The 57671-nt window shown below is 74.2% G+C and carries 40 protein-coding genes (1 of these 40 running past the window's edge); 19 read left to right on the forward strand and 21 right to left on the reverse strand.

The features are described from left to right. Positions 1–412: 412 nt before the first annotated feature. The 3 genes from IEZ10_RS25450 to IEZ10_RS25460 all read right to left on the reverse strand — a co-directional run bounded on the left by IEZ10_RS25450 (position 413) and on the right by IEZ10_RS25460 (position 4600). Positions 413–3025, reverse strand: a complete 2613-nt coding sequence (locus IEZ10_RS25450; RefSeq protein WP_189249053.1) for a M48 family metalloprotease — start codon at positions 3023–3025, stop codon at positions 413–415. Then, positions 3022–3498 carry a hypothetical protein gene (locus IEZ10_RS25455; RefSeq protein WP_189249054.1) on the reverse strand — a complete coding sequence of 159 codons (477 nt, stop codon included), beginning with the start codon at positions 3496–3498 and terminating at the stop codon, positions 3022–3024. Before IEZ10_RS25455 ends, IEZ10_RS25450 begins: the two co-directional genes overlap by 4 nt. Before the next feature lie 178 nt (positions 3499–3676). Beyond that, positions 3677–4600, reverse strand: a complete 924-nt coding sequence (locus tag IEZ10_RS25460) for an SDR family oxidoreductase (protein ID WP_189249055.1) — start codon at positions 4598–4600, stop codon at positions 3677–3679. 172 nt (positions 4601–4772) lie between these two features. Here IEZ10_RS25460 and IEZ10_RS25465 point away from each other — a divergent pair, with 172 nt between their 5' ends. Genes IEZ10_RS25465 through IEZ10_RS25480 form a run of 4 tightly spaced genes read left to right on the forward strand, consistent with a single transcriptional unit; the run spans position 4773 to position 12481 of the window. After that, positions 4773–8075, forward strand: a complete 3303-nt coding sequence (locus IEZ10_RS25465; protein WP_189249056.1) for an FtsX-like permease family protein — start codon at positions 4773–4775, stop codon at positions 8073–8075. Beyond that, a complete protein-coding gene (locus tag IEZ10_RS25470) occupies positions 8072–10702 on the forward strand; it encodes an FtsX-like permease family protein (protein WP_189249057.1) in 2631 nt (876 codons plus the stop codon). Before IEZ10_RS25465 ends, IEZ10_RS25470 begins: the two co-directional genes overlap by 4 nt. Further along, positions 10699–11721 (forward strand): ABC transporter ATP-binding protein, encoded by a 1023-nt coding sequence (locus IEZ10_RS25475; protein WP_189249058.1) that lies wholly within the window; start codon positions 10699–10701, stop codon positions 11719–11721. Before IEZ10_RS25470 ends, IEZ10_RS25475 begins: the two co-directional genes overlap by 4 nt. Further along, positions 11714–12481 (forward strand): ABC transporter ATP-binding protein, encoded by a 768-nt coding sequence (locus IEZ10_RS25480; RefSeq protein WP_189249059.1) that lies wholly within the window; start codon positions 11714–11716, stop codon positions 12479–12481. Before IEZ10_RS25475 ends, IEZ10_RS25480 begins: the two co-directional genes overlap by 8 nt. A gap of 71 nt (positions 12482–12552) precedes the next feature. Here IEZ10_RS25480 and IEZ10_RS25485 read toward each other — a convergent pair whose 3' ends face one another. Next, a complete protein-coding gene (locus IEZ10_RS25485) occupies positions 12553–15978 on the reverse strand; it encodes a phosphodiester glycosidase family protein (RefSeq protein WP_268246370.1) in 3426 nt (1141 codons plus the stop codon). Between the two features lie 535 nt (positions 15979–16513). On the opposite strand from IEZ10_RS25485, the gene IEZ10_RS25490 reads away from it, so the two are divergent. Further along, on the forward strand, positions 16514–18958 hold the full coding sequence (locus IEZ10_RS25490; RefSeq protein ID WP_229811637.1) for a M4 family metallopeptidase: 2445 nt from the start codon (positions 16514–16516) through the stop codon (positions 18956–18958). A 188-nt stretch (positions 18959–19146) separates the two neighbouring features. Then, positions 19147–21720, forward strand: coding sequence for a M4 family metallopeptidase (locus IEZ10_RS25495; protein WP_189249062.1), 2574 nt, complete (start codon positions 19147–19149; stop codon positions 21718–21720). A gap of 50 nt (positions 21721–21770) precedes the next feature. Here IEZ10_RS25495 and IEZ10_RS25500 read toward each other — a convergent pair whose 3' ends face one another. Next, complete coding sequence (locus tag IEZ10_RS25500) at positions 21771–23657, reverse strand: S8 family serine peptidase (RefSeq protein WP_268246371.1); 1887 nt, start codon at positions 23655–23657, stop codon at positions 21771–21773. Positions 23658–23964: 307 nt separating this feature from the next. Between IEZ10_RS25500 and IEZ10_RS25505 the strand changes: the two genes are divergently transcribed. Then, entirely contained in the window at positions 23965–24978 is a 1014-nt protein-coding gene (locus tag IEZ10_RS25505; protein WP_189249063.1) for a zinc-dependent alcohol dehydrogenase, read from the forward strand. A gap of 76 nt (positions 24979–25054) precedes the next feature. Here the strand turns inward: IEZ10_RS25505 and IEZ10_RS25510 are convergent, their stop codons facing one another. Next, positions 25055–26287 (reverse strand): PP2C family protein-serine/threonine phosphatase, encoded by a 1233-nt coding sequence (locus IEZ10_RS25510; protein ID WP_229811638.1) that lies wholly within the window; start codon positions 26285–26287, stop codon positions 25055–25057. Between the two features lie 480 nt (positions 26288–26767). Between IEZ10_RS25510 and IEZ10_RS25515 the strand changes: the two genes are divergently transcribed. The 7 genes from IEZ10_RS25515 to IEZ10_RS25545 all read left to right on the forward strand — a co-directional run bounded on the left by IEZ10_RS25515 (position 26768) and on the right by IEZ10_RS25545 (position 32267). After that, positions 26768–27337, forward strand: coding sequence for a hemerythrin domain-containing protein (locus IEZ10_RS25515; protein ID WP_189249064.1), 570 nt, complete (start codon positions 26768–26770; stop codon positions 27335–27337). A gap of 119 nt (positions 27338–27456) precedes the next feature. Beyond that, positions 27457–28572 carry a S1 family peptidase gene (locus IEZ10_RS25520; protein ID WP_189249065.1) on the forward strand — a complete coding sequence of 372 codons (1116 nt, stop codon included), beginning with the start codon at positions 27457–27459 and terminating at the stop codon, positions 28570–28572. Between the two features lie 130 nt (positions 28573–28702). After that, the gene (locus IEZ10_RS25525; RefSeq protein WP_189249066.1) at positions 28703–29272 is read left to right on the forward strand and encodes a snapalysin family zinc-dependent metalloprotease; all 570 of its coding nucleotides are present in this window, start codon (positions 28703–28705) and stop codon (positions 29270–29272) included. Positions 29273–29577: 305 nt separating this feature from the next. After that, positions 29578–30246 (forward strand): PadR family transcriptional regulator, encoded by a 669-nt coding sequence (locus IEZ10_RS25530; RefSeq protein ID WP_189249067.1) that lies wholly within the window; start codon positions 29578–29580, stop codon positions 30244–30246. 169 nt (positions 30247–30415) lie between these two features. Continuing rightward, complete coding sequence (locus IEZ10_RS25535) at positions 30416–31096, forward strand: class I SAM-dependent methyltransferase (RefSeq protein ID WP_189249068.1); 681 nt, start codon at positions 30416–30418, stop codon at positions 31094–31096. Between the two features lie 41 nt (positions 31097–31137). Beyond that, positions 31138–31572 carry a CBS domain-containing protein gene (locus IEZ10_RS25540; RefSeq protein WP_189249069.1) on the forward strand — a complete coding sequence of 145 codons (435 nt, stop codon included), beginning with the start codon at positions 31138–31140 and terminating at the stop codon, positions 31570–31572. A gap of 254 nt (positions 31573–31826) precedes the next feature. Further along, positions 31827–32267 (forward strand): SRPBCC family protein, encoded by a 441-nt coding sequence (locus IEZ10_RS25545; protein WP_189249070.1) that lies wholly within the window; start codon positions 31827–31829, stop codon positions 32265–32267. A 78-nt stretch (positions 32268–32345) separates the two neighbouring features. Here IEZ10_RS25545 and IEZ10_RS25550 read toward each other — a convergent pair whose 3' ends face one another. The 6 genes from IEZ10_RS25550 to IEZ10_RS25575 all read right to left on the reverse strand — a co-directional run bounded on the left by IEZ10_RS25550 (position 32346) and on the right by IEZ10_RS25575 (position 41279). Then, a complete protein-coding gene (locus tag IEZ10_RS25550) occupies positions 32346–32942 on the reverse strand; it encodes an FxsA family protein (RefSeq protein WP_189249071.1) in 597 nt (198 codons plus the stop codon). Between the two features lie 186 nt (positions 32943–33128). Then, entirely contained in the window at positions 33129–33872 is a 744-nt protein-coding gene (locus tag IEZ10_RS25555; RefSeq protein ID WP_189249072.1) for a polyprenol monophosphomannose synthase, read from the reverse strand. Continuing rightward, positions 33872–35548: an apolipoprotein N-acyltransferase gene (gene lnt, locus IEZ10_RS25560; protein WP_189249073.1), complete on the reverse strand. Its 1677-nt coding sequence runs from the start codon at positions 35546–35548 to the stop codon at positions 33872–33874. Before lnt ends, IEZ10_RS25555 begins: the two co-directional genes overlap by 1 nt. A 591-nt stretch (positions 35549–36139) precedes the next feature. Then, positions 36140–38467 carry a HelD family protein gene (locus tag IEZ10_RS25565; protein ID WP_189249074.1) on the reverse strand — a complete coding sequence of 776 codons (2328 nt, stop codon included), beginning with the start codon at positions 38465–38467 and terminating at the stop codon, positions 36140–36142. A gap of 437 nt (positions 38468–38904) precedes the next feature. Continuing rightward, entirely contained in the window at positions 38905–39372 is a 468-nt protein-coding gene (locus tag IEZ10_RS25570; protein ID WP_189249075.1) for an Lrp/AsnC family transcriptional regulator, read from the reverse strand. 77 nt (positions 39373–39449) lie between these two features. Next, positions 39450–41279, reverse strand: a complete 1830-nt coding sequence (locus tag IEZ10_RS25575) for a sensor histidine kinase (RefSeq protein ID WP_189249076.1) — start codon at positions 41277–41279, stop codon at positions 39450–39452. A 192-nt stretch (positions 41280–41471) separates the two neighbouring features. On the opposite strand from IEZ10_RS25575, the gene IEZ10_RS25580 reads away from it, so the two are divergent. After that, a complete protein-coding gene (locus IEZ10_RS25580) occupies positions 41472–42887 on the forward strand; it encodes a dihydrolipoyl dehydrogenase family protein (RefSeq protein ID WP_189249077.1) in 1416 nt (471 codons plus the stop codon). A gap of 483 nt (positions 42888–43370) precedes the next feature. Then, positions 43371–44192, forward strand: a complete 822-nt coding sequence (locus IEZ10_RS25585; protein WP_189249078.1) for a hypothetical protein — start codon at positions 43371–43373, stop codon at positions 44190–44192. Between the two features lie 54 nt (positions 44193–44246). On the opposite strand, the gene IEZ10_RS25590 is transcribed toward IEZ10_RS25585, so the two are convergent. Together IEZ10_RS25590 and IEZ10_RS25595 are read right to left on the reverse strand one after the other, a co-directional pair. Next, positions 44247–45392 carry an acyl-CoA dehydrogenase family protein gene (locus tag IEZ10_RS25590; RefSeq protein WP_189249079.1) on the reverse strand — a complete coding sequence of 382 codons (1146 nt, stop codon included), beginning with the start codon at positions 45390–45392 and terminating at the stop codon, positions 44247–44249. Between the two features lie 74 nt (positions 45393–45466). Then, positions 45467–46582, reverse strand: coding sequence for a M24 family metallopeptidase (locus IEZ10_RS25595; RefSeq protein ID WP_189249080.1), 1116 nt, complete (start codon positions 46580–46582; stop codon positions 45467–45469). 234 nt (positions 46583–46816) lie between these two features. Between IEZ10_RS25595 and IEZ10_RS25600 the strand changes: the two genes are divergently transcribed. From IEZ10_RS25600 to IEZ10_RS25610, 3 genes are all read left to right on the forward strand, one after another. Beyond that, positions 46817–48046 (forward strand): PP2C family protein-serine/threonine phosphatase, encoded by a 1230-nt coding sequence (locus IEZ10_RS25600; RefSeq protein WP_229811639.1) that lies wholly within the window; start codon positions 46817–46819, stop codon positions 48044–48046. Positions 48047–48134: 88 nt separating this feature from the next. After that, the gene (locus IEZ10_RS25605) at positions 48135–49043 is read left to right on the forward strand and encodes a 5'-3' exonuclease (RefSeq protein WP_189249082.1); all 909 of its coding nucleotides are present in this window, start codon (positions 48135–48137) and stop codon (positions 49041–49043) included. 357 nt (positions 49044–49400) lie between these two features. Then, positions 49401–50807 carry an RNB domain-containing ribonuclease gene (locus tag IEZ10_RS25610; RefSeq protein ID WP_189249083.1) on the forward strand — a complete coding sequence of 469 codons (1407 nt, stop codon included), beginning with the start codon at positions 49401–49403 and terminating at the stop codon, positions 50805–50807. Positions 50808–50921: 114 nt separating this feature from the next. On the opposite strand, the gene IEZ10_RS25615 is transcribed toward IEZ10_RS25610, so the two are convergent. The 7 genes from IEZ10_RS25615 to IEZ10_RS25645 form a co-directional block, all read right to left on the reverse strand. Beyond that, positions 50922–51089: a hypothetical protein gene (locus IEZ10_RS25615; RefSeq protein WP_179828188.1), complete on the reverse strand. Its 168-nt coding sequence runs from the start codon at positions 51087–51089 to the stop codon at positions 50922–50924. Positions 51090–51354: 265 nt separating this feature from the next. Then, positions 51355–54084 carry a DEAD/DEAH box helicase gene (locus tag IEZ10_RS25620; protein ID WP_189249084.1) on the reverse strand — a complete coding sequence of 910 codons (2730 nt, stop codon included), beginning with the start codon at positions 54082–54084 and terminating at the stop codon, positions 51355–51357. A 60-nt stretch (positions 54085–54144) separates the two neighbouring features. Continuing rightward, entirely contained in the window at positions 54145–55020 is an 876-nt protein-coding gene (locus tag IEZ10_RS25625; RefSeq protein WP_189249085.1) for a diacylglycerol kinase, read from the reverse strand. Positions 55021–55037: 17 nt separating this feature from the next. Next, a complete protein-coding gene (tatC, locus tag IEZ10_RS25630) occupies positions 55038–55940 on the reverse strand; it encodes a twin-arginine translocase subunit TatC (protein ID WP_189249086.1) in 903 nt (300 codons plus the stop codon). Between the two features lie 413 nt (positions 55941–56353). Next, positions 56354–56668: a Sec-independent protein translocase subunit TatA gene (gene tatA, locus IEZ10_RS25635; RefSeq protein ID WP_189249087.1), complete on the reverse strand. Its 315-nt coding sequence runs from the start codon at positions 56666–56668 to the stop codon at positions 56354–56356. A 65-nt stretch (positions 56669–56733) separates the two neighbouring features. Then, a complete protein-coding gene (locus IEZ10_RS25640) occupies positions 56734–56943 on the reverse strand; it encodes a hypothetical protein (protein ID WP_189249088.1) in 210 nt (69 codons plus the stop codon). Between the two features lie 55 nt (positions 56944–56998). After that, positions 56999–57671: the 3' portion of a helix-turn-helix transcriptional regulator gene (locus IEZ10_RS25645; protein WP_189249089.1), read on the reverse strand. The gene runs 281 nt beyond the window's last position; the window shows 673 of its 954 coding nt (coding positions 282–954); its start codon lies beyond the right edge, outside the window — the gene reads right to left on this strand; its stop codon occupies positions 56999–57001.

The raw sequence follows: 57671 nt of genomic DNA on the forward strand, positions 1-57671 counted from the left end.
ACTACGCCGGACCGGTACGGGCCGCCGCCGCCGACAAGTGCGTCAAATGGGGAGGCAAGGCGGGCTCCTCCACCTACGACAGCCCCTTCGAACACTGCGGCTGACGGACCGGCCCGGAGGGCCCGCTCTCCCCTGAGGACCGGCCCTCCCCGAGGGACGGCCCGCCTCTGAGGGCCGGCCCGCCTCTGAGGGCCGGCCCGAGCGGGGAACGGGCCCGGACCGGGAACCGGCGCCATCCCGGAAACGGCGCCATCCGAGCCCCGGCGGGCCCCCGCCCGGAACACCACCGGGACGCCGCGGGGGGCCCCGGACGGACCGCCTCCGCCACCCGTGGCCGGAGGCGGTCCTTTCATGTTCCCCGGGCCGGGGACGCGTCCCGGGCCCGGCGCCACGGCCGGGCGGGGGACGCGGCTCAACCCGGCGGGATCCGCAGGCAGTACTCGCGGACCGGCCGTTGCAGCCGGTACGCGCGGGGCAGGGCGTCACGGGCCATCGGGTAACCGGCGGCCCCCAGCTTCGCGAGGAAGGGATCGTCCGTCTCGGCGAGGCGGGCGAACGCCTCGGCCATGGCCACGTAGGTGTTGTCGCCTAGGACCGGGACCGCGGCGGCTGCCGCCGCCCGCGCGCACGCCGGGCCGGCCGCCCCCGTCCCCGGCGGGCCGGGAGGCGGCACGGCCGAGGCCGAGCTCGGGTAGGACGTCTCCGGTACGGAGGCATGACCGGTCTCGACCAGCCATACCGGAACCATCACCGCCGTCCAGGCCACGGCGCACGCGGCGGCGAGCAGCGCGGCGGACCGCCGGATCCAGGGGGCCGCCGGACGGCCGGGCCGCACCGCGCGCCGCCGGGCCAGGGCCCGTACCCCGCCGACCATCAGGGACGCGACGGCACCGACGACCGTGCCGCCCGCGGTCGCCGCCAGCAGCAGCGTGCCGGCGCCGCGGAGCATGGCGAGCGGGTCGCAGCTCAACGACCCCGGCACGCACGGCGAGGCCGGCCGCCCGACGGCGCCGAAGGCCAGGACGGCGGCGAGGACCGTGCCGGCGGCCCCCGTCGCCAGCGCGGCGAGCATGCCGTGGGCGGGGCCGATGCCCGTTCCACCGCCGCCGGTCAGGGCCGCCGCCATGAGCGCCGCCAGGAACTGCACGGCCCAGAAGAGGACCAGCAGCGCCGCGGCCTGCGCCAGGACGACGTCGAAGACGTCTCCGCGGACGCTCCCTCCCACCCCGAGGAGGCCGTCGAAGAGACGCTGGTCGAGATGGAGGAGACCGTTCGCCGCGCCGAGGGCGAGCACCGCCGCGGCGGGCGCCAGGGCGAGCAGCGGCCGGATCCGTACGGGCGGCAGCGCCATCGCCTCACCGGCTCCCGGGCGCGTGTCCCGTCCCGGCCTCCTGTGCCGCAGCCACGCCCCCAGCGGGTGGAGCAGCGCCACCCAGAGGACGGTGAGCAGCGCCGCGTCGAAGAGGTGGGCACCCAGCATGTAAAGCCCCATGGGAAGGTCGCCGGCGTCCACGGCGACGAGCGACGCCATGCCCCAGGCGCCGAGCCAGGGGCCGAAGGCCAGTGCGGCCGGAACGAGACCTCCCGCGAGAACGGGCAGCAGCGTTCGTCCGCGGGCGACGGGCAGCCACGCCGCGGCGGCCGCCGGGAGCCAGCGGGTGAACGCCACGCACATCAGCAGCAGGACGACGCCCATCCCCGCGGCGGCGAGCGGTTCCCGCGCCGCGGCCGCGGCCCAGGACACGCGCATGGGGGACGGGGAGATCAGCAGGCCGAGGAGGATTCCCGCGGCCAGCGCCGCCCCCTGGATCGTTCCACGGGGACCGCGACCTCCGGTGACGAGGGCGAGGAGCGTCGCCCGGTAGGCGCCGGCCCCGACGACGGCCGCGGTCAGCAGCCCGTAGAGCAGCGCGGCGATGGGCAGGGCGTATCGCGAGTCGTCGCCCAGCCCCAGGCTGATGATCATCTGAAGGTGGAAGAGCCCGAGGCCGGTCACGATCCCCGCGCCCAGCGTCTCCCCCGCCGCCCACCGCAGCAGGACGCCGGGGGTCCGGACGACCTCCGCCCGCCGGGAGTCGTCCGGGTGCATCGGCAGCAGTCTCTGGCGCAGCCCGGTACGGCCCCGGTCCCGGGTGACGGGTCCCCCGCCCGCGGCCGCGGCCCGCACGTCGGCGTAGTGCTCACGCGATCTGAGCACGGCGGCCGCCAGCGCCGCGATCAGCGCCGTGGCGGCGAGCACCCGGACGCCGGTGTCGAGGAGCCGTCCCGGGGCGTACACGAGGGTGAACAGCAGCGAGGGCGCGGCCACCGCGGCGGGGAAGACCCATGCGGCGGCCAGGGTGAGGCCGGTCAGGTCGACGTCGCGGTTCCTCAGGTGGGCCAGCTCGTGCAGGACGACCGACTCGACCGCGCCCCTCCCCCCGTCCCCGGGCTCCTCCCCCGGGGCCGCGGCTTCGCGCGCCCGCGCGGCGGCCTCCCGCGAGCGGGCCTCCGCGCGGTCCGCCTGCAGGACCCCGATGTTGAGCCGCAGGTTGTAGCGGGGGTAGCAGCCGAAGGCCCGTCCGTCGGGCAGCTTGCGGTTGGCGTCGATCAGGATCCGCGGGACGCGCCGCAGTCCCTCGGCCCCGGCGAGCCGCCGGACGGTCTCGTGGAGTCCGGCGTGGCGGACGGGGTCGGCCGGGACCAGCCCCTGGCGCCTGATGGCCAGCCGGGGCCGTACGGCGTGCAGCGCGGCGATCAGGCAGCCCACGGTGATCATGGCCACGATGCCGCCGAGCATCCGGTCCCCGCCGACGCCGTCCACGCAGCGCAGGTACTCCGCGGCCAGGGCGTTGGCGGGCAGCCGCGGGGCGGCCGCGCCGGCGGCCCGGTCGCAGCGCAGGTACGCCCCCTGCCATCCGGAGGGGCCGCCCGCCACCAGATCCCAGGTGAATCCGGTGGCGGAGAAGGTGACGACGATCAGCAGGACGAACCGGGAGGTCGTCGCGGCGGGCAGGAGGAAGGGGCTGACCCGTCCGTCGCTCATCCCGGCGGGGTCCAGTCGCGCCGTCCCCACCTGTCGACGAGCCGTTCCGCGACGGCCTCGGCCGGCGGAGACCCCGCGGGGCCCGGCCCGCGGAGGTCGTGGAGGTCGCGGGCGATCCGTTCCCGGGCGGCCGCCTCGCCGCCGAGTGGGAGCTCCGGCAGGGGATCGCCGGGGCCGGCCACCGGCTTCCGGCGCCGCCGCAGGCGGGCCCACCCCTGGCGGGCCGACAGCACGATCAGCTCGGTGGTGAGCCCGGCGACCACTCCCCACATGAGGTTGGTGAACGTCGGATCACCCGGGTCGGAGAGCGCGCCGCCCGGTTCGTCGCGGGGCCTGCGCGCCCGGCGGGCCGCGCCGGGCGAGGCGAAGTACGCCTCGGTCATGAGGTCGAAGTCGGGCAGTTCTTCGGGGGCGAACTCGGCGACCAGGGCGCGCACCAGCGCGCGCCGATCGCCGTCCGCGGGGAACGTCACCGGCACCTCCGGACAGGAACGGAATCGTCCCCCGAGGCGTCCCGATGATACGCCGTGGAACCCCGTCCACCCAGGGATACGCCGAGATCAGACCCGATATCCGGAATACCCCTGGGTTCTGCGCGCGATCGTCAGACGACATTTCCGATATTTCGGGATATACGGATATTCCGGACTGTCAGGCGTCACGGCCGGGGACGCGGCCGTTCTGCAGGGCGTTGGGCGCAGCCCTGGCCACCAGGTCCGGGATCACCGCGCCCAGCTCGGCCGGCTCCCAGCGCGATCCCTTGTCCACGCCCGGCCCGGCGTGCCAGCCCTCCGCCACGCTGATCGAACCGCCGCGCACGTTGAAGACGCGGCCGGTGACGCCCGCGGCCTCCGCGCTGGCCAGCCACACGGCCAGCGGGGCGATGTCCTCCGGGTCCAGGTCGCCGAAGCTCTGGGTGGCGCCGCCGCCCCTGCCGGGCGCGAGGTTCTCGGTCATCCGGGTCAGCGCGGTGGGGGCGAGGGCGTTGACGGTCACGCCGTACCGGCCCAGCTCCTGGGCGGCGATGACGGTCAGCGCCGCGATGCCCGCCTTGGCGGCGCCGTAGTTGGCCTGCCCGGGGTTGCCGTAGATGCCCGACGAGGACGTGGTGTTGATGACGCGGCCGTGCACGGGCGCGCCCGCCTTGGAGCGCTCGCGCCAGTGGGCGGCGGCGTGCCGCAGCGGGGCGAACGTGCCGCGCAGGTGGACCCGGACCACCGCGTCCCACTCGTCGGCGGTCATGTTGACCAGCATCCGGTCGCGCAGGATGCCCGCGTTGTTGACCAGGACGTTCAGGTCGCCGAAGTGCTCGACGGCGGCCCGGACGAGCCTGCCCGCGCCGTCGAAGTCGGAGACGTCCTCGCCGTTGACGATCGCCTCGCCGCCCAGGGCGCGGATCTCCTCGGCGACCTCGTGGGCCGGTCCGGCCGACGCGCCGGCGCCGTCCACCCCGGCGCCGAGGTCGTTGACGACCACCCTGGCGCCCTGGCGGGCGAACTCCAGCGCGTGCCCGCGTCCGATGCCCCGGGCCGCCCCCGTGACGACGACCACCAGTCCCTCGACGATGCCGCTCATCCGTCCTCCTTCGCGGGGACACGCCCCAACCGAATGTCACGATTTCGATATCACACCGGGGTTGCCCGGCAGTATCGGGTCGATCACCGTATCCGTCCTCATCTTGATCATCCGTCGTCCCGACGGGAGCGTGCGTACATCGGGGTGTGGCGCGCACACGGGAGGCGGTTGCATGCGGGGGCTGACGCCGTTACCGCTCAGACGCGCCCTCGGCGAGCCGCTCCTGCTGCTCGCCGCCCTGGGCGCGGTCCTGCTCGCCACCACGGCTCTCGCCGGGCTGGCCGGGTACGCCGTCTCGGCGACGGACGCCGGCGTGCGCCGGACGCTGGGGACCGTGCCGGCGGGGACCGCCGCGACCGTGGTGACCGCCCCGGTTCGCGGCGGTTCCTTCCCCGCCACCGACCGGGCGGTGCGCGCCCAGGCCGCGGCGACCTACACCGGCCTGCCGGTCGAGGTGACGCTGAGCGCACAGTCCGACTCGTACGCGATGCCGGGCCAGGAGCGCAGGAAGCGGCCGGAGCTGCTGCGCTTCGGCGTCCACCGGGGGCTGCGGGAGCACGCCCGCCTGGTGCGGGGCTCCTGGCCGGCCGCGGGACGCGACGGGACGGCCGCGGGGCGCGGCGGGACGGTGGAGGCCGCGGTGACCGGGGCGGTGGCGAGCGCCACCGGCTTCTCCGCCGGGGACGTGATCACGGTGGAGGGGCGGCTGGACCACCGGAGGGTACGGGTCCGGATCACCGGCGTGTTCGAGCTGAACGACCCGCACTCCGACCGCTGGGACGGCGAGCCGCTGCTCACCCGGGGTTCCGAGGTCGGCGACTACGTCACCCACGGGCCGCTGATGGTGCCCGAGGAGACGTTCGTCGCCCGGTTCGCACCGGGCGTCACCGCGCGCTGGCTCGTCGTGCCGGACCTGCGGCCGGTGCCGCGCGAGCGGCTGCTGCCGCTGGCCGCCGCGGCCGGCCGCTTCCAGGAGGCGCTGCGGGCGCGGCCCGGCTGCGAGGACTGCTCGGCGGCCACCCGCCTGCCGGACCGGCTGACCCGGCTGGCCACCGCCACCCTGGTGGCCCGGTCCACGATGCTGGTGCCGCTGCTGGAGCTGCTGCTGCTCGCCGCCTACGCGCTGGTGCTGACCGCCCGGCTGCTGGCCGACCACCGGCGGATGGAGACGGCGCTGCTGCGCTCCCGCGGCGCGGGCGGCGCGTGGCTGGCGACGGCGGCCGCGGGCGAGGCCCTGCTGGTGACGCTGCCCTGCGCGGTCGCCGCGCCGCTGCTGGCCCCCCGGCTGCTCGGCCTGGTCGGCGCGCTCACCGGCACCGGGGTGCGGCCCGGCCCGGAGGCCGGACCGGTGATCCACGTCGTGTCCGCGGCGGTCGCGCTGGGCTGCGCCGTACTGCTCACGCTTCCGGCGCTGCGCGGCGCCCGCCGTACCTACGTGGCCGACCAGTCGGCGCGCGGGCGCGGCGAGCGGTACGGCGCGGCGCAGCGGGCCGGCGCCGACCTGGCGCTGCTCGGCGTGGCCGCGCTCGCGGTCTGGCAGCTCCGCCGCTACGGCTCGACGGTCACCGCCACCGCCGGGGGCGGCCTCGGCATCGACCCGCTGATCGTGGCCGGTCCCGCGGCGGCCCTGCTGTGCGGCGGGCTGCTGGCGCTGCGGGTGATCCCGCCGTTCTCCCGGGTCGCCGAGCGGATCACGGCGCGCCGCACCGGGCTGGCGCCCGCGCTGGGCACCTGGCAGGTGAGCCGCCGCCCGGCCCGCCGCTCGGGGACCGCGCTGCTGCTGACCATGGCGGTCGCCGTCGGCGTGGTCAGCGTCGCGACCGTCGCCACCTGGCGGGCCTCCCAGCGGGACCAGGCCGGGCACCTGGCCGGGGCCGACCTGCGGGTGGCGTCGCCGCCGAACGGCGTGGCGCTCGGGCCGCTCGGCCGGGCGGCGGCCTACCGGGCGCTGCCCGGCGTGGTGTCGCTCAGCCCGGCCTACCGCGCCGGGAGCGACCTGGCGGGCGAGGAGGTCACGCTGCTGGCGGTGGACGCCTCCGACCTGCCCGGCATGCTCAGGCTGCGCCCCGACCTGTCGGCCGACCCGGTGGCGACGCTCGCCACCCGGCTGGCCGCCGCGCGGCCCGACCTGCCCGGGCTGCCGATCCCGGGCCGGCCGGAGCGGCTGACCCTGCGGACCCGGCTGACCGTGGACGACCCGGCCCTGGCCGACGAGTACGGGGCCGTCCCGCTGACGCTGGTGATCGCCGACGCCGAGGGGGTCCGGCACCCGGTGCGGGTCGCCCTCGGACCGGGCGGGAGCCGGCCGACGGCGGACCTGTCGGCCCTGCGCGGGCGCGACGGCCGGCTGGCCTACCCGCTGACCGTCGCCGCGATCGTCCTGGACCTGCCGCTGCCGACGACGGGCAGCGGCCTGGAGCTGGCCGTGGAGCGGATCGAGACGGACGCGGGCGCGGCGGTGACCCCGCCGCCGGGGACCAGGCTGGCCCACGGCGCCGGGACCGGGTACGCCGCCGAGCGACGCTACGACACCGGCCGGGGGCTGTTCGCGATCGGGTTCGACGCCCCCGCGCCCCGGGACCCGTACGACGCGCTCCCGCCGCAGCGGGTCACGTTCGTCCCGGTCCGCGCGGCCGTCCCGGACGCCGGCCTGTTCACCGCCGAGGGCTCACCGCAGGGCCCGTTCCTCGGCCCGCTGCCGGTGGTGGTCACCTCCGACCTGGCCGCCGGGCGGAACCTCACCACCGGGTCGCGGGCCACGGTGACCCTCGACCGGCGGCCCACCCTGATCACGGTCGCCGGGATCGTGGCGAAGGTGCCCGGCACGCCGCCGGACCGGCCCGCCGTGCTGGTCGACTGGCGGACGATGCAGTCCTGGGACCTGCTGGCGCACCGGGCCCCGCGCCCGCCCGCCGAGTGGTGGCTGGGCACGGGCGGGGCGGACACCTCGGCCGCCGCGGCCGAGCTGGGCCGCCACCGGGAGTGGGACGTGACCGTGGTGGACCTGTCGTCGCTGGCCCGCGGCCTCCGGGACGACCCACTGGCCGCCGGGCTGCAGGGGGCGCTGGTCCTCGGCTTCCTCGCGGCGCTGGTCTTCGCCGCGCTCGGGTTCGCGGTCGACGCCGCGGTGACGCTCAGGGAGCGGGCCGCCGAGTTCGCCGTGCTGCGCGCGCTCGGCACGGGCTTCCGCCAGATGCTCGGGCTGCTGCTGGTGGAGCAGGCGTTCCTGATCGGACTGTCCCTGGCCGCCGGGGCGGCGGTGGCGGTGGCGGTCGCCACCCTGGTGGTGCCGCACCTGGTGCTGACCGGCCAGGCGACGGCCGTCACCCCGGAGGTGACGCTGGAGATCCCGCCTCTGCCGGCGCTGGCCCTCCTCGCCGGGGTGGCCGCGCTGCTGCTGGTGATCGTCGCCGGGCTGGCCGGCGCGCTGCGCCGCGGGGCGGGCCGCGCCCCGCTGATCGGGGAGGACCGGTGAACCCCTGGCCGCTGGTGCGGGCCCATCGGGGCGTCGCCGCCGTGCTGGCGCTGCTGACGCTCAGCGCCTGCCTGCTACTCGCCGCCGTCCCGAAGGCCACCCGGTCCGCCTACGACGGGGCGCTGCGCGACGTCACCGCCACCGCGGCGGCCGGGGTCGGCGACCTGGTGGTGGTCAGCCCCCGCCGGGCCGGCCCGAACGCGCCGGTCACCCGCGAGTCCCTGCTGGCGATGGAGCGGAGCCTGCGGGCCGTCCTGCCCGCCGAGCTGTCCGCCGTGACGGCCCCGCCCGGTTCCGGCTCCGGCCACCATTCCCTGCGTAAGACCCGCGAGCCGATCGCGTCGGTGGACGGGGAGCCCCGCAACTACCAGTACCTCGACCTGGGCTGGCTGTCGGACACCGCCGCGCGGGTCCGCTACGTCGCCGGCCGGCCGCCGGGCCCGCCCGCGCGGCTCGGCGGCGGGCCGCTGCTGGAGGTGGCGCTGGCCCGCGAGCCCGCCGCGGAGATGCGGCTGGGCGTCGGCGCGACCGTGCTGCTCGGCGGGCCGCAGCCGCTGGCGGCCCGGGTCAGCGGCCTGTTCGAGCCGGTGCGGCCGGACGACCGGTACTGGGAGCACAACACCTCCGTACGGCGGGTGGTGAAGATCCGCCCGCCGAGGTCGGAGATCGACGACCGGTACGTCACCGGGCTGGTGTCCGACGCGAGCCTGCCGGTGCTGGGCCGGCTGTACGCGAACACGACCTACCGGTGGGTGTTCGACATCGATCGGCCCGCGTTGCGCGCCGCGCGGATCCCGGAGCTGGCCGAGGCGGTGCGGGCGTTCCGCGGCGCCGTGCCGGTCGCGATCCACGGGTCCTCGCCGGGCGCGCTGGAGACCTCCTTCGACGAGCTGCTGACCGGCTACCTCGGCAGGGTCCGCGCCGCCGACGCCCTGCTGCTCCTCGTCCTCGGCGGGCTGCTGGCCGTGGCGCTGGGGGTGATCGCGCTCGCCGTACGGCTGCTGGGCGACCGGGCGCGGCTGAGTCTGGCGCTGGCCCGCGCCCGGGGCGCCTCCCTGGCCCGGGTCGCCGCGACGGCCACGGCGGTGACCTCGGCGGCCGCCGTGCCGGGCGCCGCGGCGGGATACGCGCTGTCCTACGCGGTGCCGGGCGAGGTCACCGCGGTCACGCACCTCGGGCCGCTGTCCGTGGCGGCGGCCGCGGCCCTGATCGCCGCCGGGCAGGCGGTCGCCGCCCACCGGCTGCCGCTCGGCGAGCGGCGCGCCGACGTCGCGGCCGCGCGGCCCTCGCCCCGGCGGATCGCGGCGGAGGCGGCGGTCGTCGTGGTCGCCCTCATCGGCGCCTACCTGCTGCGCTCGCGCGGGCTCGGCACGGGGACGGGCGGCGCTTCCGGGCCGGGCGGCGGTCCCGCGCCGGGGACGGGCGACGGGACCGATCCGTTCCCGCTGCTGGCGCCGGCCGGGCTGGCCGTGGCCGCGGCGCTGGTCGTGCTGCGCTGCCATTCGCTGCCGCTCCGCCTGGCCGTGCGTCTGGCGGCCCGGGCGCGGTCGGCCGTCCCCTTCCTCGGCCTGGCCCTGGCGGCCCGGTCCAGGCCCGTCTCGGCGCTGCCGGTGCTGGTCCTGCTGCCCGCGCTCGCGGTGTCGGTGTTCGGCGCGACGGTCTCCGGCGAGCTGACCGCCACCCAGGAGGCCGCCGCCTGGCAGCGGGCCGGGGCGCCCGCCCGGCTGGACGCCGACCTGCCCTTCTCCCCGGAGGTGATCGAGCGGGTCCGGCGCGTGCCGGGGGTGCGGCGGGTCCTGCCCGCGACGCGGACCCCCGTACGCCTGGGCGAGGAGTTCCCGACGGCCACGGTGCTGGCGGTGGACGTCCGCGCCTACCGGGCCGTGCTGCGCGACGCGCCGATCGTCCTGCCGGACGCGCCGGTGCTGGTCTCGCCGGAGCTGGCGGGCCGCGGCGCGATCGAGGCGCCCGGCGTCCCGCCGCGCCTGTCCCCCGGCGGGGTCGTCACCGGCCTGGCGGCGGCGTACGGCAGCGGCCCGCTGATCGTGGTCCCGCCGGGCGGCGCCCTGCCCAACACGCTGCTCGTCGAGGGCGACGGGCTGGACGGCGGGCGGCTGCTGGCGGCGGCCGCCCAGCCCGGGGCCCAGGCGCGGACCTTCGAGGGCGCGCTCGCCGAGATCACCCGGGCCCCGCTGACCACGACGCTCCGCCGCGCCCTGGCGGTCGTCACGGCCGCGCTGGCCTGCTACGCGCTGGCCGCCGTGGCCGTCGCCCTGGTGGCCGGCGCGGCCGACCGGACCGGGGCCCTGTCCCACCTGTGCGCCCTGGGCCTGCCCGAGTCCCAGGCCCGCCGCCTGACCGTGCTGGAGGTCTCCCCGATGATCCTGCTGTCCACCGCGGCCGGGCTGCTGCTCGGCCTGGCCCTGCCCGCCGTGCTCGGGCCGGGTCTCGACCTGCGCGTCTTCACCGGCGACCTCGCCGCGGCCGGCCGCCCGCCGGGCCCGGCCGTGCCGGTCCTGCTGGCCTGCGGGGTGGCCGCGGCGACCGTGCTGGGGGCGTTCCTGCACCCGGTCCCCGGCCGCCGGGGCTCCCTGGGCACGGCGCTGCGGGCGGGTGACCTCGGGTGAGCCGGCCGCGGGAGCCCGCGCTGGCCGACCTGGAGGCGGAGGCCGCCCGGCGCCGGCCCGCCTTCGGCCGGGACGCGCACGTGCTGTGCGACAACCTGGTCCGCATCTACAAGACCGAGGGCGTCGAGGTGGTCGCCCTGCAGGGGCTCGACCTGGTGATCGACGCCGGGGAGCTGGTCGCGATCGTCGGGGCCTCCGGCTCGGGCAAGTCGACCCTGCTGAACGTGCTGTCCGGGCTGGACGTGCCGACCGCCGGGGTCGCCCGGGTGGCGGGGGTGGACCTGCTGTCGATGACCGCGCGCGACCGGCTGCGGTACCGGCGCGAGGTGGTCGGCTTCGTCTGGCAGCAGACCACCCGCAACCTGCTGCCGTACCTGACCGCCGCGGAGAACGTCGAGCTGCCGATGCGGCTGGCGGGCGGGCGCCGCCGCCGCGACCGGGCGGCGCGCGCCGGCGAGCTGCTGGAGCTGCTGGGCGTCGCGGACCGGGCGCGGCTGCGGCCCGGGGAGATGTCCGGCGGCGAGCAGCAGCGGACGGCCATCGCCGTCGCCCTGGCCAACGCGCCGAAGGTGATCCTGGCCGACGAGCCGACCGGCGAGCTGGACGGCGAGACGTCCGAGGAGGTGTTCGCCGCGCTGCGCCGGGTCAACCGCGAGCTGGGCGTCACCGCGGTGATCGTCACCCACGACCCGGCGGTCGCCGGGCAGGTGGACCGTACCGTCGGCATCAGGGACGGGCGGACCAGCAGCGAGACGCTCCGGCGGGCCTCCTCCGACGGGCGGATCGTCGCCGAGGAGTACGCGGTGCTCGACCGGGCCGGCCGCCTGCAGCTGCCCCGGGACTTCACGGCCGCGCTGCGCATGGAGCGCCGGGTCCGCCTGGCGCTGGAGCGCGACCACATCGGGGTCTGGCCGCAGGACGCCGAAGGGGAGCCGGGAGGGGCCGCGGACGGGCCGGAGCCGGGTGGAGAAGAGCGAGGGGGCGCGGTGAGCGGGCCGGGGAGGACCGGGGATGGGTGAGCCGCTGGTCGTCGCGGAGGGCCTGCGCAAGGTCTACCGGAGCGGCCCGAAGGAGGTCGTGGCGCTGGACGGGGTGTCCTTCCACGCCGTGCCGGGCGAGCTGGTCGCGATCCGCGGCCGGTCCGGGTCGGGCAAGACCACCCTGCTGAACCTCGTCGGCGGGCTGGACCGGCCGGACGCGGGGCGGGTGACGGTCGCCGGGCACGAGGTCACCGCCCTGCCGGAGGACGGCCTGCGGGTGCTGCGCCGGGACGTGATCGGGCACGTCTTCCAGTCGTTCGGGCTGATCCCGATCCTGTCGGCGGCCGAGAACGTGGGTGTGCCGATGCGGCTGGCCCGGATCCCGGCGGCCGAGCGCGAGGAGCGCGTCCGGGTGCTGCTGTCCCTGGTCGGGCTGGACGGCCACGCGAACCAGCGGCCCCACGAGCTGTCCGGCGGTCAGCGGCAGCGGGTGGCCGTGGCCCGCGCGCTGGCCAACCGGCCCCGCCTGCTGATCGCCGACGAGCCGACCGGCCAGCTCGACTCGCAGACCGGGCGTCAGGTCATGCGGCTGATCCGCGCGCTGGTGGGCAGCGAGGGCGTCACCGCGCTGGTCGCCACGCACGACCCCGGCCTGATCTCACTGGCCGACCGGGTGCTGGAGCTGCGCGACGGCGTCCTGCACGGTGACGCCTCCCAGGGTGACGACCCGCGCGGTGACGGTCCGCACGGTGACGGCTCCCGCGGCGGCGAGGCCGGAGCCTCCTCCGCCGCGCCCTGACCGGCGGCCCCGTACGCGAAGGGGCCGGTCCAGCCCCGTCGTGTACGGGGGGCTGGACCGGCCCCGCGGGGTCAGGCGGCCGAGCGGGCGGCCAGCTCGACCGTCGCCCGGCGGGTGACGCCGTTGACGGTGACCGCGACGACGACCTGCCCGGACCGCAGCGCGGTGAGCGTGCCGGTCTCCGGGTCGAGCACCGCGACGTGCCAGGGCTTGGCACCGGCGCGGGAGCCGACGTGCAGGTTCGGCGAGCCGGACCAGTCGGCCGAGACGGGGTGGGCGACGGGCACCCGGCGCCCGTCCTGCGTCACGGCCGCCGACACCTCGGCGGGCCGGCCGACCTCCACCGAGGCGGGCGCGGTGAGGGTCAGCTCGTCGACGTGCGGGCGGACCTGCGCGCCGATCCACTGCGGCGCGTCGGTGAACCAGTTGCGCCGCACGTGCTCGGCCTCCTTCTCCGTCACCGGGTCGACGCCCCACAGCGACCAGCCGGTGAAGCCGCCGTCCTCGGCGGCGGTGGCCGGGTTCTTGCCGGAGTTGCCGTTGATGAAGTACGGCACGGCGTCGACCCGCGAGGCGTGGAAGGTGCCGACGTGGCCGCCGATGAACGCGGCGCCCTTGCCGGTGACGCGCTGGAAGTCGGCCAGCCAGCCCTCCACCAGCGCGGCCTCCTTGCGGTCGCCGAGCTGGCTGCCCTTGCCGGGCGTCGGGTCGCGCGGCGGCACGTGGAACAGCACGGTCACCGAGCCGATCGAGGGGTCCTTCGCGGCCGCGTCGAGCCGCTCGCGGAACATCGCCATCTGGTCGAACCCGCCGCCGCGCAGGTTCAGGCGCGAGGTGTCGAGGGTGATGAACCGGGTTCCCTTGTGGTCGAAGGAGGCGTGGGTGTCGCCGAAGACGGCTTCGAAGTTGTCGATCTTCCCGCCCATCACCTCGTGGTTGCCGGGCACGTAGCGGTACGGCAGCTCACCGCCGAGCTCCTCGTCCAGGATCCGCTTGGCCAGCGCGAAGTCCTCCGGGGACGCCTCGTCCACGAGGTCGCCGTCGATGACGAGGAAGTCGGGCTTCGCCGCCTTGACCTCACGCAGGGTGCGGCGGACGTTCGCCACGATGTCGCTGTCGGGGGACCGTCCCACGAACTGCCCGTCGGACATGACGGCGAACCGCCACGGCATGGCGGCCACCGCGGCGCCGCTGCGGACGACCGGGTCGGCGACCTTGGGGGCCGCCGGGGCCGTCACCTCCGGCGTCACCTTGGCGACGAGCCCGTCGACGGTGATCTCGCCCTTGTAGCTGTGGTCGGCGGCGGTCTCGGCGACGTAGAAGCGGCGGAGCTTCAGCGGGTGGTTCACGCCCGGGGGGACGGTGAACTCGACGTACTTCCAGCCGGTCCAGGTGAGGTACGGCCCGCGCAGGATCTGCGACTGGCCCTGGGCGTCGTAGAACTCCAGGCTCGGCCACTCCCCGTGCCCGGCCGAGTTGATCCACATGCCGAACGCCTGCGGCTGGCCCGGCACGGTGATCTGCGCCGGAGGGCTGGCGTAGGCGGCGCGCGTCGCGGTGGACTGGGTGAAGTCGTAGCTGAGCTTCAGGCCGCCGCCGTCGTGGCCGGGGGCCGCCGACAGCGACCCGGTGGCCCGGGCGGCGGCGAACGTCCAGGAGGCGGCGTCGTCGAAGGCGGCGACCGGGACGTCCTGGTAGCCGACGGTCACCGGCACCGCCGTGCTGATCTTGCCGACCTGTACGGTGACCAGGCCGGAGCCGGTCCCCTTCCGGGCCTTCACGGTGAACAGGCCGTGCTCGGCGGGGGTGACGTCGAACAGGGCGGCGTCGTAGTCGAGGCGCACGTCGGCGGGCTCGACGGGCGCGGAGTTGCCGTTGCGGTCGTAGCCGACCACGCCGAAGGAGCCCGCGGCGCCCTCGCCGGCGAGGCCGACCCGGTCGGCGGTGGCGCCGAGCCGTGCCAGGGGCTGCAGGACGGTGAGCTCGATCTTCCCGGTGGCGCCGCCGCGCGAGGCGGTGACGGTCGTCTGTCCGGGCACCAGGGCGTGGAAGACGCCGTCGCGGCCGACGAGCCCGTGCACGGCCGGGGTGGCCCGCCAGGCCGGGTCGCCCTTGGCCGGGCCGTACGTCTCGTCGTAGCCGGCGGCGGTGAGCCTGCGGGTGAGGCCGGGGAAGACGCGCTCGGTGCGGCCGCCCGCGACCGGGCCGGTGCCGGGGGCCCTGGCCGGGTCGGCGGCGGTCTCCACCCAGAAGCCCTTGAGCTTCCCGCTGCCCTCGGGGGCGTAGATGGCCAGGCCGTTGGGGACGTGGCGCTCCTCGCCGTCGGAGGGGCTGTTCTCCACCTGGGCGTCGGCGGAGCCGGGCTCGCGGGCGAGCATCGTGGAGGAGCCGCCGCCGTCGAAGTTGATCGCGTCGTGCGCGCCGAGCTCGGTCATCATCCCGGCGAGCTCGTCGAGGGTGACGCCGCGGCTGTCGGCCTGGCGGCCGTCCACGGTGAGCAGGTACATCTTCCGGCCGTCGGCGGAGAACCCGACGGCGGTGCGGGGGTGGGCGGCGTTGTCGGAGGAGTGCTGGACGACGCCGTCCTTGACGAGGATCGTGCTGCCGCCGACGGCGGTCCGCACGGCCCGGCCGTCGGAGGCCTTGGGCTGGTACCTGACGTCGACGCGGTCGCCCGGCTTCAGCGCGGCCAGCGCCGCCGCCCCGGCGTCGCGGCCGAGCAGGATCGAGGTGCCGGCCGGGATCGGGCCGCTCCCGGCGGCGGAGCGGACCTCGGCGACGGCGCCGTCGCGCAGCACGACCTCGGTGACCGAGGCGGCGCCCGCGACCGCGCGGCCGCGGTCGTAGGAGCCCCACAGCGGGGTGAACAGGCCGACGCCGCCGGCCTGGACGAGCTGGTTGAACTGGGTCAGGGTGATCGGGGCGCCGCCGCTCGGGGTCGCGGTGCCGTCGAAGCTCATCTGCAGCACGCGGCCGATGCCGTCGGGGGTGACGGCGACGGCGTTGGGGTGGCCGGCGACCGGTGACTGGACCAGCTCGCCGTCGCGGACGCCGGCGCCCTGGGCCGCGCCGGAGTTGTTGATGTCGAAGAAGTCGCCGTTGACGGCGGCGACGGCGCGGGTGCGCCGTACCGGGCCGGACAGCGGCTCGGTCTTCGAGACCTCCCCGGAGGAGACGTAGCCGACGCGCGCGCCGCCGGTGAGGTCGGCGGTGATCGCGTCGGCGCGCAGCCAGCCGGCGGCGTCGTAGGTGTCGAAGGAGGTCAGCGTGACGCCCGGCGCGACGGGCCTGGTCTTCCTGTCGGTCTCCAGCCGCTGCGCGCCGGGGGCGACGAGCAGGGTGGAGGTCTCCCGGGCGGAGGAGGCGGGGGCCGCGTCCTCGACGAGGGCGGGCTGCGGTGGCCGGGGGTCGGCCTGGGCGGGTCCGGCGGCGCCGAACGCCAGCAGCGGGGCGATGAGGGCCACGGCCGTGAGGCGGGGGTGGTGACGTGAACGCACGATCGAACTCAACCGCGTCATGGTTACAAGTTTCAAGTCTACAAAGTGTCATAAAAGAAAATTTCACGATCTCCGCGGCGGCGCGGCCGTCCCGGTCCGCCTGCGCCGCCCCCTCTCTCCGTCCCGGCCTCCGCGGCTCCCCGGCCCGGCACCGCCTCCGGCCCCACACCCCCGATGTCCGGCACCCGGCATCCAGCGACCGAAGATAACCGCATTTTTCCTACCGGAACCGACCTCACGCGCTTTTCTTCGTGCAACCCACCACGATTCCCACATCCTTTATAGCGCCGATTTCGTCATCCTCCCGAAAATGTCCCGAAGGCGTTGACGAACGCGCCAAAGCCGCCTCATGTCCCGGAAATCCGACTGGACACGGATATCCTCCGGAAGAGCCCGTGATCATCGTCCAGGAGAACCGGGAGGTGATCAACGCAGCAACGTCCAGGAAAAGGAGCAGCGCGTGAAACGCTCCATCAAGTTCACGCTATTTACCGCGATAACCGGCATTTCCCTGATAACGCCCGTCACGCCGGCGGTGGGACACGCCGTCCCCGCCCAGCCGCCCGCCCCCTCCCCCGAGGACCCGCGCACGTCGGCGGACCGCTTCATCCAGTCGCAGCCGCCCCCCCTCTTCACGGCCCCCGCCGACCGGTTCCACCGGCAGGAGGACTTCGTGGGCGCGGGGGGCCTCCACTACATCCCCTACACCCGCACCCATGACGGCCTGCCGGTCTTCGGCGGCGACTTCGTCGTCGTCAGCAACAACAACGGCGGCCTGCTGAGCACCTTCATCGCCCAGCGTCAGCCGCTCACCTTGGACACCACCCCGGAGATCACCCCGGCCCGGGCCGCGGTGATCTCCCGGCGGCAGGTCACCGATCCCCACCGGGTCTCCGCTCCGCGGCTGATGGTGCTCGCCCGGGGCTCCGGACGGCTGGCCTACGAGACCGTCGTGACCGGCCGGAACCGGACCCAGGGCTTCGTCTCCACCCGGAGCAGCAGGATCCCGAGCAAGATGCACGTCTTCGTCGACGCCAAGACCGGCGAGGTCATCTTCAAGGACGACGAGGTCAAGACCGAGGACACCGTACGGCCCTCCTCCGGGACCGCCGGCACCGCCCGGAAGCCGCGCCGGGCCACACCCGGCGACGGGACGGGCTACTACAACGGCCCGGTCGCCATCGGCACCTCCAAGTCGGGCGCGACGTACTCGATGACCGACTCCACCCGCTCGGGCGTCCAGTGCGGCGGCCAGAACGGCTCCGCCTACACCAAGTCCACCGACACCTGGGGCAACGGCTCGGGCACCAGCCTGGAGACCGCCTGCGTGGACGGCCTGTACGCCGTGGGCGCCGAGTGGGACATGCTCAGGTCCTGGCTCGGCCGCAACGGCATCAACGGCACCGGCGGCGGCCACCCGGTCCGGGTCGGCCTGGACGACGTCAACGCCTACTGGACCGGCGAGTACGCCAACTTCGGTCACACGCAGGACGGCCGGCGCCAGGTGACGCCGATCGACGTGGTCGCCCACGAGTTCGGGCACGCGATCTTCCAGAACACGCCCGGCGGCGCGATCGGCGACAACGAGAAGGGCGGGCTCAACGAGTCCACCGGCGACATCTACGGCGCGCTGACGGAGTTCTACGCCAACGAGAAGCCGCCCTACGACACGCCCGACTTCAGCGTCGGCGAGAAGGTCGACCTCGTCGGGGGCGGCCCGATCCGCTACATGTACAAGCCATCGCTGATCTCCGGCAACCCCGACTGCTACTCCTCCTCGGTGCCCGGCCTGGAGGTGCACGCCGGGGCCGGGGTGCAGAACCACTGGTTCTACCTCCTCGCCGAGGGCACCAACCCGACCGACGGCCAGCCGGCCAGCCCGACCTGCAACAACACCACACTGACCGGCATCGGCATCCAGAAGGCCGGCCAGATCTTCATGAGCGCGCTGAACCGCAAGACCGACACCTGGACCCACCAGCTCGTCCGCAAGGCCACCCTGCAGGCCGCGCTGGAACTGTTCCCCGGCTCCTGCGCCGAGTTCAACGCGGTCAGGGCCGCCTGGGACGGCGTCAGCGTCCCGGCCGCCTCCGGCGAGCCCACCACCTGCACGGGCGGCGGGAGCGGTGACAGGGTCAGCGACTTCTCTCTGACGCTCAGCCCGCAGACGGTGAGCGCGCAACCCGGGCAGCGGGCGACGGTCGCGGTGATCACGCAGACGACCTCGGGGAGCGCACAGACCGTGAAGTTCTCGGCCTCCGGCCTGCCGCCGGGAGCGACCGCCTCCTTCGACCCGGCGTCGGTGACCTCCGGCGGCTCGTCCACCATGACGATCACGGTTCCCGCGGGTACCGCCTCCGGCAGCCACAAGGTGATCGTCACCGGTGACGGCGCCGGCCTGGACCGCACGGCCGCACTCGTCCTGACGGTCGGCGCGGCGGGCGGCATCGTCTTCGACGACACCTTCGAGACCAGCCTGGGCTGGACGGTGAACCCGAGCGGCACCGACACCGCCACCGCCGGCCGGTGGGAACGCGGCGTCCCGCAGCCCACCTCCTCCGGCCGGACCCCACTGCAGCTCGCCGCCTTCGCGGGCCAGAACGACCTGGTCACCGGCCGCCTGGCGGGCGCCTCGGCGGGCGACTACGACGTCGACGGCGGGATGACCACCGTCCGCTCGCCGGAGATCACGCTGCCGTCCGGGAAGCTGACGCTGACGTTCTCCTGGTATCTCGCCCACCTGAACAACGCCACCGGCGACGACTTCTTCCAGGTCCGGGTGCAGTCCGGGACGTCCAGCACCCTGGTGTTCCGGCGGCTCGGCTCCCCGGTCGACCGCCCCGGCGCCTGGCAGGCCGCGACGATCGACCTGTCCGGCTACGCCGGCAAGCCCGTCCGGCTGCTGTTCGAGGCCGCCGACAACGCGACGCCGAGCCTCATCGAGGCCGCCGTCGACAACGTGCGGATCACCAGATCCTGAACCGGCTCCGTTCCGGCCCGGTCCTCTCCCGCGGGCGAGGACCGGGCCGGAGCGGGCCGGGTGCGGAAACACCCCGCTCCGCGTCCCACGCGGCGGCGCCTTCCGTGAGCCGGCCGTACGGCGGGCGCGGACGGCCGGTGACCGTGCTCCGACCCTGTCCGGACCGTCACCTGAGAAAAGGAAACGTGATGGGACGTTCTTTCATCCCCGTATTCACCGGCCTTCTGGTCGCCCTGTCCACCGCGCCGGCCGTGCCGCCGGCCCCGGCCCTCGCCGATCCGGCCCCGGCCTTCACCGATCCGGCTCCGGGGTCCTCCTCCATCCGTCCCGCCGACGACCAGCCCCTGGTGGCCGCCGATCGCCTGATCGACGCCCGGCCCGACACCCTGCACGCCTCGGAGAAGGACGACTTCTACCACAAGGAGGTCATCGCCGGCCTGAACAACACCTTCTACGTCCCCTACGAGCGCACCTACGACGGCCTGCCGGTCATCGGCGGCGACTTCGTCGTGGTCACCAACGCCAGCGGCGGGGTGCTGAGCACCTCCGTCTCCCAGACCGAGACGCTGAACGTCTCCACCGTCCCCCGGCTCACCCGCGCCCGGGCCTCCCGGATCGCCCGGGCCCAGCTGCCGCGGGTGACGGCGTCCACCCGCCCGGAGCTGGTGGTGCTGGCCCGCGGCCCCGGGATCCTCGCCTACCGGGTGATCGTCACCGGCCGGAAGGCCAACGTGCCCAGCAGGCTGCGCGTCCTGGTCGACGCCCGCACCGGCGAGGTGCTGGAGAAGTCCGACGAGGTCAGGACCGAGGATCCGGGCGGGCCGGGCCCCCGCTCCGTACCGGCGCCCAAGCCTGTCTCGACGCCCGGCCCCACCCCGGCGCCGACGCCCGTCACGACGCCCGTGCCCATCTCCGGGTTCCCCGCACCCGTCCCGTTCCTCTTCGGGCTGGGGGCGAGCTACTACAACGGCCCGGTCAGCATCAACACCAGGCAGCTCAACACGACGTACTCGATGACCGACGCCGTCCGCTCGGGGGTGAGCTGCGGCGGCCAGAACGGCTCCGTCTTCGTCAGCTCCGACAACAGCTGGGGTGACGGTTCGGGCGCCAACCTGGAGACCGCCTGCGTGGACGCCCTGTACGCCATCGGCAAGGAGTGGGACATGCTGGGCGCCTGGCTGGGCCGCAACGGGCTCAACGGCACCGGCGGCGGGTACCCGGCCCGGGTCGGCCTGAACGAGGTCAACGCCTACTGGGCCGGCAACTACGCCAACTTCGGCCGTTCGGCGGACGGCCGGCGCCAGGCCACGTCGCTGGACATCGTGGCCCACGAGTTCGGCCACTCCGTCTTCCAGACCACCCCGGGCGGCTCGACCGGGAGCAACGAGAAGTCGATGCTCAACGAGTCGACCGGCGACATCCTGGCCACGCTGACGAAGTTCTACGCCAACGAGCAGCCGCCCTACGACGTGCCGGACTACGCCATCGGCGCGAAAGCCGACCTGCTGGGCGGCGGCGCGGTCCGCTACCTGTACAAGCCGTCGCTGATCACCGGCAACCCCGACTGCTACTCCCCCTCGGTCCTCACCCTGGAGCCGCACGCCGGAGCCGGGGTGCAGAACCACTGGTTCTACCTCCTCGCCGAGGGCAGCAACCCGACCGACGGCCAGCCGGTCAGCCCCACCTGCAACGGAAGCCGGGTCACCGGCATCGGCATCCGGAAGGCCGGGCAGATCTTCATGAGCGCGCTGCTGCGCAAGACCGACACCTGGACCCACCAGCTCGTCCGCAGGGCCACCCTGCAGGCCGCGCTGGAACTGTTCCCCGACTCCTGCGTCGAGTTCAACGCGGTCAGGGCCGCCTGGGACGCCGTCGGCGTCCCGGCCGCGCCGGGCGAGCCCTCCGGCTGCGTGTCGGGCAACGACTTCGACCTGTCCATCGACCCGGCGTCGGCCGGCGTGGAGGCGGGACAGGAGGTCACCGCGACGGTCACGACCCGGACCACGGCGGGCAGCCCGCAGACCATGAAGTTCTCGGTCTCCGGGCTGCCGGAGGGGACGGCCGTCTCCTTCAGCCCGGAGTCGGCGTCCTCGGGCGAGTCCGCGAAGCTGGGCATCGTGGTCCCGGCCGGCGCGCCGCACGGCTCCTACAGCGCGCAGATCCTCGCCGACGGGGCCCACCTCGACCGGACGATCACCTTCACGCTCACCGTCGACAGCGGCAGCAACCTCGTCTTCTACGATGACTTCGACACCGACCTGGGCTGGACGGCGAACCCGAGCGGCACCGACACCGCCACCGACGGCCGGTGGGAACGTGACGTCCCGCAACCCACCTTCTACGGCCGGGTCCCGCTGCAGCTCGCCGCCTCCGCGGGCCAGTACGACCTGGTCACCGGCCATCTGGCGGGCAACCGGCCGGGAGCCGGCGACATCGACGGCGGCGTGACCACCATCCGGTCCCGGGAGATCGCCCTGCCGCCCGGCACGCTGACGCTGACGTTCGCGTGGTACTTCGCCCACCTGGCCAACTCCGGCAACAGGGACTACCTGCGGGTCCGGGTGGTCTCCCCGACCCGGGACACCGTGGTGCTCCAGCGGTACGGCGCCGCCACCCTCCGGCCCGGCCGGTGGCAGACCGCGACGGTGAACCTGTCGGACTTCGCCGGGCAGACGGTCCGCATCGTGGTCGAGGCCGCCGACGACACACCCGACAGCCTCGTCGAGGCCGGGATCGACGACGTGCGGATCACCATGTCCTGACCCGGTACGACACGGCCCCGGCCTCCTCGGTGAGGCCGGGGCCGGCCGGATCAGCCGACGGCCCGCAGGGCGTCGACGACGCCGTACCCGAAGAAGCCGTTGCGGATCGACGTGCCCTCGCACACCTGGGTCGTGGTGATCTCCCCGCCGCCGATCAGCCGCCGGACGTAGGTGTAGGCGGGCGGGACGGGGCAGGGCCGCCGGGTGGCGGTCGTCCTGAGCCGCCGCTCCACGACGTCCGGGGCGAGGGTCTTGCCGCCGTGCACCGGGTCGGGCACGCCGTACCGGCTGACGATCAGTGCCGCCACGCCGGCGGCGCGCGGGGAGGCCATGGATGTGCCCTGGAGGTACTCGTAGTAGCCGCAGACGCGGCCCCGGCAGCTGCGCACGACGTCGTCGACGCGGGGCGAGCCGTCGGGGGCCAGCTCGCCCTTCTTCTCGGCCACCGCCCTGGGGTAGGCCGCGAGCGTCGCCCTGGTGATGTTCTGGGTCCGGCCCGGCGTGTCGTAGACGTCGCCGCCGGGGGCGGCGAGGTGGACGTAACCGTCGCCGTAGTCGGAGTAGTACGCCTTGCGCCCGCTGATGCCGGTGGCCGAGATCGCGATCACGTGGTTCCCCTCGCTCGGCATGGAGAGGCAGCCCGGCGGGATGAGCCGGTTGCGGGACCGCTGCCCGGCCACCCGGGCGAAGTCGGGGCTGGCGGTGTCGAGGACCTGCTTGGTGTAGTCGCTGGCGCCGTTGCCCACGGCCGAGACCAGGGTGACGTTCCGGTCGTGGGCGTAGTCGAGGGCACGCTGGACGGCCGTGATGACCGTCCGCTGCTCCTGGCGCTCCTCGGGGGTGTCGGCGGGGTTGTCGGTGCAGTTGAACAGCCAGGGGTCGACGTAGTAGCTCATGTTGACCACGTCGACGCCGTTGTCGGCGGCGTAGGTCAGCGCGTCCACCGTCGGCTGGAGGAAGAAGTAGCCGCTGTCCTGGCCGACCCGCAGGCTGACGATCGATGCGCCGGGCGCCACGCCCGCGATGCCCAGACCGTTGATCGGGGAGGCGATCGAGGACGCCACGTGCGTGCCGTGGCCGTTCTCGTCGACGGTGACCGGGTCGGTGCAGGACTTGTCCGGCTCCTGCTCACACGGGCCGTCGAGCTCCTTGCCGTTGGCGTCGGCCGGCATGTCGACGGTGAAGTTGCGGCTCAGCTCGAAGTTGTAGTTCGCCGCGATGTCGGGGTGGGTGGCGTCCACGCCGGTGTCGAGGACGCCGACCAGCACGTCGTGGGTGCCCCGCGACCGCCGGTAGGAGCCGGTGACGGTCGCGTGGATCTGCCGCATGTCCCACTGCCTGCCGGCCAGCGGCTCGGGCCGGAGGGCGGACGCGCCGGGATCCGCGAGATCGGGCTCGTCCCCCCGGGCCGTGGCACGCCGGGCCTCCCCAGGACCGGCTTCCCAGGGACCGGCTTCTCCGGCACCACGGGCGGACGCGGCACGGGCGGCTCCGGCGTGGACGGCTCCGGCACGGGCGGACGCGGCACGGGGGGCGGCGGAGACGGCGGCGGACAGGAGCCCGCCCGTCCCGCCGGCCCCGACGCGGCCCTCCTGCCCGGCCCGTCCCGGCCCGGTCAGCTGCGGGACCCGGCCGATGACCACGTCGCGGGCGACGCCCTCGATCCGGGGATCGGCCCGGAGCGCCCCGGCGAATCCGGGAGAGGCCGCGGTGACGGTGGCGACGCCGACGGCGGTGTTCTCCCTGACGACGGCGCCGCCCGCCGCCAGGACGGCCCGCCGGGCGTCGGCGGCGCTCACGCCCCATCGGTACAGGACCACGTACTCGTTCCCGTGCCCCTTCCCGGGCGCCGTGTCCGGCCTCCGCGCCTGCGCCTGGGCCGCCAGTGTGGCCGCGGCGAGGGCGGCGGCGGCGGCGATGACGATGACGCGCTTCACGCATACCTCCGTGTCGGGTTCTCCTCCCGCCAATGCGAATTCACCGGCGGGGCGATGCATAGGCCAGGGAATTGCAGCCCGGTACGGCAAGGCAAGGACCGGCGGCTTTTCGCGCCGTGTCCGGACGTTAAGCGTGCCGGAGCGTTAACCGCGCCGCCATGTCACCACCAGCATGTTCCTTTTTCGGAAATGTTCCTCTAACGTATGGAATTCCATTGTCCGCATGGGTTCGGAAGCGCGGCCTCGGGCCGGCACGCCGGCCGTACGGCCTCTTTCCCGGGCCGTCCCCGCATCCGGAAGGTGAGAAGTGAGAGCGTTCGTCATCACCGAACCGCGCCGGTGTTCGGTGCTGGACGTCGAGCCGCCGGTCCCGGCGGCCGGCCAGGTCGTCGTGGACGTGGAGCGGGCCGGGTTGTGCGGTACCGACGTCGAGTTCTTCACCGGCGAGATGGCCTACCTCCACCAGGGCCACGCGCGCTACCCGATGCGCGTCGGGCACGAGTGGTGCGGGACCGTCGCCGCCGTGGGCGAGGGCGTGGACGAGCGCTGGATCGGCAGGCGCGTCACCGGCGACACCATGCTCGGCTGCGGCCGGTGCCGCCGCTGCCGCGCGGGGCGGCGGCACGTGTGCGACGCCCGCCACGAGATCGGCATCCGCGGCGGGTGGCCGGGCGCCCTGGCCGAGCAGGTGGTGGTGCCGGTCACGGCGCTGCACCCGCTGCCGGAGGAGGTCGACGCGGTGGCCGGCGCCATGGTGGAGCCCGGCGGCAACGCGCTGCGGGCCGTACAGGCGGCGGAGGTGGAGCCGGGTGACCGGGTGCTGGTGGCCGGTCCCGGCGCGATCGGGCTGCTGGCGGCCTCGTTCGCGCTGGCCCAGGGGGCGGAGGTGCATGTCCTGGGTGTCTCGGAGCGGTCGCTGGCGTTCGCCCGCACGCTCGGGGCACACGGGGCCTGGACGGCCGAGCGGCTGCCCGCCCTGCCGTTCGACGCGGTGATCGACGCCTCCACCTCCTCCGGCCTGCCGGCGCGGGCCCTGGAACTGGTGGAGCCAGGCGGGCGGGTCGTCTGCATCGGCCTGGCGTCGGACCCCAGCACGATCGACACCCGGGCGATGGTGCTCAAGGACGTCACGATGACGGGGGTGCTGAGCGGCTCCGGCGGGCTCGCCGAGACGATCGAGCACTACGCCTGCGGGGAGGTGGACCCGCGCCCGCTGGTGGCCGCCACGGTCGGCCTGGAGGAGGTGGCCGGCGTGCTGGCGGGCTCGCGCCCGGACGGGGCCGGCCAGGGGCCGAAGATCCACGTCGATCCGCGGCGATGACCGGCGGGGCGCCCGCGGCGGTCACCGGCCTGCCCGCCGGCACCCGCGGCGGTGATCGGAGGAGGGCCGGAGGGCGTCACAGGCGCAGTGCCCGCTGGGCCGAGCCGCGCCACTCCACGAACAGGACGGTGGCGTCGTCCTGCAGTTTGTGCTCGTGGTATTCGAGCAGCTGGTGGATGAGGCGGCGCAGGATCTCGGAGATGGGCAGGCCGGCGGAGTTCTGACGGACGACGAAGTCGACGAAACGCTCCAGCCCGAACTCCCGCCCCTCGTGGTCGCGGGCCTCGATGATGCCGTCGGTGTAGAACAGCAGGCGGTCGCCGGGTTCCAGCTGCTCCTTGCAGAGGGTCACCGGCAGGCCGAGGTCGAGGCCCATGGGGTGCGCGGGACGGCAGTCCAGGGTGCCGACCCAGCGGCCGTCCCTGATCAGCACCGGCGGGTGGTGGCCGCGGTTGACCCAGGTCAGCTCGCCGGTCGCGGTGTCGAGGTGCGCCAGGATCGCGGTGGCGAACCGGTGGGCCCGGCCGAACTGCTCGACCAGGGCCCGCTCGATGTTCTCGCTCGTCCTGATCAGATCGGTCCCCTGGCGGCGGCTGTTGCGGCAGGCGGAGACCGCGAGGCTGGCGGTGATCCCGGCGGCGGTGTCGTGGCCCATGGCGTCGAAGACCGCCAGATGCACGGTGTCGCCGGCGACGGCGTAGTCGAAGGCGTCGCCGCCCACCTCGTAGGCCGGCTCCTGGGCGGCGCTGATCGCGACGTCCTCGTTGGCGAAGGTCTGCAGCGGCATGAGGTTCCACTGCATCTCGGCCGCGACGTTCATCGGGCGGGTGCGCACGAGCCGGGCGTAGGAGTCGCTGTGGCCTCGTTTGCTCTCGACGATCAGCGCGGTCAGCGACGCGAGGGCCTTGATGTCGGAGAGGGCCCGGTCGTCCGGGACCCGGGCGCTGATACGGATGACGCCGAGGCGTTCCGTGCCGTTCAGCAGCGGCACCCACCACCACTCCACGCGGCCGTCGTCACCGGTCTTCGGCAGGACCCGCACCTCCTGGAAGGCCCGGCCGGCGAGGGTGGTGTCGACGCGCAGCTCCTCCGGCTCGGGACCCTCGTTCCCGGCCGCGTCGAGCCCGCGGCCGGTCAGCAGGCGCAGAACGTCCTTCTGCAGGTCGGTGACGTAGATCCGTACGTCGAACAGGCCGGCGTGGGCGGCGTGCTCGTTGACCAGGGAGGGCAGCCTTTCGAGCGCGGTCAGGTGGCTGGCGGCCAGCAGGCCGGTCAGCATCCGGGCGGTGTCCCTGGGAGTGTCGGTCATCTGGCTCCCGTCTCGCATGGGCGGTCCGCGCGTCCGCGGCCCCTTTCCGGGAGGTCGTGGCCCCGCCGGTGGGCGGGTGAACGGAACGCCTGCCGCGAAGCTGCCCCGAAACCGGCGGGCTATGTAAGGTTGCCCTCTACCTGGAAAAATAGCCGAGATCCCGGCCCGTTCCCCCATCGGGGATGCCGTTTCCGGGGCGTACGGGAGAGCCGCCCGCGGACGGGACGGCGGACGCGGTGGAGCGCGCCGCCCCGGGACGCGCGGGAGGGCCCGGACGCCCGGCCGGCGACCGCGCCGCCGCGGAAGCGGTCCCCGGGGCGCGCCCGGTGGCGGCGCGGTCATCGGCCGGGTATCGGGAGGAAAAGATTGCCCTCTCCCGCCGTGCCCGCCACGGCCGTCCCGGCCCCGCCGTGGTCTCGTCGATGACGGGGGGGAAGCCGCCGCGGCGCCATGCCGAGATCGTATGGAGAGGAAGCCCGGATGACCACGGAGCAGGAGACGGACGTCATCAGCGTGCTGACGCACGACCACCGCGAGGTGGAGGAGATGTTCGGCGAGCTGGAGCGGCTGGACGGGGCCGACGCCGAGCGGCGCGGGGAGCTGACCGAGCGGGTCATCACCGAGCTGGTCCGCCACTCGGTCGCCGAGGAGGCCTACCTGTACCCGGCCGCGCGCGAGCTGATCCCGGGCGGGGACGAGCTGGCCGACCGGGAGATCGCCGAGCACGCCGAGGCCGAGCGGACGATGAAGGAGCTGGAGGGGACCGATCCCGCCGACCCCCGGCACGTCGTCCTGATGGCCCGGCTCATGCGGGAGATCCGCGCGCACATCCAGGAGGAGGAGAACGAGCTCTTCCCGCAGTTGCGCGGCAACGCCTCCGCCTCCCGGCTCGCCGAGCTGGGCCACAAGGTCCAGGCGATGAAGAGGATCGCTCCCACCCGGCCGCACCCGGCCGCGCCGGACAGGCCGCCGGCCAACAAGGTCATGAACCCGCTCACCGGCCTGGTCGACCGGATGCGCGACGCCCTCACCGGGCGCGGCGGAAAATGAGGCGGCCGGGCCCGGCGGACCCCGGCCGGGCCCCATAACACGGCGATAGGGGGTTTTTGGCAGATCCCGCCGAGGTGCTCCGGCCAATACTTTGACAGCACCCCTCACAAGGAGTGCTGATGTTCAGTCGACGTACCCTCCTGACCGGAGCCACCGCCGCCCTGGCCCTCGCGGCCGCCCTGTCGCCCACCGCGGCACAGGCCGCCCCCGCACCCCTCCCCCCGGCCGCCATGGACGCCCTCCAGCGCGACCTGGGCATCACCGCCGAGCAGGCCGTGCAGCGGCTGGCCAACGAGTCCCGCGCCATCGGCGTGCAGGCCAACCTGACCAAGACGCTCGGCGCCAAGTACGCGGGGGCGTGGTTCAACGCCGACGCCTCGCAGTTCCTCGTCGCCACCAGCGACGCCGCCCAGGCCCCCACCATCAAGGCGCAGGGCGCCCAGCCCGTCGTCGTCGGCCGCTCGCTGGCCGACCTCGACACGATCAAGACCAGGCTCGACCAGGCCCCCGAGGCCGCCAGGGCCAAGGCGGCCCTGTGGTACGTCGACGTCCCGACCAACAGCGTCGTGGTCCAGGCCGCCGACCAGGCCGCCGGTGAGGCCCTCGTCGCCGCGGCCGGCCTGAGCCGGGACGCGGTCCAGGTCAAGGTCAGCGCCGAGCAGCCCAAGACGTTCATGGACCTCATCGGCGGCAGCGCGTACTACATCAACGGCACCAGCCGCTGCAGCATCGGCTTCTCCGTCACCCGGTCGGGCAGCCCCGGCTTCGTCAGCGCGGGCCACTGCGGCCGGACCGGCGCCACCACCACCAACCCGTCCGGCACCTTCGCAGGCTCGTCGTTCCCCGGCAACGACTACTCCTACGTCTCCACCCCGGGCCACAACCCCACGCCGTACGTGCGCGGCTCCGGCGGCTCCCTGGTCACCGTCCGCGGCTCGTCCGTGGCGGCGATCGGCGCCTCGGTCTGCCGCTCCGGCTCCACCACCGGCTGGCACTGCGGCACGATCCAGCAGTACAACTCGACCGTGAACTACGCCCAGGGCACGGTCACCGGCCTGACCCGCACCAACGTGTGCGCCGAGCCCGGCGACTCCGGCGGTTCGTTCATCTCGGGCAACCAGGCCCAGGGCATGACCTCCGGCGGCTCGGGCAACTGCTCCTCCGGCGGCACGACCTACTTCCAGCCCGTCAACGAGGTCCTCAGCGCCTACGGCCTGACCCTCAAGGTCGGCTGACCGCCCTTCTCGACACTCATGACGACGCTGCGCGTCGCGGCTCGGGGGCTCAAACCCGGTGTCTTCCCTCGTCAGGGCGAGGCTCCCTCGCCCTGACGGGCACCCCCCAACGGCCGAGGAGGCTCCCCAGATGTCCAGGATCATCCGCGCCCTCGCCGCCCTCCTGGTAGGGCTCGCCGCCCTGGTGGCGACCTCGCCCGCCTCGTCCGCGCAGGCGGCCGGGGCGGACGCCGGGCAGGCGGTGGCCGCGCGCGTGCTGCGCTACGACGCCAGCCGGGCCGCCGAGTTCCGCTCGGCGGTCGACCAGGCCGCGCAGATCTGGAACTCCAGCGTTTCCAACGTGCGCCTGGTGGCCGGCACCCCCGCGGACTTCGTCGTCCTGGCCGACTACGGATGGCCCCGCACCCAGCCGGTCAGCCTGGGCCGGGGGACCATCTGGATGGGCAGGCAGGCCACCGCGGAGGGCCACAACCCGCTGCGCATCGCCGCCCACGAGATCGGTCACATCCTGGGCCTGCCGGACCGGCGCACCGGTCTGTGCACGGACCTGATGTCCGGCGCGAGCGCGGGTACCAGCTGCACCAACCCCTACCCGAACGCGACCGAGAAGGCCCAGGTGGACCGGAACTTCGCCGGTTTCGCCCCGGCGATCCGCTTCGGTGAGATCTACGTCGACAGCCCCGAGGCCGCCCTGCGGTGACCCTTCCGGCTGCGACCCGGCATCCCCTCCAAGCGGCGGCCGGCCCGGACGACCCGTTCGTCCGGGCCGGCCGTTCGCGTGCCCGCCCCGGCACCGTTCGCATGCCCGCCCCGGCACCGTTCCCGGAACCGCCGCCGGGTCCGGGAACGGGATCGGGTCCCGAGCCGTGCCGGGGCCGGCGGGCCGGGGAGCGGGGAGCGGGGAGCGGGGAAGACATAGGGAACGCGGGAATCCGGCGGACATCCCTGGCCGTCTTCATACTCGTGTGCGTATACTCGCAGACGAGTATGAAAGCGAGGGCCGGCATGACCAAGCGCCGCAAAGTGAGCAACATGCTCGGCCTGGCCGTGCTCTCGGCGGTCGTCGCCAAGCCGATGCACCCCTACGAGATCGCCTCGGTGCTGCGTGAGCGCGGCAAGGACCGGGACATGAAGATCAAGTGGGGCTCGCTCTACACCGTGGTGCGCAACCTGGAGAAGCACGGCTTCCTCGCCGTGACCGGGACCGTCCGGGACGGCGCGCACCCCGAACGGACGATCTACCGCATCACCGACGCCGGGCGCCGGGAGTACGCCGACTGGACCCGCGAACTGCTCGCCGAGCCGGACCGGGACCCGCCGAGGTTCGAGGCAGGGCTTTCGGTGATGGGAGTGATCCACCCGGACGAGGTGGCCGTCCTGCTGCGGCGGCGGCTCGACGCGCTGGATCGGGAGATCGGCGACCAGCGGGAGGCGCTGGCCGGATGCGCCGGAGTGCCGCGGCTCTTCCTCGTCGAGGCCGAGTTCGACCTGGCCATGCGCGAGGCGGAGGCGGCCTGGACCCGCTCACTGCTGGAGGAGCTCGTCACGGGTTCCTTCCCGGGCCTCCCGGCGTGGCGGGAGTGGCACGAGACGGGCCGGATGCCGGCGGAGATCGCCGCCCTCGCGGAAGGGGCCGGTCGGGCCGGCCGTCCCGGAAAGGAAGACCCGCCCTAGAGGCACCGGAAGAAGAGGCGGCCCGGCGGGGTGGTGCAACACCGCCGCCGGGCCGTCTACCTCGAACCGACGTCCGCGGAACGGAACCCGGCCACGAGGTGGCAACGGCAACGATAGCCGGGTTCTCCGGGGAGCGGTTCGGACACCCCCATCCGAAACCGGAGGAACCATGGAGAAAATCCGTCTCACCCAGACCCAGGCGTGGCAGATGGAGGGCGCGGCGGCGCGGTGGTACGCCCGCCAGCGCGCCTCGGCCCCCCAGCTCGCCGCGGTCCGCCGGTACGCCGCGCGGCTCGCCGAGGACCTGCCCGCCGGGGCGGCCGTGCTGGAGGTGGCCCCCGGCCCGGGATACCTGGCCGTCGAGCTGGCCGGGCTCGGGTTCGCGGTGACCGCGCTGGACCTCAGCCGCACGTTCGTGGAGATCACCGCCGGGAACGCCCGCCGGGCCGGCGTGCGCGTCGCCGTGCACCACGGCGACGCGGCCGACCCGCCCTTCGCCGACGGATCCTTCGACCTCGTCGTCTGCCAGGCCGCCTTCAAGAACTTCGGCCGGCCGGTCCGGGTCCTGGACCAGATGCACCGCGTCCTGCGCGACGGCGGGACGGCGGTGATCCACGACATGAACAGGGACGCCTCCTCCGCCGACATCGACGAGGAGGTCGCCCGGATGGGGCTCAATCCGCTGAACGCCTTCCTGACGAAGGTCCCGCTGAGAGGGCTCCGGAACCGCGCCTACTCCCGGGAGCGTTTCGAGGCCCTCGCGGCCGAGAGCGCCTTCGGGACCTGCGACGTCCGGGCCGAGGGGATCGACCTGGAAGTCCGGCTGACCAGAAGCGACATATGGGTATGAATCCCCCTAGAAGCATCGGCTGATCTCTCGGGGGGGCATCGATGAGCACAGCGGAAACCGGCAAGAAGGCCCGGGATGTGATGCACCAAGGCTGCAAGTGCGTCGGTGAGCACGAGAACCTGCGCACGGCCGCGCGGATGATGCGCGACATGGGCGTCGGCGCGTTGCCGATCTGCGGCGACGACGACCGGCTCAAGGGGATCCTCACCGACCGCGACATCGTGGTGAAGTGCTGCGCCGAGGGCAAGGACCTCGAACGGACCACGGCCGGCGAACTGGCCCACGGCCTGGTGTGGGTGGACGCCGACACCAGCGTCGAGGAGGCACTGAGCAAGATGGAACAGCACCAGATCAAGCGGCTGCCGGTGATCGAGAACCATCGCATCATCGGCATGATCAGCGAGGCTGACCTGGCCAAGGAGCTGCCCGACAGCAAGCTGGCCGAGTTCGTCCACCGCATCTACGCACGTGCCTGACGGAGCCGCCCGGCAGACACAGGAGGGACCCCGGCCGGCCGGGGTCCCTCCTCGCGGGTCCGTCTTCGGGGAGACCGGGCGCGGACCGCGACGCGCGCCCCACACGAACCGGACACCCCGCAGAACCGCACGACCGAAAGCCCCCGGCCGAACGTACGGCGGACCGGGTGGTGCGGGCCCGGCGCCCGCGGGAAGGGACCGCACATGCCTGAGACGAGCCCCGGGGACCTCCACCCCGCCGGAGGCGTCCTCCGATGACCGTCGGTCGCATCGGTGTGTCCGTGGACGCCGACGCCGGTCCCGAGCGGGTGTTCTCCGTACTGACCGACTGGCCGCGCCACCGGGAGTGGATGGTCCTCACCCGGGCCCGGGTGACCGGCGGCGACGGCCGGAGCGCCGGGAGCCGCCTGGCGGCCTTCACCGGCGTCGGCCCCCTCGGCTTCCTCGACACCATGGAGATCACCGGGTGGGACCCGCCGCGGACCGTCGAGGTCCGGCACACCGGCGGGCTGGTGCGCGGCACCGGGGTCTTCCGGGTGCTGCCCCGCGGCGGGGGCAGCACGATCGTCTGGGAGGAGGAGCTGGACCTGCCGCTCGGCGCGGCGGGGCGGCTGGGCTGGGTCCTGCTCAAACCGCTGAACACGGCGCTGTTCCGGTTCTCGCTGCGCCGCCTGGCCAGGCTCAGCCGCCGGTGACCCGGACGGGCCGCGGCCGCGCGCCCGCCGGACCGGACGATCCCGCCGTGGAGCGGGCCCGGCCCGCGTCCGCCGGGATCAGCCGCCGGTGAGGCCGCGGCGTGAGTCGTGGACCGGGCCGGGGCCCGGCTCGTCGCGGATCACCTCTCCGTGGATCACCGGGCCGGAGCCGCCCGGACCACCCTGGCCGCCGGTCCCGCCGAACGGCGAACCCGCGGAGCCCGTACCGAACGGCGAGCCCGCGCCGAACGGAGAACCCGGCCCGAACGGCGAACCGAGGCCCGGCCCGGCGGCCGACCGGGCGAGGGTGCTGCGGACCCGGCGGGCGAAGAACCAGGCTCCCAGGCGGCGGACCAGCGGCCGGGTGAGGGGCAGGAGGAACAGGAGCCCCGCGATGTCGGTGAGGAAGCCCGGGGTGAGCAGCAGCATGCCGCCCGTGACGACCATGGCGCCGTCGGCGAGCTCGCGCTCGGGCATCCGGCCGTCGCGCAGCGCCTCCTGCAGGCCGTGCCACGCCCTGCGACCCTCGCGGCGGACGATCCAGGCGCCGAGAAGGCTGTCCGCCAGCAGGAGGGCCACCGTGGGCCAGCCGCCGATGACCTGCCCCGCCTGGATCAGGACCCAGATCTCCAGGACCGGAACCACCAGGAAAAGCAGGAACAGCACTAAGCGCATCTTTTCCTCAACTCATGTGACAGCCGTACGACTGTGACAACGCGCCGGGGCGTCGCCGCGTTCCGCCGTGTCCCCTGACGTTCCCCTGATGTTCCCGGATGTTCCCTGACGTTCCCCGGAGATCCTCCCGGGGTTCTCACGGAGCCCGCGCGGGGGCGCCCGGCGCCCGGGCGGCCGGCCCGGTGCTCAGCGCGAGCGGCGCAGGCGGCCGGGCAGCCCGGACAGGCCCCACTGCATGATCCGCCAGAACGCCTCGACCATGATGCCCCGGCTCATCTTGCTGACCCCGGCGGTGCGCTCCACGAACACGATGGGCACCTCGGCGACGCGCAGGCCGTGGCGGACCGTGCGCAGCGTCAGGTCCACCTGGAAGCAGTAGCCCTGCGACTCCACGTCGTCCAGGCCGATCTTCTCCAGGGTGGCGGCGCGGTAGGCGCGGAAGCCCGCGGTGGCGTCCCGGACCGGGATGCCGAGCATCATCCGGGCGTAGACGTTGGCGCCGCGCGAGAGGAACTCGCGGGAGGCGGGCCAGTTGACCACCTCGCCGCCGGGCACCCACCGCGAGCCGATCACCAGGTCGGCCCCGCCGGCCAGCCGCTCCAGCAGCTTGGGCAGTTCCTCGGGCTGGTGGGAGCCGTCGGCGTCCATCTCCACCAGGACGTCGAAGCCCTCGGCCATGCCCCAGCGGAACCCGGCGATGTAGGCGGCGCCCAGACCCTGCTTGCCCGGCCGGTGCAGCACGTGGACGTGGTCGTCACCGGCCGCCAGCTCGTCGGCGACCGCTCCGGTGCCGTCGGGGCTGGCGTCGTCGGCCACCAGCACGTGCGCCTCGGGCACCGCGGCGCGCACCCTGCCCACGATCGCCGGCAGGTTCTCCCGCTCGTTGTAGGTCGGCACGACGACGAGCACCCGGCCCGGCATCCGCTCCATCACGCGTCTCCCACCTGCTGCTCGTCCCTCCCGCCCGCGGCGTGGGCAAGGTTGCGGATCCGGCGCGCCGCGACGGCGGCCACCGCGCCCGTACCCACAAGTATTAAGATCCATTCGGGCAACGCGCCAGCCCGGGTTGCGATGGTCTGCCCGGTTCTGACCGGGACGGTCAGCACGTCCATCGCGGGAACCAGCTCGCCGGTGCGCCAGACGACCTCGCCGCCCGGGTTCACCAGGGCGGAGATCCCGGTGATCGCCGAGGTCAGCACCGCCCGGTTGTGCTCGACCGCCCGCAGCTGCGACATGGCGAGCTGCTGGGGCGGCAGGTTCGTCAGCGCGTAGGTCGCGTTGTTGGTCTGCACCACCAGCGGGGTGGCCCCGGTCCTGGCGGTGTCGCCGACGACGCCGTCGTAGGCGACCTCGTAGCAGTTGATCGCCCCGACGGTCACCGGCCCGACCCGGAGGTCGCCGTCGCGGGTGCCGGGCACCGACTGCTTGCCGACCAGGGCGGCCCGCTCGAACAGGGCGAACATGAGGTCCTTGAGCGGGGTGTACTCGCCGAACGGGACCAGCTTCTGCTTGTCGTAGTACGCCCCGGGCCCGGTCACCGGGTCCCACACGATGCTGCGGGTCGCCCGGCCGTCCTCGCCGATCCCGACCACCGCGCCGACCAGCACGGGCACCCCGACGTCCTTGACGGCGTCGTCGATCTGGCGGCGGGCGAACTCGCTGCGGTAGGGGTCGATGTCGGTGGAGTTCTCCGGCAGCACGACCAGGTCGGGCTTCGGCATCCGGCCCTCCCGTACGGCGCGGGCCATCTCGTGGAGCATCCGGGTGTGGTTGCCCAGCACCACCGCGGGCTCGTTCCCGAGGGGGTTCATGCCGCGGCCGGGGACGTTGCCCTGGACGACGCCGATCCGGACCGTCCGGCCCTCGTCGCCGTGGCGGGGCACGGCGAACGCCGCGGCCGGCACGGCCAGCGCCCCGGCGAGCGCCAGCGCCAGCGGCGCCCCGCCCCGGCGCCCGCCCGGCCCCGGGCCCGCCTCCGGGTCACGCCCCGCCCGCGACGCCGGCCGCCGCGCCGCCCGCAGCCGCAGCGCGGCCAGCGCGAGCAGCCCGCCGCACAACGCCACCGCGAAGCCCACCAGCGGGGCCCCTCCGACGGCCGCGTACGGGGTGAAGACCGACTCCCCCTGGCTGAAGGCCAGCCGTACCCAGGGGAAGCCGCCGAACGGGAACGATCCGCGGGCCTTCTCCATCGCCACCCACAGCGCGGCGCTCCACAGGGGCCACAGGGGCAGCCGTGACACCAGGGCCGATCCGGCGGCCCAGGCCGCGTAGAACAGGCTCTCAAGGGCCGTCAGGCCCAGCCAGGCGTCGGTCCCGATCGGGCTCGCCCAGTGCAGCGCGGGCAGCAGGAACACGAGGCCGGTCAGCAGGCCCGGCCACACGGCGCGGCGGGCGCGCAGGCCGTACGACGCCAGCATGGCGAGCGCCACGCCGAAGGGCGCGAGGAACCACAGCCCGAGCGGCGGGAAGGACAGGAACAGCAGCAGGCCGCCCGCGACGGCCGCCGCGGCGCGGCCGGACGCCGGATGCGAGAGGAGCGCGGCCCACCGGCGGGGGGACTCCCCCGGCGCGGCCGCAGGCGGGACGGCCGTCTTCTCCTGCACCACGGGCGTGGCTCTCCTTCGGGGCGTCGTGCGGGCGTTGTGCGGGCAACGGGCGCCCGGCCCCTCCGACCGGCCCGTCCGGCCCTTTTCCTAGCCCGAACGGTACCGTCCCCGGAGCACGGCGAGGAAACCACGGTCCGGGAAACGTCCCGGGACGGACCCCGGGTCTTCGAAAACGGCAACGGGGTGATCCCCGGGCGGACGGAGGCCCGCGGGATCACCCCGGCGCTTGCGGCGCTCGCACGGGAGCGGGAAGAGGGCCCGGGCCGCCCTTCGGACCGGTTCCGTCCCGTCGGCGGCGGGCGCGGATTGCCGTTGTCTACTGGGTGCCCGGGCCCCTCCTGGGTCCAACCCCCCGCCCGGAAGGGGTGCCCCGCCTCGACGGAACACCGATCCTGCGCCTGGCTGTACGGACGGGGTCTCCCCCGTCACGGGCGCAGGAGGCGGCGATGTCGAAAGGCGGCCAACCGGTCAGTCCCGTGCTGGACTGGGCAGCAAACTACCGACCCCAGCGCAGATGTCAACCGTGTCCCTAACAGCGGAAACATCAAGTTTCCGCAGCTGGGACAGGATCGGCGAGAGCCGTCAATGGTCTCATGTGATCCGATGTACCTCAAGTCGAGAGAGCGCCCCGGGCAGCGGGCCGTCGTGGACGACGCCAAGGCGGCGGGTCGCCCTGGTCAGGGCGACGTAAAGATCGCTGGCCCCGCGTGGCGACTCCCCCAGGATCGCCTCCGGATCCACCACGATGACCGTGTCGAACTCCAGGCCCTTGGCCTCGGCGACGGTCAGGACCGCCGCCGGGGCGTCCAGCGCGGCGGCCCCGGGCATGGCGACCGCACCCGGGACCGTCCCGGTGACGAGCTCGCCGTACTTCTCCCGGCCGGTCTCCGGGACGATCACCACCGTGCGGCCCCCCTCGGCGACCTCGGCGGCGACCAGGCCGGGCAGGCGGTCCGCCGGGGAGGCCGCCCAGGGCCGGGCGCCGGTCTCGCGGACCGAGGTGGGCGCGCTCAGGCCGGGGCCGACCAGGGCGAGCACCTCCGCCGCCACGGCCATCAGCTCGGCCGGGGTGCGGTAGTTGACCGTGAGGGTCTCCTGCCGCCAGCGCCCGGCGACGTACGGGTCGAGGACGTCGCCCCAGGAGCGGGCGCCCGCCGAGGAGCCCGTCTGCGCCAGGTCGCCGACGATCGTCATCGACCGGCTGGGGACGCGGCGCATCACCATGCGCCAGTCCATCGCCGACAGCTCCTGGGCCTCGTCCACGATGACGTGGCCGAACGCCCAGGTCCGGTCGGCCGCGGCGCGCTCGGCGGTGGTGAGGTACACCTCGTCGGCGAGGTGGCGGGCGGCGAACTTCTCGGCGTCCATGACCTCCGCCAGGCCGGTCAGCTCCAGCACCTCCCTGGCGTAGGTGAGCTGGTGCTGCCGCTCGTCCTGGGCGGCGGCCCGCGCCAGGGCCTGCTCCTCCTCGGCGAACCACGCCCCGGCCCGCAGCACCGCCGGGTCGATGTCGCCGAGCAGCTCGGCGGCCTCGTCCAGCAGCGGCACGTCGGAAGGGGCCCACCAGTCCTCGCCGCGCCGGGGCGGCTCGCGCAGCAGCAACTCCCGCTCGGCGGCGTCCAGCAGCCCGCCCGCGGCGTACTCCAGCCGCTCGCGCGAGGTGAACAGCCCGACCAGGAGCTGGCGGGGGGTGGTGTAGGGCCACAGCCTGTTCAGCGCGGCCTTGACGGGCCGCTCGGTGCGCAGGTCCTCGCGGATGCCGGCCAGCTCGTCGTCGTCGATCACGCCCTTGCCGAGCTGCTTGGCCATCTGCCGGGCCAGGATGTTGAGCAGGTGGCGGACGAACACCGCGCGGGCCTCGTTGTGCGGCCTGCCCGAGCGGGCCGCCCGGTTGCGGGCCGCCTCCAGGGCCCGGCCGTCGAGCCTGAGGGTGTGGCCGTCGAGGCGGATGTCGACCGGCTTGCGCGGCACCCGCTGCCGCTCCCGTACGGCCCGCGCCACCACCTGGACCATGCGCGCGTCGCCCTTGACCTCGGCGACCTCCGGGCGCTCCCGGACCGTGGGGACGAGCCCGGGGTACAGCTCGGCGACCGTGGACAGCAGCACGTCGGTCTCGCCCAGCGAGGGGAGCACCTGGTCGATGTAGCGCATGAAGGTCGAGTTGGGGCCCAGGATGAGCACGCCCCGGCGGGCGAGCCGTTCCCGGTGGGTGTAGAGGAGGTAGGCCGCCCGGTGCAGGGCGACCACCGTCTTGCCGGTGCCGGGGCCGCCCTGCACGACCAGCACGCCGTCCAGGTCGGAGCGGATGATGCGGTCCTGCTCGGCCTGGATGGTCGCCACGATGTCGCGCATCCGCCCGGTCCGCCGGGCGCCGAGGGAGGCCAGCAGCGCCGCCTCGCCGTTGAGGGTGGCGACGTCCTCGTCGGTGAGGCCGTCGAGGTCGAGCAGGTCGTCGTCCACCCCGACCACCGTGCGCCCCTTGGTCTGCAGGTGGCGGCGGCGGGTGATGCCCATCGGCGCGGCGGGGGTGGCGCCGTAGAACGGCTGGGCCACCGGCGCCCGCCAGTCGATCAGCAGCCGCCGCTGATCGTCGTCGGCCAGGCCGATGCGCCCGATGTAGAGGGCGGTCTGGTCGGTCTTGTCGATCCGCCCGAAGCACAGGCCGTTCTCCACGCCCCACAGGCGGCCCAGGCGCTCGGCGTACATCCCGGCGAAGCTGTCGCGCTCGGAGCGGTTCTGGTGCGTGCCGCCGCTCCCGCCCTGCGCGAGCACCTCGTCCAACTGGCGCTGGGTGCGCTCGCGGAGCACGTCGAGCCGCTCGTAGAGGGCGGAGACGTATTCCTGCTCCCGAGCGACCTCGTGTTGACGGACGGTCGCCGATCCATTATTGTTGATGCTAATGGGATGCTCCGGGCTCATTTGGCTGTTGTGACAGCCAGCCATCTTAGCAGCCTCGTCGAGGAACCCGTCTCCACACCGCGATCACAGCTTGGTCTCGGCGCCTCCGTCCCCGCCGGTTCCAGCGCGCTCCCCCCACTCGCACCTCCCCCGCCCTCCGCCGCGCGCACCGCCGTCCCCGGCCATTGCATGCCCCCGTACGCCGCGCCCGTCATACGGCCCGCTCGCGCCTTCCGCCGCGCGCCCGCGCCCGCCGTACGGTCAGCCGCGCTTCCCCGCCGCGCACCGGCGGGAGGGTGCGACGGGGACCCTGCAAGCCTCCCTGAGGCTCCGCGAGACCCGGCGGACTCCGTGGGGCCTGTGGACTCCCGGTGGGCTTCCGGGAGGCCGGCGGGACTCCGTGGGGCGCTCGGGGGCTCGACGGGGCTCAGCGGCCTCATGAGCCTCGGCGGGCGAGGTCAGGCGTCCCCGCCGGGCCCGCCGCCCGCCGGTTCCGGGGGCCGGTGCTCGTACGGCGTGCTCAGCACGACGGTCGTCCGGGTCGAGACGTTGGCGGCGGTGCGGATCTGGCTGAGCAGCTCCTCCAGCGCGGACGGCGACGCCACCCTGACCTTGAGGATGTAGCTCTCGTCACCGGCGACGCTGTGGCACGCCTCTATCGCGGCCAGGTGTGCCAGCCGGTCGGGGGCGTCGTCGGCAGCGGCCGGGTCGATCGGCTTGATGGACACGAACGCGGTCAGCGGGAGCCCGATCGCCTCGTAGTCGACCAGCGCGGCGTACCCCCGCACCACCCCGCGTTTCTCCAGCCGACGCACCCGCTGGTGCACCGCCGACACCGACAACCCGGTCTCCTTGGCGAGGTCGGTGAAACTCATCCGGCCGTCACTCGCCAGTAATGTCACGATTCGGCGGTCGATCTCCTCCACCCGGTCAACGGTATCGGCACCCGGCGGTCTCCCGCGCCGTCCTCCGGTCACGTCATGGTCCCAACGCCGCCCGCGCCTCAGTCGGTCTCGGCCCGCGCGCCTTCGGCGTCCTCCGAGCCGTGCGGGTCGTGCGAGCCTTCCGAGTCGCGCGAGGGTTCCGGGCCCTCCGGGCCGCCGGCTTCCGCCCGCGCCGCCTTCCCGTCCGCCGGAACCCCGGCGGAGGGTTTCGCGGTCTCCCCGGGGGACGCGTTCGCGGCCTCGCCGGGGGACGCGGGAGTCCTGCCGGGAGACGGTGCCGAGGCGTCCTTCCGCCCGGTTCCGGCCTCTCCGCCGGAGGCGTCCGGGGTTCCCGGCGCGTCCGGGACGTCGGCGACCGGCAGGGTGAGGACGAAACGGGCGCCCTCGGTGTACTCGGTGTCCAGCCAGATCCTGCCCTGGTGCTGCTCGACGATCTTCCGGCAGAGAGCCAGTCCGATCCCGGTGCCCTCGTAGGCGTCCCGGTGGTGCAGCCGCTGGAAGATCACGAAGATCTTGTCGGCGAAGTGGGCCGGGATTCCGATCCCGTTGTCGGTCAGGGAGATCCGCCACTCCCCGTCGCTCCTCTCGGCCTCGATCCGGATGTGCGGCCGTCTGCCGGGGGTGCGGAACTTCAGGGAGTTGCCGATCAGGTTCTGCCAGAGCATCACCAGCTGGGTGCGGTCGCCGACGACCACCGGCAGGTCCCCCACCTCGATCTCGGCGTCCGACTCCTCCACGGCCGCCGCGAGGTTGGCCAGCGCGTGACCGATCATCTCGTTCAGGCCGGCCGGGACCGGCTCCTGGCGGACGCGGCCCACCCGGGAGAAGGTGAGCAGCTCGTTGATGAGCACCTGCATGCGCTTGGCGCCGTCGACGGCGAAGTCGATGTAGGTGTTCGCCCTCTCGTCGAGCTGGTCGGCGTAGCGCTGCTGGAGCATCTGGCAGAAGGAGGCGATCTTGCGCAGCGGCTCCTGCAGGTCGTGGGAGGCGACGTAGGCGAACTGCTCCAGCTCGGCGTTGGATCGTTTCAGCTCCTCGGCCTGGGCTGCGAGTTGCTGCCGGGAGCCGCGGGCCTCCTCCAGCTCGGTGACGATCCGCAGCCGCATCGCCTCCATGTCGCTCGACAGCGCCGCCAGGTCGGCCGGGCCGCCGGTGTCGACGTGATGGGAGAAGTCGCCCCCGGTGACCCGGCGGGACGCCTCGCCCAGGCGCGCCAGGGGGCGGAACACCGCCACCCGCAGCAGCACCGCGACCGTGATGATCGTCAGGAGGAAGGCGGCCAGGATGATGAAGAAGGTGGTGTCGCGGGTCGTGCGAGTCCGCTCCAGCTCGACGCGGGCGCGGTCCCTGACCGCGCTCCAGGCGGCGTTCTGCTCGTTGAGCGCGCGGCGGACCGCGTCGAAGGCGGTCTTGCTCTCCTCGGCCCGCACCTGGGACACGGCCGAGGGGCCGCCGCGCCGTACGGCGGCGATCATCGGCTCGGCGTACTCGGAGCGCCACCGCTCGCTCAGCCGCTCGACCGACTCCAGCCGGTCCAGCACCTTCTCCCCCGACGCCACCATCCGCACCTGCGCCGCGGCGGCCCGCTGGGCGCTCAGGCCGTCCTCGTACGGCTGGAGGAACTCCTCCTTGCCGGAGATGACGAAGCCCCGCAGGCCGGTCTCCTGGTTGACCAGACTCGTCTGCATGCGCTCGGCCTGGAGCCTGCCCACCGTGATCTGGTCGATGAGCCGGTCGGACGCCTGAGCCGCGGTGCGCAGCACGCTCGCGCCGAACACCGCGGACACGGCGAGCAGCACGGCCATGGCGAGCAGCACGACGTTGAACCATGTCTGCGCGTTCCAGCGGCCATGCCGGGAACGGGCGGCGCGCGCCTGGTCGGAGGTCATGACGTCTCATCTCAGGGATCCGGCCCGCCGGGGCCGGGGAACACAACGGCTGACGAAAGATACCGGAACGGGCGGCCTCCGCCGTACCCGATCCGGGCGGGCGAGTCCGGGGGCAGGCAGGACGTACCGGCGGCAGGGTGGGAAGCTGGTGCGATCGCCGCCGTACGACGGCGCACGCGTCCCGTGGAGGTAATGGTGTCCGACGAGTTCGACGTGATCGTGATAGGGGCCGGCCCCGCCGGGGAGAACGTCGCGGCCCGGGCCGTCCGCGGGGGGCTGAGCGCCGCGGTGGTGGAGGAGGACCTCGCCGGCGGTGAGTGCTCCTACTGGGCGTGCGTGCCCAGCAAGGCGCTGCTGCGCCCGGTGGAGCTGGCCGCCGACGTCCGCCGGGTGCCCGGCATGTCCACCGGACCCCTGGACGTCGCCGCGGTGCTCGCCCGGCGCGACGAGGCAGTCTCGCACCTCGACGACGCCGGGCAGGTGAAGTGGATCAAGAGCGTGCCCGCGGAGTTCGTACGGGGCCGGGGGCGGCTGAGCGGGCCGCTGCGGGTCGAGGTGACCGCTCCCGGCGGTGCCGTCCGCCTGCTGACCGCCCGGCACGCGGTCGTGCTGGCCACCGGCAGCCGGGCGGCGCTCCCGCCCATCCCCGGTCTGCGGGAGGCGGCCCCCTGGACGAGCCACGAGGTGACCGTCGCGCAGAAGATCCCGAAGCGGCTCGTCGTGGTGGGCGGCGGCGTGGTGGCCTGCGAGATGACGCAGGCCATGCACGGGCTGGGCGCCGAGGAGACGACGATGCTGGTGCGGGGCCGCTCGCTGCTGGACCGGATGGAGCCGTTCGCCGGGGAGCTGCTGCGCGACTCGCTGGCCGACGGCGGCGTCGACGTCCGCTTCGGCGTCGAGGTGACGAAGGTGGAGCGGTCCGTACCGGGCGGCCCGGTGACCGTCCACCTGAGCGAGGGCCCGCCGATCACGGCCGACGAGCTGCTGATGGCCACCGGTCGCCGGCCCGCGACCGGCGACCTCGGCCTCGGCACCGTGGGCCTGCCCGAGAAGGGCCCGGTGGAGGTCGACGACAGCATGCGCGCCACCGGGGTCCCCGAGGGCTGGCTGTACGCGGTGGGCGACGTCAACGGCCGCAACCTCCTCACCCACATGGGCAAGTACCAGGCGCGGGTGTGCGGCGACGTGATCGCGGCGCGGGTCCGGGGCGACCGCGACGACCTGCCGGGGCTGCGCGCCGTCGCCGACTCCCTCGGCGCGCCCCAGGTGGTCTTCACCGACCCGCAGGTCTGCGCGGTCGGCCGGACCGAGGCCGCCGCCCGCTCCGCGGGGTTCGACGTGCGCGTGGTGGAGTACGACCTGGCCTCGGTGACCGGGGCTTACCTGCTCGGCGAGGACTACCGGGGACGGGCGAAGGCGGTGGTGGACGAGCGGCGCCGCGTCCTGCTCGGGGTGACCTTCGTCGGCGCGGGCGTCGCCGAGCTGCTGCACTCGGCGACGATCGCGGTGACCGGCGAGGTGCCCCTCGACCGGCTGTGGCACGCCGTGCCGTCCTTCCCCACGGTCAGCGAGGTCTGGCTCCGCCTCCTGGAGGAATACGGCCTCTGACCCGCAAGGAGGCGCCGGCGTCCGGACCCGCGAGGGGCGCCGGTGTCTGGACTGAGGAACGCAGGAGCGAAGCGACGCAGTGACGAGGGAAGACACCGGGCTCAAGCCCCCGAGCCGCGACACGAAGCGTCGCCATGAGCCCGCGAGGGGGCGCCGGTGTCTGGACTGAGGAACGCAGGAGCGAAGCGACGCAGTGACGAGGGAAGACACCGGGTCTGAGCCCCCGAGCCGCGACACGAAGCGTCGCCATGAGCCCGCGAGGGGGCGCCGGTGTCTGGACCGAGGAACGCAGGAGCGAAGCGACGCAGTGACGAGGGAAGACACCGGGTCTGAGCCCCCGAGCCGCGACACGAAGTGTCGCCATGAACACAGTCGCATATTTAGATAAGTTTTGCGATTTTTCTGACACCACCCACGAGCAACATGCGGAATTACAACCGTATAGGTGAGGTTCCGTGACGCCCGGGGAGGTGAGGTCGCCGCATGGGGACGAGCGATGACGCGGCGGGGCGGCCCGCGCTCCGGGAGTCGGCTCTCCCGGCGTCGGATCGGCGCTCCTCCCCGGGGTCCGATCTTCCGCCGCCGGACCCGTACTTCTTCGTCCCGGAGGCGGGCCGTCCGGCCCCGGTCCTGCCGCCCGCCTCTCCCGAGCCTGACTTCCGGATGCTGGATCGGCGGGAGCGGGCCGTCATCGGCCGGATGCTGGCGGGCCTGACGCTGGGCATGGCCCTCTCCCTGGCCGGCCGGACGGCCGCCGGTGCGCTGCCCGCGCATGTCGTGGCCTTCTACGACCCCTACCTGTACGGCGTGCTGATCCTGGCCATGACGCGCGGCATCTCCCGGCCCGGCTGGGCCCTGCTGACCGGCTGTCTCACCGGGGCGGGCATCGCGGCCGGTCACATGACGGCTCACGCGCTCGACCACCAGACCCCGCTCGTCCCCGGCGGCACCGGAGACACCGGGGGCATCGGCTGGGAGATGGCGGCGCTGGCCGTCGTGCTGATCGCCTTCGGCCTGACCGGGCATCTCTGCCGCCGTCCCGGCCGGTGCGGCGATCTCGTGGTGGGAGCGCTCAGCGGGGTGCTGCTGGCCCGGTTCGCCCAGGAGCTCCGGTCGGCGGAGCTGCTGGACCGCGTGGGCTCCCTCGCGGTTCCGTGGTCGCTCGCGGCCCTGGCGGTCATGGGCCTGGCGTTGCCGGTCATCCTGCGGCCGACCGCGGCGGCGCGGGTCCGCACCGCCGCCGTCACCTTGATCTGCGCCGCCCTCTGCGTGGTCGTCCTCTCCGTCCTGCCCCTGTTCGGCTGACCGGGAGGGCCGCCGGGGCCGCCGGCGGCCGGGAGGGTCCGGGCCTTCCCCTGATCAGCCCTTGGCGACGGCCCTGCTGATGACCAGGCGCTGGACCTGGTTGGTGCCCTCGACGATCTGCAGCACCTTCGCCTCGCGCATGTACCGCTCGACCGGGAAGTCCTCGACGTAGCCGTAGCCGCCGAGCACCTGCACCGCGTCGGTGGTGACGTTCATGCACATGTCGGTGGCGAACAGCTTGGCCATGGCGGCCTGCGTGCCGTACGGCCGACCGGCGTCGCGCAGCCGGGCGGCGTCCAGGTAGAGGGCCCGCGCGGCGGCGATCCGGGTGGCCATGTCGGCGAGCATGAAGCCGACGCCCTGGAAGTCGGCGATCCGCGAGCCGAACTGCCGCCGCTCCCTGGCGTAGGAGGCGGCGGCGTCGAAGGCGGCCTGGGCCACGCCCACCGCGCAGGCGGCGATGCCGAGCCGCCCGCCGTCCAGGGCGGCCATGGCGATGCGGAAGCCCTCGCCCTCGGAGCCGACCAGGGCGTCGGGGCCGAGCCGCGCCGCGTCGAAGCGGACCTGGGCCGTCGGCGAGGACTTCATGCCCATCTTCCGCTCGGGCTCGCCGAACGACAGGCCCGGCGTGCCGGCCGGGACGTGGAAGCAGGAGATGCCGCGGGCCCCGTCGGGCGAGGTGCGGGCCATGAGCGTGTAGAAGTCGGCGGCGCCGCCGTGGGTGATCCACGCCTTGACCCCGTCCACGGTGTAGCCGTCGGCGTCGCGCGCGGCCCGGGTGGTCAGGGCGGCGGCGTCGGAGCCGGAGTGGGGCTCCGACAGGCAGTAGGCGCCCAGCAGTTCGCCGCCGAGCATCTCCGGCAGCAGCTCCGCGCGCTGGGCGTCGGTGCCGTAGGCGGCGACCGGGAAGCACGACAGGGTGTGCACCGACAGGCCGAGGCCGACCGCCAGCCATCCGGCAGCCAGCTCCTCGATCACCTGGAGGTAGACCTCGTACGGCTGCGCCGCGCCGCCGTGCTCCTCGGGGTAGGGCAGCCCGAGGAGGCCGGAGCGGCCCAGGGTGGTGAAGACCTCCCGGGGGAAGCGCCCGGTGGCCTCGTCGGCCGCGGCCCGGGGCGCGACCTCCTTGCCGGCGAGTTCGCGGACCAGGTCGATCAGGTCGTGGGCCTCGGCGGTCGGCAGAACACGTTCAACGGTCATATCCGCTCCAGGTCATGGGCGAGAGCGACAAAAAGGGTGACCGGGTTCACCGGCCACCCCGATTGTGACACTTGTTACACGATGACGAGTTCACGAGGCCGGTGGTTGACCCGCTCGCCGCCCTCCTCGGTGCAGACGAGGATGTCCTCGATGCGGGCGCCGTGGGCGCCGGGGAGATAGATGCCCGGCTCGACGGAGAAGGCGAAGCCCGGCGCCATCGGCTCGGCGTTGCCCGCGACGATGTAGGGCTCCTCGTGGGTCTCCAGGCCGATGCCGTGGCCGGTGCGGTGGATGAAGTACTCGCCGTAGCCCTCCTCGGCGATCACCTCCCGCGCGGCGGCGTCGATGGCCTCGCACGCGACGCCGGGCCGTACCGCCCGGCAGGCGGCCTCCTGGGCGCGCTGGAGCACGTCGTAGTACTTGACGAAGTCGGCCGGGGGCTCCCCGACGCAGTAGACCCGGGTGGAGTCGGAGCAGTAGCCGCTGGGCATCTGGCCCCCGATGTCCACCACGACCGGCTCCCCGGGCTGGATGACCCGGTCCGACAGCTCGTGGTGCGGGCTGGCGCCGTTGGGGCCGGAGCCGACGATGACGAAGTCGACGGTCGTGTGACCGGCGGCGACGATCGCCTCGGCGATGTCCCGCCCGACCTCCCTCTCGGTACGGCCGGCCCGCAGGAACCCGGGCACCTGGGCGTGGACGGCGTCGATGGCGGCGCCCGCCTCGCGCAGCGCGGCCACCTCGGCCGGGCTCTTGCGCATGCGCAGCCCCCGCAGGACCGTCCCGGCGAGCACCTGCTCGGCACCGGGGAGCGCGTCGCGGAAGCGCAGCGACTGCATCGCCCACATGCGGTCGGCCAGGCCGACCCGGGAGACCCCGCCCAGCCGGGCCCCGATCGCCGCGTACGGGTCGTCGGTCTCGTCCCAGGGCACGAACTCGACGCCCAGCCGGGAGGCCGGGGAGTGCTCGGCGGCGGGCAGCTCCAGACGGGGCACCACGAGGAAGGCGTCACCCTCGGCCGGCAGCACCAGGCAGGTGAGCCGCTCCAGCGGCAGCGCGTCGTAGCCGGTCACGTACCGCAGGTCGGGGCCGGGCGTCAGAAGCAGCGCGCCGAGCCCGGCGGCGGCGGTCGCCCGCTGGGCGTCGGCCAGGCGGGTAACGGGATACAGGTCAGCAGACTCCGTTGTCACACCGCCCAATCTAGTACCGGAAGGACGAACGACGCATCCGGCCCCGGAGCACCAAGGAAAGTGCGGGAAAGCCCGGGAAACCCCACCCGGATCGCGATGACATCACTACACTCCGTTGAAGCACGATCACAATTTGTCAATAGAATGTCCGCAAGACCTCACATCTCGAGAGCGAGCTAAATGGTCGGCGTAGTGGGCGGCCACCAGCCCCCCCTCCACCCACGAAACGACCACGTGACCGGTTCCGCCCCGCTGACCACGACCGACACGACGCGGCGCCCGCGGGAAGAGCCGGACGAGCACCTGGCCGTCGAACATCACCTCCTCAGCGTCCGGCTGGCACAGGCCGAACGGCTGGGCGATCTCGGCTGGGCCGAATGGAATCTCCAGACCGGGGAGACCATCTGGTCCGACCGGGTGTACGCCATCTTCGGCCGCGATCCCGGCGAGGGGCCCATCCGCCTGGCGGACCTGGCCTCCCACGTCGAGACAGGCGACCGGGCCGGCCTGGACCGCCTGCTGCGGTCCGTCGTGCACCGGGCCGAGCCGGGCGAGACCGAGTTCCGCATCCGCCGCCGGGGCGAGATCCGCAACCTGCGGGCGGCCCTGGACCCCGTGGCGGCCGGCGGGCGCACCGCCGTGCACGGCGTGATCCAGGACGTCACCGGCCACCGCCGGGCCGAGCATGGCATCACCGAGGCGCGGCGCCGGCTGGGTGAGCTCCTCGGCCGGGCGACCCGGGAGCGGCGGCAGAGCGAGGCCCTGTGCGAGGCGCTGCTGCCCGGCCCCGCCTCCCCGTCCGGCCTGCCCGGTGCGCGGATCGAGACGCGCTACCACCCGGCCGGCGCCGAGGACGGCCTCGGCGGCGACTGGCACGACGCCGTCCCCCTGCCGGACGGCCGGATCCTGCTGGCCGTCGGCGACGTGTCCGGGCACGGCCTGCCCGCCGCCGCGGAGATGACCGTGCTGCGGCACGCGCTGGCGGCCCTGGCGATGACCGGCGAGCCGGTCGGCCGGCTGCTGTCGTGGCTCAATCACCTGGTGACGCACCGGATGGCCGAGGCCACCGCGACCGCCGTCGCCGGCCACCTCGACCCGGCCACCGGCGTGTTCACCTGGAGCCAGGCCGGGCACCCCGCGCCGGTCCTGGTCCGCGACGGGACGGCCGTCCAGCTCGCCCCGCCCGACGGGGTGCTGCTCGGCGCCACCCTCACCGAGCCGTACGCCTCGGCCGAGATCCGGTTGCGCGAGGACGACCTGCTGCTGCTGTTCACCGACGGCCTCGTGGAGCGGCGCGACCGCGACATCGACGACGGCGTCGCGCTGCTGCTGGAGGTGGCGGCCGGGTTGTCCGGGCTGCGCGGGGCCGGCCTGGCCGCCGGGCTCGACCGGCTGGTCGAGGCGGTCGGCGGCCCCAACCCCGAAGACGACGTCTGCGTGCTGGCGTTCGCCCCGGCCGGTTGAACGGCCGTCATGTCCGAGCCGATGCTTCCAAACGCCCACCGGCAGCGGCGTCTCCCGTTCCCCGGCGACTTACGGGCATGCTGATCTCATGACGACCGATCCCCAGAAGCTTCTTTTGCTGGACACCCCCTCCCTTTACTTCCGTGCCTTCTACGGAGTCCCCGAGTCGGTGACCGCGCCGGACGGCATGCCGGTCAACGCCGTCCGCGGGCTCATCGACATGATCGCCATGCTGGTCCGGGAGCACTCCCCCGGTGAGCTGGTGGCCTGCATGGACGCCGACTGGCGTCCGGCCTTCCGGGTGGCGGCGATCCCCTCCTACAAGGCGCACCGGCTCGCCGCCGACGGCGGCGAGGAGGTCCCCGACACCCTGGCCCCGCAGGTGCCGGTGATCGAGCGGGTGCTCGACGCCGCCGGCATCGCCCGCGTCGGGGTGCCCGGCTACGAGGCCGACGACGTGATGGGCACGTTCACCGCCCGGGCCCGCGGGCCGGTGGACATCGTCACCGGTGACCGCGACATGTTCCAGCTCGTCGACGACGCCCGCCCCGTCCGCGTCCTGTACACCGCGCGGGGCGTCAAGAACCTCCAGATCGTCGACGAGGCCGCGGTGTCCGCCCGGTACGGCGTGCCGGGCCGCTCCTACGCCGACTTCGCCGTGCTCCGCGGCGATCCCAGCGACGGCCTGCCCGGCGTCGCCGGGATCGGAGACAAGACGGCGGCCGCGCTGATCACCCGGTTCGGCTCGCTGGAGGCGCTGGTCACGGCCCTGGACGACGGCGCGGGCGACCTGCCGGCCGGGCAGCGCGCCAAACTCGCCGCGGCCCGCGACTATCTGCGCGCCGCACCCGCGGTGGTCCGGGTGGCGCACGACGCGCCGGTCCCGGAGCTCGACCTGTCCCTGCCCGCCGCGCCGCGCGACCCGGAGGCGCTCGACGCCCTGGCCGAGCGGTACGGCCTGCGCGGCCCGCTCAAGCGCCTGTCCGCCGTGCTCTGAGGGTCCGCGCCCGCCTGCGCTGAGGGTTCGCGCTCGTCCGCGCTGAGGGTTCGCGCCGCCGTACCGTCGTGCTCTGAGGGCCCGCGCCCCCGTCCCACCGCACCCGCCCGCGGCGGGACGGCCGTACGGCGGCCTGGCGGAGACGGGTGCGGTGGGCATCATCGGGGCGCGGCGGGGAAGGCGTGTCCTTCGACCCCGCACCCGAAGGACGTCGAGATGCCAGGATCCACCGCCTCCGGCGCGGCCACCGGCCCCGCCGCCGGCCCGCGTCGGCCCGCCGGTCCCGCGCCGCGCTCCGGTGCGGCCGGCGCGACGGTGAACGATAGGTTGGCCCCCGTGTCCCCCAGAACCATACGGATGCCCGAAGAGCCCCATCCGCGGCTCGACGATGGTTTCGAGCGGATCCGCCGGGAGCTGCGGCTTCCCGAGGAGTTCCCCCGCGCCGTGATCGACGAGGCCGAATGGGTGACCCAGGCGCCCGTCCTGCCGGAGCTGGACCGCACCGACCTGCCGTTCATCACCATCGACCCGTCCGGCTCCATGGACCTGGACCAGGCGATGCACCTGGAGGAGCGGCCCGGCGGTTACCGCGTCTGGTACGCCGTCGCCGACGTCGGGGCGTTCGTGCGGCCCGGCGGCGCGATCGACCTGGAGGCCCGCGAGCGCGGCGAGACCGTCTACCTGCCCGACGGGCGGGTGCCGCTGCACCCGCCCGTGCTGTCGGAGGGCGCGGCCAGCCTGCTGCCCGGGGTGACGCGCTCGGCCGCGCTGTGGTGCGTCGACCTCGACTCCGACGGCCGGATCGTGGGCGCCGACGTGACCCGGGCGCTGGTGCGCAGCCGCGAGCGGCTCGACTACGACTACGTGCAGGCCGCGGTGGACACCGGCACCGCCGACGGCACGCTGCGGCTGCTGGCCGAGATCGGCCGGCTCCGTCTCGCGCTGGAGCGCGACCGCGGCGGGGTCAGCCTGCCCACCCCCGAGCAGGAGGTCGTCCCCGACGGGGACGGCTACCGGGTGGAGCTGCGCGCCTCACTCGACGCCGAGACGTGGAACGCCCAGATCTCGCTGCTGACCGGCATGGCCGCCGCCTCGATGATGCTGGACGCCGAGATCGGCCTGCTGCGGGTGCTGCCGCCCGCGCCGGCCGAGGAGGTCGCCCGGATGCGCCGGGCCGCCGCCGCTCTGGGCGTGTCCTGGCCGGAGGACGCCTCATACGGCGACGTGGTGCACGGCCTGGACCCGAAGGTCCCCGAGCACGCCGCGTTCCTGCGGGAGTCCACGGTGCTGCTGCGTGGCGCCGGGTACGTCGCCTTCAACGGCGAGCCGCCCCGGCAGGCGGAGCACGCCGCGGTGGCGGCGCCGTACGCGCACGTGACCGCGCCGCTGCGGCGGCTCGTCGACCGCTACGCCACCGAGATCTGCCTGGCGGTCGCCGCGGGCGAGCCGGTGCCGGAGGGGATCCAGGCGGTCATGGGCGAGCTGCCGGACATCATGCAGGCCACCGGGCGGCGGGCGGGCGCCGCCGAGCGTGCCTGCGTGGACCTGGTGGAGGCGTTCGTGCTGCGCGACCGGGTGGGGCAGACGTTCGACGCGGTGGTGATCGACGTGGCCGACGACGGGGAGTCCGGCGTGGTCCAGGTCACCGGCCCGGCGGTGGTGGCCCGCTGCGACGGCGAGCGGCTGCCGCTGGGCGAGGCCGTCCGGGTACGACTGACCCGCGCCGACCCGGCGACCCGGGAGGTCCGGTTCAGCGTGGCGTAGTGGCGTAGCCCCGGCGTCACGAAGGCCGCGTCCGGATCACCGGGCGCGGCCTTCAGGTGACGGGTCCTCCCGCGGCGGAGCCCCTGCGGGGTCCGCGCGGGCCGCCCGTCTCGATCAACGCTTGAGGGTCCAGCCGGTGCCGACTCCCATCAGGTGCAGCGCGACGGCGAGCAATCCTGCCAGGGCGAGCGTGGCCGCGGTCACGACGGCGCCGATGGCGACACCGGCGATCTGGAAGATCAGGGCGAGGAGGAACAGGACTGCGGCGATGAGAGCGAACACGGTTACCTCCCTGAGCGGGGGTCCAAAGGGGCCTGATACCGGGATTTCCGTGGCGATCACCCAGGAAACAGACCCCGGGGCTACTTTCCGCGCACCGGCCGTCACGGGGTATTGACCGAGCGGTCAGTCTGCCGGTTCCCGGGGTCCGGTGGCCGCCGGTTCCCGGTCCGGAGCGGCGCCACGCCCGGCCCGCGCGGAACCGGGACGCCCGCGCCCTGCCGCCGCCGGCCCGCGCCGGCCCGCGCCGGCTCTCGGCGGCCCCGCGTCAGCCCACCGAGGAGTAGGCCACCACGCCGCGCCGCAGGGCGTCCATCGCCTTGCCCGCCGTCTGCTTGACCTTGCTGTTTGCCGGGGCCGCCTCGGCGATCTGGCCGAGCAGGTCCAGCAGCTGCTTGGTCCAGCGGACGAAGTCGCCCGCGGCCAGCTCGGAGCCGCCGATGCCGTCGCCCAGCACGGCGTCGAGGTTGTGCCCCCGGGCCCAGCGGAACGCCGCCCAGGCGAATCCGGCGTCGGGCTCCCGGAGGAAGGACAGGCCGTGGTCGCCCTCGATGGCCTCCAGTTCGGCCCACAGGCGGATCATGTCGGCCAGCGCCTTCTGCGCCTCGCCCCCGGGGAGCCTGGGCTGGCGGCCCTCGTCGGCCTGCCGGGACTCGAAGACCAGCGCGGAGACGCAGGCGGCCAGCTCGGCCGGGTCGAGGTTCTCCCAGATGCCCGCGCGCAGCGACTCGGCGGTGAGGAGGTCCAGCTCGGTGTAGAGGCGGCCCAGCCGGCGACCCTCGGCGGTGACGTGCTCGCCTTCGAGGTAGCCGAGCTGGTCGAGCACCCCGCAGACCTTGTCGAAGGTGCGGGCGATGACGTGGGAGCGACCCTCGACGCGGCGGCGCAGACCGTCCGTCTCACGCAGCAGCTTGTAGTAGCGCTCGGCCCAGCGGGCGTGGTCCTCACGCTCGTCGCAGCCGTGGCAGGGGTGCCGGCGGATCTCCTTGCGCAGGCGCGCGACCTCCTCGTCCTCGGCGGCGTGGTCACGCACCCTGGGCGGCTTGCCGAAGTCGCGGTCGCCGAGCTTGGCGTGCATCGAGGAGACGAGGTTGGCGCGGTCCTTGGGCGAGCGGGAGTTGAAGCCCTTGGGGATGCGCAGCCGCTCGACCGGCTCCACCGGCATCGGGAAGTCGGCCGGCGACAGCTTCTTGACCTGCTTGCCGATGGTCAGCACCAGCGGGGAGGGGCCGTCACCGCGGGAGTTGAGGCCCGGGTCGAGGACGATCGCCAGGCCGGCCCGCCGCCCGCCGGGGACGCGGATGATGTCGCCGGGCCGCAGCGCCTCCAGCGAGCGCAGCGCCTGCGCCCGGCGGGCGGCGCCGCGCTGCCGCGACAGCTCGGACTCGCGGTCCGACAGCGCCCTGCGCAGCGCGGCGTACTCCTCGAAGTCGCCGAGGTGGCACGTCATCGCCTTGCGGTAGCCCTCCAGTGCCTCCTCGTGGCGGCGGAGCTGCTTGGCGATGCCGACCACGGCCCGGTCGGCCTGGAACTGCGCGAAGGACGACTCCAGCAGGGACCTGGCGCGTTCCCGGCCGACCTGGCCGACCAGGTTGACCGCCATGTTGTAGGAGGGGCGGAAGCTGGAGCGCAGCGGATAGGTCCGGGTGCTGGCCAGGCCCGCGACCTGCAGCGGGTCGGTGCCCGGCTGCCACTGGACCACCGCGTGGCCCTCGACGTCGATGCCGCGCCGCCCGGCCCGGCCGGTGAGCTGGGTGTACTCGCCGGGCGTCAGGTCGGCGTGGGTCTCGCCGTTCCACTTGTCGAGCTTCTCGATCACCACCGAGCGGGCCGGCATGTTGATGCCCAGCGCGAGGGTCTCGGTGGCGAAGACGGCCTTGACGAGGTTGCGGGTGAACAACTCCTCGACGACCTCCTTGAAGGTCGGGAGCATGCCCGCGTGGTGAGCGGCCAGGCCGCGTTCCAGGGCGTCGCGCCACTCGAGGTAGCCCAGCACCGCGAGGTCCTCGTCCGGCAGGTGCGCGGTGCGCTCGTCGACGATCTGGCGGATCTCGTGGCGCTCGGCGTCGGTGGTGAGCCGGATGCCGGAGAACACGCACTGGGCGACGGCGGCGTCACAGCCGGCCCGGGAGAAGATGAAGGTGATGGCGGGCAGCAGGCCCTCGGCGTCGAGCCGCTCGATGGCCGCGGCCCGATCCGGCGGGCCGGGCCTGCGGGGCCGGGAGTAGCCGCGGCGGCCCCGGCTGAACGCCTGGCGCTCCTCGTCGCGGGCGATGCGCATCAGGGCGGGGTTGACCTGCGGGCGCCGGCCCTCCTCGTCGGCCACGAACAGGTCGTACAGGCGGTGGCCGACGAGCATGTGCTGCCAGAGCGGGACCGGGCGGTGCTCATCGACGATGACACTGGTGTCACCGCGGACCTCGCCCATCCACTCGCCGAACTCCTCGGCGTTGCTGACCGTGGCCGACAGGGCTACCAGCCGCACCGACTCGGGCAGGTGGATGATCACCTCTTCCCAGACCGCGCCGCGGAAGCGGTCGGCGAGGTAGTGCACCTCGTCCATGACGACGAACCCGAGGCCGGTGAGGGTGGAGGACCCGGCGTAGAGCATGTTGCGCAGGACCTCGGTGGTCATCACCACGATGGGGGCGTCGCCGTTGACGCTGTTGTCACCGGTGAGCAGGCCGACGTCGGCGGCGCCGTACCGGCGGACCAGGTCGTTGTACTTCTGGTTGGACAGCGCCTTGATGGGGGTGGTGTAGAAGCACTTGCGGCCCTCGCTCAGGGCCAGGTGGACCGCGAACTCGCCCACGACGGTCTTGCCCGAGCCGGTGGGGGCGGCGACCAGGACTCCGTCACCCGCTTCCAGGGCCCGGCAGGCGTCCAGCTGGAAGTCGTCCAGCTCGAAGTCGTACAGACCGCGGAACGAGGTCAGCGCGGGCCCGCTTTCGGCCTGGCTCTGACGGAAGGCAGCGTAACGTTCCGCTGGGGTCGTCATGTCTCCACCCTACCGACACCGGGTTTCCGGTCGGTCCGCCCGTGCCCCGCGGCAGACGCCCTAAACCAGGACGTTCAGGGCACCGGGGACGATCTCGCAGGTCAGCGGGATGGGGCCGAGGCGCTCGCCGTCGGCGTAGGCGACGACGCCCGGGGCATCCAGCGTCACCCGCCGGGCGCGGTGGACGGTGACCGCGGGATGGGAGACGTGGGTGCCGCGGTACACCCGGGGGAAGGTGCGCAGGAACTCCCCGCGGGGGACGGCGCCGAGGATCGTCACGTCCAGCAGTCCGTCGTCGGGGACGGCGGCCGGGCACACCCGCATGCCGGCGCCGTAGGAGCCGGTGTTGCCGACCGCGACCAGCATCGCCTCGCGCTCGACCACCTCGCCGTCGAGGTCCAGGCGGAACGGGATGGGCCGGAAGGAACGCAGTTCCTGGGCCAGCGCGACGACGTATTTGGCCATGCCGGGCGGCCAGGTGAGGCGGTTGGCCCGCTCGTTGACCCGCGAGTCGAAGCCGCAGGCCACCACCCCGGCGAACCACTCGTCCGCGCCGGCCCGGGCGGCGTCGACCGTCCGGACCCGCCCGCGCAGCACCGTGTCGGCGGCGGCCAGGGGGTCGCGGACCGGCAGGCCGAGCGCGGCGGCGATGTCGTTGCCGGTCCCGGCCGGGATGACGCCCAGCGGGACGTCGGTGCCGGCGACCGCCTGGACGGCCAGGTGGACCAGGCCGTCGCCGCCGAAGGCGACCAGCGCGCCGGGGGCCTCGGCGACCGCGGTGCAGGCGCGCTCCAGGGCATCGTCGGCGGACTCGCCGAGGATCACCGAGACCTCGGCGCCGCCGCTCCGGAGCCGGTCGAGCACCGGGGCGAGCAGGCTGCGGGAACGGCCGCCCCGGGCGGCGGGGTTGACGAGCAGGGCGATCTCTCCGGGCACAGACCGGAACTTATCCCCTACCTCGCCGGATCGGAATCCGTCGTGTCCGAATCGAGAGGGGAGACCTCGTCCGGCAGGGCGGACGCCTCGTCGTCGGACAGGTGGGAGAAGTCATCGCCCTTGGCCGCCGCCCTGCGTTCCCGCAGGTACATGAACCCCTCGGCGAGGGCGAACAGCAGGACCATGGGCAGGGCTAGCGCGATCATGGAGAACGGGTCGGTGCTGGGGGTGGCGACCGCCGCGAAGACGAACATGATGAAGATCACCATGCGGCGGTGGGCGGCCACCGTGGCGTGCGGCAGGACGCCGATCACATTGAGGAACACCATCAGCAGCGGCAACTCGAAGGAGACCCCGAAGATGATGAGCATCACCATCGCGTAGGTGAGGTAGTCGTCCATCTCCAGCAGCGGGATGGCGTTGGCCGGGGCGAACCCCAGCAGGATCGACAGCCCCTTGTCCATGATCACGTAGGCCAGCGCGGCGCCCGCGAGGAACAGCGGGATCGCGATGCCCAGGAACGTCGCCGAGTAGCGCTTCTCGTTGCGGTACAGGCCGGGGGTGACGAACGCCCAGATCTGGTAGAGCCAGACCGGGGAGGAGACGACCACCGCGAAGAGCGCGGCGACCTTCAGGTTGACGAAGAACGCCTCGAACACCCCGCGGATGGCGAACGTGCACTCGCCCTTGCGCAGCACCTGCGAGGCGGGCAGACCGCAGTAGGGCTTCGTGATGAACGCCCAGATCGGGTCGAAGAAGACGAGCCCGATGATGATCCCGGCCACCAGGCCGAGCAACGCGATGATCAGCCGGTTGCGCAGCTCACGGAGGTGATCCATGAGCGGCATGCGCCCCTCGGCCGCGTCCTCGGACGGGGCCGACCGGTTCTGCCCCGGCTTGGGCCATTTCAGCAGCGCCATTGACGAATCCCGGTCCGAGAGGTGTGGTGGGCTGTGTTCATTGCGACGCTGCGCGTCGCGGCTCGGGGGCTCCTGCCCGGCGCCTTCCCTCGTCACTCCGCCGCTGCGCGACTACGCTCCTCGGTCCAGACACCGGCGCCCCCTCGCTGTGTTCACTGCGACGCTGCGCGTCGCGGCTCAGGGGCTCAGACCCGGCGCCTTCCCTCGTCGCTCGCTCGCTACGCTCGCTCACTCCTCGGTCCAGACACCGGCGCCCCCTCACGGGCTCATTGCGACGCTGCGCGTCGCGGCTCGGGGGCTCTTGCCCGGCGTCTTCCCTCGTCGCTCGCTCACTACGCTCGCTCACTCCTCGGTCCAGACACCGGCGCCCCCTCGCGGCTCAAGGGCTTGAGCCGGGGCACCTTCCCTCGCGGCTACTGCGGCTTGGAGGCGGCCTGGGCGCGCAGGCGGGCGGCCTGCTCCTCCAGGGCGCGGGCCTGCTCCTCGACGGACTGCGCGGGCGCCGGGGCGATCTGCTGCGGAGCCGGAGCCGGAGCGGGCTGCTGGGGCTGCGGCTGGACGGTGGCGGCCGGAGCCTCGTCGTCGTCGCGGAGCTTGGAGGTCTCCGCCTTGAAGATGCGCAGCGAACGGCCCACCCCGCGGGCGGCCTCCGGCAGCTTCTTGGCGCCGAACAGCATCACCAGGATCACCGCGATGATGATCAGCTCAGTGGGTCCCAGACTGCCCATGACACATCCTTACGTGAGCGACGTGCGGTCTCTGCCCCCGATCGTACGCTGCCCGGGCGACAGACTCATCCCCTCGGCGGAGTCCGGCCGGCCGCCGACAGCCGCGCCTCGGCGGCCCGCTCGGCGAGCAGCGCCCGGGCCGGCTCGATCCGGCGGTGGGCCCGGTCGACCTCCCGGCCCAGCTCACGGGCCGCGACCAGCACGCGAACACCGAGTACGGCGAGGACCGCCAGCCCGGCGAGGGCCAGGCCCGTCCCCGCGAAGATCCAGTTCATACCGGCTGATCCTACCGCCGACGGTCAAAGGATAGTTTTGGAATGTTCACTAACTTTATACGCTTTCGTACAGTTTGAGGGCCGACGCGGCGGCCTCCCGGACGCTCGCGGCCAGTGACGCGGGCGACAGCACCCGGCCCGTGTCGCCCAGCCGCAGTGCCAGCCGTACCAGCCAGCCCTGGTCGCGCGCGCGCAGCGCCACCCGCAGCCGGCCCTCGCCGAGCTCGGTGACCTCCTCGCACGGGTAGTACTCGGCGACCCAGCGCCCGGCGGGGGTCAGCTCCAGCTCCACCAGCTCGTCGCTGGGGGAGGGCCGGAACACCCCGGGCGTCACCTCGCCGGGCTCGGCCCCGGCCGGCGGGTCGGCGGGCACGTCCAGCACGTCCACGGTGAGCATCCGGTCCAGCCGGAACAGCCGCACCGCCTCGGCGCGGTAACACCAGCCCGACAGGTAGGAGCGGCCGTCCACCATGACCAGCCGCATCGGGTCGACCTCGCGCGGGGTGACCTCGTCGCGGCCCGGCACGTAGTAGCGCAGCGACAGCCGCCGGCGGCGGCGCAGCGCCTCGTTGACCGTGGGCAGCGCGTCCGGGGCGGCGTCCACCTCCACCGCGACCTGGCTGCTGACCACCGCGGCGGCCTCCCCCGCGGCCCGCTCCAGCTTGGCGATGACCCGCGACAGGGCGTCGCGGTCGCCGAACTCCGGCAGCTCGGCGAGCATCCGCAGG

Origin of the sequence: Streptosporangium pseudovulgare (assembly GCF_014648055.1) — a bacterium.
In the GTDB taxonomy this organism is placed as follows: Bacteria; Actinomycetota; Actinomycetes; order Streptosporangiales; family Streptosporangiaceae; genus Streptosporangium; species Streptosporangium pseudovulgare.

What these genes read in the sequence shown, in the direction of transcription:
- IEZ10_RS25450 (WP_189249053.1), bottom strand. Translation starts at nt 3,025, where the DNA reads ATGAGCGACGGACGGGTCAGCCCCTTCCTCCTGCCCGCCGCGACGACC.
- IEZ10_RS25460 (WP_189249055.1), bottom strand. Translation starts at nt 4,600, where the DNA reads ATGAGCGGCATCGTCGAGGGACTGGTGGTCGTCGTCACGGGGGCGGCC.
- IEZ10_RS25465 (WP_189249056.1), top strand. Translation starts at nt 4,773, where the DNA reads ATGCGGGGGCTGACGCCGTTACCGCTCAGACGCGCCCTCGGCGAGCCG.
- IEZ10_RS25480 (WP_189249059.1), top strand. Translation starts at nt 11,714, where the DNA reads ATGGGTGAGCCGCTGGTCGTCGCGGAGGGCCTGCGCAAGGTCTACCGG.
- IEZ10_RS25495 (WP_189249062.1), top strand. Translation starts at nt 19,147, where the DNA reads ATGGGACGTTCTTTCATCCCCGTATTCACCGGCCTTCTGGTCGCCCTG.
- IEZ10_RS25510 (WP_229811638.1), bottom strand. Translation starts at nt 26,287, where the DNA reads ATGACCGACACTCCCAGGGACACCGCCCGGATGCTGACCGGCCTGCTG.
- IEZ10_RS25515 (WP_189249064.1), top strand. Translation starts at nt 26,768, where the DNA reads ATGACCACGGAGCAGGAGACGGACGTCATCAGCGTGCTGACGCACGAC.
- IEZ10_RS25520 (WP_189249065.1), top strand. Translation starts at nt 27,457, where the DNA reads ATGTTCAGTCGACGTACCCTCCTGACCGGAGCCACCGCCGCCCTGGCC.
- IEZ10_RS25525 (WP_189249066.1), top strand. Translation starts at nt 28,703, where the DNA reads ATGTCCAGGATCATCCGCGCCCTCGCCGCCCTCCTGGTAGGGCTCGCC.
- IEZ10_RS25530 (WP_189249067.1), top strand. Translation starts at nt 29,578, where the DNA reads ATGACCAAGCGCCGCAAAGTGAGCAACATGCTCGGCCTGGCCGTGCTC.
- IEZ10_RS25535 (WP_189249068.1), top strand. Translation starts at nt 30,416, where the DNA reads ATGGAGAAAATCCGTCTCACCCAGACCCAGGCGTGGCAGATGGAGGGC.
- IEZ10_RS25540 (WP_189249069.1), top strand. Translation starts at nt 31,138, where the DNA reads ATGAGCACAGCGGAAACCGGCAAGAAGGCCCGGGATGTGATGCACCAA.
- IEZ10_RS25545 (WP_189249070.1), top strand. Translation starts at nt 31,827, where the DNA reads ATGACCGTCGGTCGCATCGGTGTGTCCGTGGACGCCGACGCCGGTCCC.
- IEZ10_RS25550 (WP_189249071.1), bottom strand. Translation starts at nt 32,942, where the DNA reads ATGCGCTTAGTGCTGTTCCTGCTTTTCCTGGTGGTTCCGGTCCTGGAG.
- IEZ10_RS25555 (WP_189249072.1), bottom strand. Translation starts at nt 33,872, where the DNA reads ATGGAGCGGATGCCGGGCCGGGTGCTCGTCGTCGTGCCGACCTACAAC.
- IEZ10_RS25565 (WP_189249074.1), bottom strand. Translation starts at nt 38,467, where the DNA reads ATGAGCCCGGAGCATCCCATTAGCATCAACAATAATGGATCGGCGACC.
- IEZ10_RS25575 (WP_189249076.1), bottom strand. Translation starts at nt 41,279, where the DNA reads ATGACCTCCGACCAGGCGCGCGCCGCCCGTTCCCGGCATGGCCGCTGG.
- IEZ10_RS25580 (WP_189249077.1), top strand. Translation starts at nt 41,472, where the DNA reads ATGGTGTCCGACGAGTTCGACGTGATCGTGATAGGGGCCGGCCCCGCC.
- IEZ10_RS25585 (WP_189249078.1), top strand. Translation starts at nt 43,371, where the DNA reads ATGGGGACGAGCGATGACGCGGCGGGGCGGCCCGCGCTCCGGGAGTCG.
- IEZ10_RS25590 (WP_189249079.1), bottom strand. Translation starts at nt 45,392, where the DNA reads ATGACCGTTGAACGTGTTCTGCCGACCGCCGAGGCCCACGACCTGATC.
- IEZ10_RS25605 (WP_189249082.1), top strand. Translation starts at nt 48,135, where the DNA reads ATGACGACCGATCCCCAGAAGCTTCTTTTGCTGGACACCCCCTCCCTT.
- IEZ10_RS25610 (WP_189249083.1), top strand. Translation starts at nt 49,401, where the DNA reads ATGCCCGAAGAGCCCCATCCGCGGCTCGACGATGGTTTCGAGCGGATC.
- IEZ10_RS25620 (WP_189249084.1), bottom strand. Translation starts at nt 54,084, where the DNA reads ATGACGACCCCAGCGGAACGTTACGCTGCCTTCCGTCAGAGCCAGGCC.
- tatC (WP_189249086.1), bottom strand. Translation starts at nt 55,940, where the DNA reads ATGGCGCTGCTGAAATGGCCCAAGCCGGGGCAGAACCGGTCGGCCCCG.
- tatA (WP_189249087.1), bottom strand. Translation starts at nt 56,668, where the DNA reads ATGGGCAGTCTGGGACCCACTGAGCTGATCATCATCGCGGTGATCCTG.
- IEZ10_RS25640 (WP_189249088.1), bottom strand. Translation starts at nt 56,943, where the DNA reads ATGAACTGGATCTTCGCGGGGACGGGCCTGGCCCTCGCCGGGCTGGCG.